The sequence below is a fragment of the Thioalkalivibrio denitrificans genome (assembly GCF_002000365.1).
GTDB lineage: Bacteria > Pseudomonadota > Gammaproteobacteria > Ectothiorhodospirales > Ectothiorhodospiraceae > Thioalkalivibrio_A > Thioalkalivibrio_A denitrificans.
This window is the reverse complement of record NZ_MVBK01000021.1, coordinates 101,889-143,460: the sequence shown is the minus strand read 5'-3', so window position 1 is coordinate 143,460 and position 41,572 is coordinate 101,889. Positions and strand designations below refer to the sequence as shown.

Here is a 41,572-nt window from a genome sequence, read left to right as displayed (position 1 = left end):
GTGAAATATGCGGGCTAGACAGGCTCCTACGGCCCGCTACCGGGCGTGTCCCGTTATCATTTCAAATACAGCACACGACAGGTGGACAGATGATGAAAGGTGGACTTGGCAACCTGATGAAGCAGGCCCAGAAGATGCAGGAGAACATGGCCAAAGCCCAGGAGGAGCTGGCCAACATGGAGGTGACCGGGCAATCCGGCGGCGGACTGGTGAGTGTGGTGATGACCGGCCGCCACGAGGTGTGCCGCGTGAGCATCGACCCGAGTCTGCTGGAGGACGACAGGGACATGCTGGAGGACCTGGTGGCGGCGGCCATCAACGATGCGGTGCATCGCGTCGAGGAGACCACGAAACAGCGCATGGCGGACCTGACCTCCGGCATGGGTCTGCCCCCGGGCTTCAAGCTGCCGTTCTGACGCCTGCGTGGCCGCACCCTCCCTGCTCGACCAACTGATCGAGGCCCTGCGCTGTCTGCCGGGCGTGGGCCCGCGCTCCGCCCAGCGCATGGCCCTGCACCTGCTGGAGCGGGATCGACCTGGCGGGGAACGGCTGTCCCGGGTCGTACACGAAGCCATGGCGCGGATCGGGCATTGCAGTGTCTGCCGCACCTTGACGGAGCACGAGACCTGCGCGGTTTGCAGCGACACGGCGCGGCGGCGCGACCTGGTGTGTGTGGTGGAGGCGCCGGCCGACGTGCTGGCGGTGGAACAGGCCACCGGTTTCCGGGGCCAGTACCACGTGCTGCTGGGGCACCTGTCGCCCCTGGACGGCATCGGCCCGGAGGAGCTCGGTCTGGATCGCCTGGAGGCGCGTCTTGACGGCGGCGAGATCCGCGAGGTGATTCTCGCCACGGGCACCACGGCGGAGGGCGAGGTGACGGCCCACTACATCAGCGAGATGGCCCGCTCACGGGGCATCCGCAGCACCCGCATCGCGCACGGCGTACCGCTGGGCGGGGAACTGGAATACGTGGACCGCGGTACCCTCTCTCACGCCTTCGAGGGAAGGCGCGAGTACTGAGGAAGGCGCAGAGGCAAGATACAAGAGGCAAGATGCAAGAGGACAGGTTTTTCTTGTATCTTGCCTCTTGTATCCTGGCTCTGGAGTCATGAAATGACGACCTGCATCTTCTGCAAGATCGCCGAGGGGCAGATTCCCGCCGAGGTCGTGTACGAGGACGACCAGGTGATGGCCTTTCGCGACCTCAATCCCCAGGCACCCCTGCACGTGCTGGTAATCCCCCGGCGCCATATCGCCACCATCAACGATCTGGAGCCCGACGACGCGGAACTGGTCGGGCGCATGTACCTGGCGGCGAAAAAGATAGCGGGCGATGCCGGATTCGCGACGCGCGGTTACCGTACCGTGATGAACTGCAACTCCGAGGCCGGGCAGTCTGTCTATCATATACATCTGCACGTCCTGGCCGGCCGGGCCATGCAGTGGCCTCCGGGCTGACGGAGGAGGCTCTCAAAGGGCTAACAGAGCATAAGGGGGTCCGACAATGAAGATTCCGGTTCTGGCAACAGCCGCTTTGGCCCTGACCGTCAGTGGCGCCCCCGCCCTGGCCGACCCTGCTGATCACGGTTACCAGCTGGGTGTGGCCCTCGACACCTTCCCTGACCGGTGGAACCTGCCCCGGCGCCACGATGACCCCCTGGTGACGCTGCCCACGTCGCGCATGACCCTGAACGCTCACCTGGACAACTTCTTCAGGGCGGACGAAGGCCTGCTGTTCGGGCTGGACGGGCGCATCCACTGGGGCGAGCGGCTGGGCGAGGAACCGTACGTCAGATCCGGCCCAGACTATGAGTATCGCGGCATGGATCTCACGGCGCAGAGCGGCTACCGCTTCGGCGCCCCGGGTGATGCGGTGCGGTACGACATGCGCTTCGGCCTCGGATACCGGGGTGTAGGGGGGGATTCGCGCCTTGCCGGCGCCCATGGCGACGATGATCGAGGGACTTTCTATACCCAGTTGTCCGGCGGTCCCCGCTTCAGCAGCGGCAGCTGGCAGGGTTTCCTGGAAATGGGCGTGCGCGTGCCGCTGGCGTCTGACGAGCGGGGTACCGTGGCTGCGGTGGGCGAGGGCGTGGAGCCGGCGGGCAACGGCCGCCGCAGCGCCGGATTCGTCAGCTTCCAGAACGTCTTCCAGCTCAGCGACAGCAGCGCCCTTCGACTGGACCTGTACTACGACCGGCATCGCTACGGCCTGTCCGATACGACCCGTTGGCAGGGCCTGCCGCCCGACGACCGGCTGAACGGCCGGGACCAGGACGTGTTCGGCTTCGAAATGGGGCTGAGTTTCTAAGGGCGATTCAAGATTCAAAATTCAAGATTCAAGGGGGCGGGTCTTCCTTTGAATCTTGAATTTTGAATCTTCAACTTCGCTTCAAAGCGAGATAGCTCTTGTAGCGTGGTTCGCTGATTTCTCCCGCATCCACCGCCGCCTTGATGGCGCAGCCGGGCTCCCGGTCGTGGACGCAGTTGTGGAAACGGCATTGGCCCAGATGGGGGCGGAACTCCACGAATCCATGGGCCAGTGCCTCGGCCTGCAGGGGCGGGGGGGTGAAGTCCCGCACGCCGGGGGAATCGATCAGGTCGCCCCCGTCGGGCAGGTGATACAGGGTTGCGGCCGTGGTGGTGTGGCGGCCCTCGCCTGTGCCCTCGGAGAGGGCGCCGATACGCAGGTCCTCGTCGGGCAGCAGGGCCTTGATCAGTGACGACTTGCCTACCCCCGATTGGCCCAGCAGGATGCTGGTGAGGCCCGCGAGCCGGGCGCGCAGTTCGCCGAGCCCTGCGCCGGTCGCCGCGCTGGTGTGCAGCATGGGGTAGCCCAGATCCCGGTACAGGGATTCCATTTGCCCGGTGTCGTCGCTCCCCGGTGCCGCCTCCTCCAGATCCACCTTGTTCATGACAATGACGGCCCGGGCCTCCAGGGCCTCGATGGCCACCAGGTAGCGGTCCACCAGGGGCCACTGGGGCGGCGGCTGGCGGGCGATGATCAGCACCACCTGGTCGATGTTGGCGGCGACTGCACGGCGCTGCCCCCTGGGGTCCACCCGTTCAAGCAGGTTGCGGCGGGGCTCGATGCCCGTGACTACGTGGTTTCCCGAGTCGCTGGGCGTCCATGTCACATGATCGCCGCAGACCACGTCCTGGAGCCGCCGGCGGGCCGTGCAGCGAAGGCGCCGACCCGTTTCATCCTCGATGATGAGCTCCGCGCCGAAACGCGTGAGGACGCGCCCCGTACGGTTCAGCACGGAGGGGCCGGGGCGGCCCCGGGGTTGCGTGGTTTCATGAAGGCATCGAACGCACTGAAGTGCTTCAGAATCGGTAGTAGTTACGGTCCAGGAACTCGACCACCGCCTTGACATCCTCCTCGAACCAGCCGAGGCCGAGTGTGGTCTCGCAGCGGTTGACCTGGCTGATCAGCTGGCTTCTGGAGGTGATCTTGCGGTCGGTGCGGGTGTAGAGACTGCTGCCGTCGCCGCCCACCATGCTGGCGTGGCAGCTGACGCAGTTGTTGGCATGCAGGTTCTCGCCGCGTTTCACATCTGCCGCAACCGGGGCCGACAGCAGCCATACCATCGCGGCGCACAGGGCCGGTATCGCTGTTGTCTTGTTGATGGTGATCTTCATACGGGTACTCCTCTAACGTCTCGGGCCAGGCCCCATGCAGAGAAGGGTCTGCCTGACAGGAGAGTATATGGCCTGCCGGCAGTCTGTGAAGGCAGGTGCGCGAAACCGTGCGGGCTGAGGGGGTGCCCTCGAACCCGCGCGATCATTCCATGTACACTGAATGCCGCGATGCACCCCTCCGGCATGCCCCGGTGCGGGCATCCGGTCCGATGGCCCCGACACAAGGAATCCCATGAACCCCAACCCCGACAACCTGATCTGGATCGATCTGGAGATGACGGGTCTCGACACGCAGTCCGACTACATCATCGAGATCGCCACCCTGGTGACCGACAAGGATCTCAACCTGCTGGCCGAAGGCCCGATCATCGCCGTGCATCAGAGCGATGCGATTCTCGCGCGCATGGATGACTGGAACCGCGATACCCATGGGCGCTCCGGTCTCCTGGAACGCGTGAAGATGAGCCTCCACACGGAGATCGAGGCGGAGCAGGAGACCCTGCGCTTTCTCGAGAAGTACGTCCCGCCGCGCAGCTCCCCCATGTGCGGCAACAGCATCTGTCAGGACCGGCGCTTCCTGGCCCGGTGCATGCCGGATCTTGAGGCCTTCTTCCACTACCGCAACCTGGACGTGAGCACGCTCAAGGAACTGGCCCGGCGCTGGGCGCCCGGCATCGTCAACGGTCTGACCAAGGAATCCAGCCACCAGGCCATGGATGACATCCGGGCCTCGGTGGAGGAGCTGAGGTATTACAGGGAACACTTTATTAAAGGATGAAGGTTGAAGGATGAAGGTTGAATGAAAGCGGGGGCTGCAGGAGGCCCGCTCTCGGGCAGAACAGGAGAGGCACACCAGACATGGGCGTGTTCGCGGCGGGGGCGCCGCTCCTACGAGGGGCTTGATGGGCCACCGAGGCCGGTTGAGCCTTGTTCATCCTTCATCCTTCATCCTTCATCCTTCATCCTTCGCCCGAAGGGCGTTCATCCTTCGCCGCCTATGGCGGCGCCACCACCGTCGGCACGCCGTCCAGGTTCGGGTCCCGCTCGGGGTGGTCCAGGGTGTAGTGCAGGCCGCGGCTTTCGTGGCGTGACAGGGCGCAACGGATGATGATGTCGGCCACCAGGACCAGATTGCGCAGTTCCAGCAGGTCGTTGGTGACGCGGAAGTTGCTGTAGTACTCGTCGATCTCCGCCATGAGCAGATCGACCCGGTGGCGGGCGCGTTGCAATCGCTTGGTGGTGCGCACGATGCCCACGTAGTCCCACATGAAGCGGCGCAGTTCGTCCCAGTTGTGGGAGACCACCACCTCCTCGTCCGAATCCGTCACCCGACTCTCATCCCAGGGTGGAATATCCAGGTCCCCCCGGGGTTGCGGTTCGCCGGCCAGGATGTCGTCGGCGGCGGCCTGTGCGAAGACAAGGCACTCCAGCAGCGAGTTGCTGGCCATGCGATTGGCGCCGTGCAGACCGGTGTAGGCGGTTTCCCCGATGGCGTACAGGCCTTCAAGATCGGTGCGGGCACGCAGGTCCGTGACCACACCGCCGCAGGTGTAGTGGGCGGCGGGCACCACGGGCAGCGGCTCACGGGTCATGTCGAAACCGAACTTGAGGCAGTGTTCGTGGATGGTGGGGAAGTGGCTGCGGATGAAGTCGGCGGGTTTGTGGCTGATGTCCAGGTAGACATAGTCGGCGCCCAGACGCTTCATTTCATGGTCGATGGCCCGGGCGACGATGTCCCGGGGCGCCAGTTCGGCCCGGGGGTCAAAGCGCTCCATGAACGGGGTGCCGTCCGGCAGCAGCAGCCGCCCGCCCTCGCCGCGCACGGCCTCGGAGATGAGGAAGGACTTGGCGCGGGGGTGGTACAGGCACGTGGGGTGGAACTGCATGAACTCCATGTTGGCCACCCGGCACCCGGCGCGCCAGGCCATGGCGATGCCGTCCCCGGTGGCGCTGTCGGGGTTGCTGGAATACAGGTACACCTTGCTGGCACCGCCCGTGGCCAGGACCACGCACGACGCCTGGAAGATCTCCACGCCGTCGGCACGGTCCAGCACATACGCACCCACGCAGCGGTTCGGACCGGGCCTGCCCAGCTTGGCCGTGGTGACGAGGTCCACGGCGATGTGCTGCTCGAACAGGTCGATCTTGGGATGGCGCCGGGCCTGCCCCACGAGCGTGTCCTCGATGGCCCTGCCGGTGGCGTCGGCAGCATGCACGACCCGTCGGAAGCTGTGGCCGCCCTCGCGCGTCAGGTGCAGCTGACTGCGGCCGTCGGGCAGCGTTTCCTCCGTGAACGGGACCCCCAGCTCCATGAGCCACCGGATACTGGCGGGACCGCGTTCCACCGTGTGGCGCACCACGGGTTCCACGCACAGGCCCATGCCGGCGTTCAGGGTGTCCTGGACATGGGCGTCGAGCGAGTCCCGGTCATCCAGAACCGCCGAGACGCCGCCCTGGGCGTAGAAGGTGCTGCCCTCCGTGATCGGCCCCTTGCTCAGCACCGCCACGCGCCGCTGCGGGGCCAGGCGCAGGGCCAGACCCAGGCCTGCGGCACCGCTGCCGATGATGAGCACGTCGTGATGGTGGGCCCGGGGTCTGGCTTGAGAAGGGGTCATGGTCTGGGTTATTTTGTCACAGTTTTTTGCTGCCGATCAGTTAATTGCAGCACCATCCACGCGGGCCCCGGCAAGCGGGGCGGCTCGATCGGGGCGTTTCTTCCGAACTTACCGCATGCGTGCGGGTCAATGGCAGGTAGGGTACAGGAGGTACCCCGAGGGGGGGAGTGCCCGAATGGGCAAGAAGGTCACCGACGAGGAGCTGGTCAAGCGTGTACAGGCCGGAGACAAGCGTGCGTTCGATGCCCTGGTGCGCAAGTACCAGCACAAGATCGTCAACCTCGTCTCCCGCTACGTCTATGACCCTTCAGCCGCGCAAGACGTCTCCCAGGAGGCGTTCATCAAGGCATATCGGGGGCTGTCAAGTTTCCGCGGCGACAGCGCGTTCTACACGTGGCTGTACCGGATCGCTATCAACACCGCCAAGAACTATCTGGTCTCGCAGAGCCGGCGCACCCCGGATTACGAGGTGGACGCCCAGGATGCGGAGCAGATGGGCGGTGAATCCGCGCTCAAGGAATATGCAACCCCGGAGGGGGAATTGTTGTCCGAAGAGATACAGTCCGCCGTGCAGCGCACCATCGAGACGCTGCCGGAGGACCTGAAGACGGCCATCACCCTCAGGGAACTGGAAGGCATGAGCTATGAGGAGATCGCGCAGACCATGGGATGCCCTATCGGTACCGTGCGCTCGCGCATCTTTCGTGCCCGGGAAGCCATCGACCGTACGCTGCGGCCGCTGCTTGACTGATTCGGTTTAACGAAGTGAAGAGAGAGTGACGATCATGGCGGTGACGAAGAATGAACGGCTTTCGGCCCTGGTGGACAATGAAGCCGACAGCTTCGAGGTTCGTCGTCTGCTGGACGAGCTGGGACGCAACGAACAGGACATGGTCCTGTGGGAACGCTACCACCTGATCGGTGATGCAGTGCGCGGCGGGCTGAACCGCTTTGCGGAACCCGGATTCGCCGAGCGTGTCATGGAGCAGGTGGCCCACGAGTCCCCGCCGGGCGTGGACTCCGCGGTGGTCGGCCGTCGTCTGGTCAAGCCCGTCGCCGGGGTTGCCATGGCGGCATCCGTCGCGGTGGCGGTGCTGTTGGGTGTGGTGAGTTTTACCGGGACCGAGGATGCCGGCCTGCCGGCCGTGGCCGAAGCCGAGGTGGCGCCGCCGGCCAGCCCGCAGGCCGCTACCGTGGCCGATGCAGGGTCCGCCCCCCTGTCGGTCAGGGCGCATGACAATGCTGCGTTGATGACACCCATGGAGGCGCCCGACGCGCGCATTCACAGCTTTATTGTCAATCATGCCGAACACGCGGCGGGCCGCGGGTTGATGCCCTATGTCCGGGTGGTCGGTTACGAGAGCCCGGCGCAATAGGTATGGCCCGTTACTGTCTGGTCCGCTTGATCCTGGTGGGTTCCCTGCTGGTGGCGCCGGTGGCGCTCGCGGGGGACCACCGCGCGGATCTGCTGCTGGAGCGCATGATCAAGGCGGTGGAGAACCTCAGCTACGAGGGGACGTTCGTCTATATCCACGGCCAGAAGACCGAGACCATGCAGATCGTGCATACGCGGGACGAACAACGGGGCCAGCGCGAACGCCTGGTGTCGCTGACCGGTGAACCGCGGGAGATCATCCGCGACGACAACATTCTGACCTGCATCTGGCCTGCCAGTCGATCCGTGGTGATCGAACCGCGGCGCAGCCGCCTGGGCGGCCTTCCGGCCGCGATTCCGGATCGCGGATTTGGCCCGGATTCCCCCTACGTGTTCCGCCTCGAGGATGAACAGCGCATCGCCGGACTGCCCTGCCGCACCGTGCAGATCGAGCCGCGCGATGACCTGCGTTACGGCCACCGGCTGTGCATCAATGAAGAATCGGGCATGTTGCTCAAGTCGGAGATGCTCGATGACGAGGGGCGCGTTATCGAACAGTTCATGTTCACCAGCATCCATTTTCCTAGCACGGTGGCCGACGACAAGTTCACGCCGGTCATGAAGGGTGAGGGTTTCAGTACCTACCGGGTGGATATCCACCACAGTGAGTTGCCTCCGGATCCGGGCTGGAAGGTCAACGAGATCCCGGACGGGTTTCACCTGACCTCGGTGACCAAGCGGCCCATGGCCGCCAACCAGAACCCCGTGCAGCACATGGTGCTCAGCGACGGGTTGGCAACGGTGTCCGTGTTCATCTCCCTGGCCGAGAGCCTCGACGATCTCTACGTGGGCACCACCCGCTCCGGTGCCCTGCATGCCATGGCGGTCCCTTCCGGCGACTACCAGGTGACCGTGGTGGGTGAAGTCCCCGAGGCCACGGTGCGCATGATCGCCGATTCGGTGATCCACGAGGGCAACGGGCAGTGATCGAGGAACGCGCCCGCGTGATCTCCGTGGACCACGGCCACGCCTGGGTGGAGACGCAGCGTCAGTCCGCGTGCGGGACCTGTGCCGCCAACAAGGGCTGCGGGACGTCGGTGCTGGCCAAGGTGCTGGGTAATCGTCGCAGCCGGGTGCGGGCCATTGATCCCGTCGGCGTGCGCCTCGGAGACGAGGTCATGGTCGGCATTGCCGAATCGGCGCTGGTGCGCGGTTCGCTGGCGATTTACCTGGTGCCGCTCCTGGCCCTGGTGGTCTGCGCTGGCACGGTGCAGGTCCTGTGGCCCGGGGTGGGCGAGCCGGTAGTCATCCTGGCGGGACTGGCCGGCCTCGCTGCGGGTCTTGCCTGGGTCCGGCTCTTCTCCCGCCGTATCAGCAGTGATCCCCGCTATCAGCCGGTCATTCTGCGCCGTTTGAGCATCCCGGATCCGCGTGCAGATGGTGTTTTTGCGCCCTGATTGTCATAATCTGGCCTGATTTTCCGTGTACCGGATCGGTTTTTCATGATGGTTTTCCGCCGCAGTCCCTTTGCCGTCCTTGCATTCCTGCTCTGCCTGCTCCTGTCGCTCCCGGCGGCGGCCCGGGGCAATCTCCCGGATTTCGTGCCGCTCGTGCAGGCCAACAGTCCGGCGGTGGTCAATATCAGCACCACCCGCACCGTGACCCGCGAGGAGGGGGAGCGGCACCCCCAGTTCCGCATTCCGGACATGCCGGAGGATGGTCCCCTGGGCGATCTGCTGCGGCGCTTCTTCGGCGAGGGCGGCGAGATGCCCGAGTCGTTCCAGACACCGTCGCTGGGTTCCGGCTTCATCATCACCGAGGACGGTTACGTGGTTACCAATCACCACGTGGTTCACGGTGCCGACGAGATCCTGGTGCGTCTTAGCGACCGGCGCACGTTCTCCGCCGAGGTGGTGGGCTCCGACCCCAAGAGCGACGTGGCGCTGCTCAAGATCGAGGCCGAGGATCTGCCCACGCTCAAGCTGGGCAATTCCGAGGACCTGCAGGTGGGCGAGTGGGTGCTGGCGATCGGCTCCCCGTTCGGCTTTGATCATTCGGTGACAGCGGGCATCGTCAGTGCCAAGGGTCGCGCCCTGCCCACCGAAAACTACGTGCCCTTCATCCAGACCGACGTGGCCATCAACCCCGGAAACTCCGGCGGCCCGCTGTTCAACATGGACGGCGAGGTGGTGGGCATCAATTCCCAGATCTACAGCCGCACGGGTGGCTTCATGGGCCTGTCATTCGCCATCCCCATCGAGATGGCCATGGAGGTGGTGGAGCAGATCCGCACCCAGGGATACGTGAGCCGGGGCTGGCTCGGGGTGCTGATCCAGGAGGTGACCCGTGATCTGGCCGACTCCTTCGGACTTTCGCGTCCCACTGGGGCGCTGGTTGCGCGGGTTCTACCGGACAGTCCCGCCGAGGCGGCCGGTCTGCAGGTGGGCGACGTGATCCTGTCGTTCAATGATATCGAGGTGCCCCGGTCCAGCGCCCTGCCGCCCATCGTCGGACGCACCCGGGTGGGCGAACCCGCGCAAGTGGAAATCCTGCGCGACGGCGAACGCCTCACGCTGGAGGTGACCATCGCCGAGTTGCCGCCGGATGACGAACTGGCCCGCCGGACACCGGATGCCGAACCCGACGGCCCGACGGACACCGCCAGACTGCTGGGCATGGACCTGGAACCGGTGCCGGACGAGATGCGTGAGGCCCTGGATCTGGAGGCCGGCGGCGCCGTGGTGGCAAGGGTTACCGAGGGCCCCGCACGCGAGGCCCGCATCCAGCGGGGTGATGTGCTGCTGATGATCAACAATCAGCGCATCGAGTCGCCGCGGCATTTCGCTGAACTGGTGAATGCACTGCCTGCCGACGCCCGCGTGCCGGTGCTGGTGCAGCGGGGGCAGGGACCGGTCTTTCTGGCGCTGAGGCTGCCGGAATGACCGCATGACGAGAACGCTGACCGTATACAGCAGGACGGGATGCCACCTGTGCGAGCAGCTGCTGGCGCAGCTTGCGCACCTAGATCTTCCTGACGATGTTTCCCTGGTCACCGTGGATGTAGACACGGACCCGGCGCTGCGTGCGCGCTTTGATGTCGACGTGCCGGTCGTGGCGCTCGATGACGAAATCCTTTGTTGCCACTTTCTGGATGAAACCGCATTGCGACAGGCCCTGAACGATGGCTGAGCCTCGACAGAAACGGATCCGCAACTTCTCCATCATCGCGCACATCGATCATGGTAAGTCGACGCTGGCCGATCGCTTCATCCAGACATGCGGTGGTCTGGACGAGCGCGAGATGTCCGAGCAGGTCCTCGACTCCATGGACCTGGAACGCGAGCGAGGCATCACCATCAAGGCCCAGAGTGTCTCCCTGGATTATCCGTCCCGGGGCGGACAGATCTACCAGCTGAACTTCATCGATACGCCCGGGCACGTGGACTTCTCCTATGAAGTATCCCGCTCCCTGGCCGCGTGCGAGGGGGCCCTGCTGGTGGTGGACGCCTCCCAGGGCGTGGAGGCGCAGAGCGTGGCCAACTGCTACACGGCCATTGATCTGGACCTGGAAGTGGTGCCGGTGCTCAACAAGATCGATCTGCCCGCGGCCGACCCCGATCGTGTGGCCGCCGAGATCGAGGAGATCATCGGCATCGAGGCGAAGGACGCGGTTCGGGTGAGCGCCAAGACGGGCGAGGGCGTGCAGGACTTGCTGGAGGCGCTTGTGGCGCGCATCCCTCCGCCGACCGGAGACCCGGATGCGCCGTTGCAGGCCCTAATCATCGACTCCTGGTTCGACAACTATCTGGGCGTGGTGGCCCTGGTGCGGGTGATGAATGGCACGGTGCGGCCGAAACAGAAGATCATCGCCATGTCCACGGGGCGCACCCACCTGGTGGATCGGGTGGGCGTATTCACGCCCAAGCCCACGGATCGCGGCGAACTGAGCGCGGGCGACGTGGGCTTCGTGATCGCCACCATCAAGGACATCGCTGGCGCCAAGGTGGGCGACACGCTCACCGGGGCCGACCGCCCGTGCGAGAAGCCACTGCCCGGCTTCAAGGACGTTCAGCCCCGCGTGTTCGCCGGCATCTTCCCCATCAGTGCCGAGAGTTACAATGACCTGCGCGAAGCGCTGGACAAGCTCAAGCTCAACGACGCCTCGCTGCACTACGAACCCGAGACGTCCCAGGCCCTGGGCTTCGGTTTCCGCTGCGGCTTCCTGGGCATGCTTCACATGGAGATCGTTCAGGAGCGTCTGGAGCGCGAGTACGATCTGGACCTGATCACCACCGCCCCCACAGTGGTCTATGAGGTGGAGACCACCCGCGGCGAGGTGCTGGAGATCCACAATCCGTCCCAGCTTCCGCCGGTCAACGAGATCAGGGAGATCCGCGAGCCGATCATCCGCGCCAACATCCTGGTCCCCCAGGATTTCCTCGGCGCCGTGATCAATCTCTGTGTCGAGAAGCGGGGCGTGCAGACGCGCATGCATTACACCGGCCGCCAGGTGGCATTGACCTACGAGTTGCCGCTCTCCGAAGTCGTGCTCGACTTCTTCGACCGGCTCAAGTCGGTGTCCCGGGGTTATGCGTCCTTTGATTACGAGATGGCGCGCATGGAGGCGGCGCCGCTGGTGAAGGTGGACCTGCTCATCAACGGCGACCGGGTGGATGCGCTGTCGGTGATCGTGCACAAGGACCAGGCGCAGACTCGCGGCCGCCAGCTGGCGGAGACCATGAGCAAACTGATACCGCGCCAGATGTTCGAGGTGGCCATCCAGGCCGCTATCGGCAACCATATCATCGCGCGCACCAACGTGCGTGCCCTGCGCAAGAACGTGACCGCCAAGTGTTACGGGGGCGACGTGACACGCAAGCGCAAATTGCTGGAGAAGCAGAAGGCGGGCAAGAAGCGCATGAAGCAGATCGGCCGCGTGGAGGTTCCCCAGGACGCCTTCCTGGCGGTCTTGCGCGCGGACACCAAGAGCGGCTGAGGCGGAGGATGGTGCACCTTACGCCGCCTGCAAGAACGGGAAATCACGAGGGAGTCGGGGGATGACCTTTGATCTGGAACTGGTGCTTGTTCTGGGCACCTTGCTTACGGGGGCGGTCTGGCTGCTGGACAGCCTGGTCTGGCGCAAGCACCGCAAGGCCGTGGCGGCGGAGGAGGTCCCAGCCGAACATGGCAACGGGCGGCCGTCCGAGCCCTGGTACGTGGAGTACTCCAAGTCCTTCTTTCCGGTGCTGCTCATCGTGCTCGTGCTGCGCTCCTTTGTGATCGAGCCGTTCCGGATTCCTTCGGGTTCCATGATGCCGACCCTGCTGGTCGGCGACTTCATCGTGGTCACGAAATACAGCTACGGCATCCGGCTTCCCGTCACTCGTCAGCAGATCATCCCCACCGGTCTGCCCGAGCGCGGTGAAGTGGCCGTATTCCGCTACCCTGAGAATCCCCGCGAGGACTACATCAAGCGTGTTGTGGGCCTGCCGGGGGATCGCGTGGCATTCTACAATAAGCAGTTGTACATCAATGACGAACCGGTACCTCAGCGTGAGCTGAATACCTACATGGGTGCGGGTTCGGGGGCGGTCATGACCGGGGCGAGGCTCTCCGAGGAGGCGCTGGGCGAAGTGCCGCACCAGATCCTCTCGTGGCCGCACCGTTCATCCGTGGAAGGCACCTGGGAAGTACCCGAGGGCCATTACTTCACGGTGGGTGACAACAGGGACAACAGCAACGACAGCCGGTTCTGGGGATTCGTGCCGGAGGAGAACCTGGTGGGCAAGGCGGTGATGATCTGGATGCATTGGGACTTCGGCGATCGTTCGGCGGATCTCGGGCGTATCGGGACGCGTATCCGCTAGGAGCCCGTCGGACTTAGGTGCCCGGGTGACAAGCGAAGGGGAGTGAAGCGAGATGAACGAACTGCACGGATCGGGTGTTCACAGGCAACGCGGCATCGCGCTGATTCCGCTGTTGCTCATTGCAGCGGTACTGGTGATCTTCGGTACGGTGGGGCTACGCCTGTTTCCCATTTACACCGAGTTCATGACGGTCAACTCGATTCTGAAGGACATCGCCGCCGAAGGCGGCGCACATTCGCGCAGTGCGCGCGAACTGTGGGGTGCAGCCGATCGGCGGTTCCAGATCAACAGTGTCGACAACGTTGGCCGGGACCACGTCACCATCGAACAGCGGGGCGAACAGCGTTACCTCAAGCTGGACTACGAGGTGCGCACGAACATGATCGCCAACGTGGACGCGGTGGTACGGTTCGAGCGGGAGTACCGTCTCAGCCAATGAGCGGCACATCGCTGCTTGATCTGTTGCCGGACGGTCTGCGCAACTCGGAACTGCTGGAAGAGGCGCTTACCCATCGCAGCGCCGCGGCTCGCAACAACGAGCGCCTCGAGTACCTGGGTGATGCGGTGCTGGGGATGATCGTGGCTGAGCAGCTTTATCGCAGTCGGCCCGATGTCACCGAAGGCGACCTCAGCCGGTTGCGCTCCGCGCTGGTGGACAAGGACAGTCTGGCCGCCATTGGCAGCGAATGGGGGCTGGAGCGCTACATCAGCGTCGGTCCGGGTGAACTCAAGAGTGGCGGGTCCCGGCGCCGTTCCATCCTGGCGGACGCCGTCGAGGCCCTGATCGGTGCCGTCTACCTGTACAGCGGCTTCGATGCCGCCCGCGAGTTCGTGCTGTGTCTCTATCGCGAGCGGCTCGCGAACCTCCCCGATGCCGATGCGCTCAAGGATCCCAAGACCCGCCTCCAGGAATGGCTGCAGGCCCGCAACCTCGACCTGCCCGTATACGAGGTGGAATCGATCTCCGGCAAGGCCCATGCCCAGCACTTTCGCGCCCTGTGCCGTATCGAGAGCGCAGGGGTGGAGGCTTGTGGTGAGGGGAGCAGCCGGCGCCGTGCGGAGCAGGCGGCGGCGCAGTGTGCGCTGGAGGCGTTGAAAGGATGATTCAAGATTCAATATTCAAGATTCAAGGGGGAAAAGCAATTCGGATTTGACTTCGGGGCGATAGACGGTTTCCACTTTAAATCTTGAATCTTGAATCTTGAACCAGCCTTCATGACCCGCGAATCCTCACCTGCCACCCGCTGCGGTTACGTCGCCATCGTCGGGCGTCCGAATACCGGCAAGTCGACCCTGCTCAATGCGTTGGTCGGCGAGAAAATCGCCGCTACGGCGCGCAAGCCGCAGACGACGCGCCACCGCATCCTGGGTGTGGTGACACAAGGTACCGACCAGTTGATCCTGGTGGATACGCCGGGTATCGACACCGGTTCCCCGAAGCTGCTCGGCCGGGTGCTCAACGAGTCCGCACGGGCCGCACTGGCCGACTGCGATGCCGTGATGTTCGTGGTGGAGGCGGAGCGCTGGGAACCGCTGGATGCGCAGATCCTGGAGATGCTCAGGTCGTCGGGCGTGCCGGTGGTGCTGGTGATCAACAAGGTGGATCGCATGGCCCGCAAGGAGGCCCTGCTGCCCTTCATCGCACGCCTGCGCGAACTCCACCATTTCAGCGACGTGGTGCCGGTCTCCGGGCTCAAGGCGGTCAACCTGGATGCCCTGCTGCGGGTCCTCGTCGGGTTTCTCCCCGAAGGGGTGCACCTTTTCCCGGAGGACGAGTTTACCGATCGCAGCCAGCGTTTCCGTGTCAGCGAGGTGATCCGCGAGCAATTGCTGGAACGCCTCGGGCAGGAGGTGCCCTATGCCACGGCCGTGGAGGTGGAAGGTTGGCGCGACACGGCCCGCGTGACGCACATCGACGCGATCATCTGGGTGGAGCGTGACAGCCAGAAGGCCATCGTGGTGGGGAAGGGCGGGCACATGATCAAGAGCGTGGGCACGGCGGCGCGACATGTGATCGAGGAGATGCTCGAACGCAAGGTGATGCTCAGGCTGCGGGTCAAGGTGCGAGAGGGATGGCAGACAGACGTGGACGCCATTCGCCGGATGGGGATTGATGGTTAGAGTTCAAATTCAAGATTCAAAATTCAATATTCAAGGGGGTGAGGTATGCGGGCTAGGACAGTCGCGGAGCCAGAATCTGGCATGATAATCACCTTTGAATCTTGAATCTTGAATCTTGAATCTTGAATAGAATCCACACCACCGGTTTCGTCCTGCACGCCCGACCGTTCCGGGACAACAGCCGTGTGCTGGAATTGCTCACCGAGGCGGAGGGGCGCACGGCCTGCCTGCTTCGCGGGCGCGGGTCTGTCGGCCGCGGGTTCGTACGCTACGAAATGGCGTGGCAGGGGCGTGGAGAGCTCAAGACCCTGTCGTTGATGGAGGAGCAAGCGGCTTACAGGCTGTCGCCGCCGCGGCTGGCCTGCGGGTTCTATCTCAATGAGCTGACCCTGAAGCTCGTGCCGCGCCAGATCCCCCTGGATGGTCTCGTCACAGAGTATGCAGGAGCCCTGACACGCTTGTCGGATCCTGATGAAATGCCCGATGCGCCGCTCCGGCGCTACGAGCTGCAGCTGCTGCGCCACCTTGGCGAGGGACTCGATTCCCTGGACACGCAGATGCTGGATCCGGAAGCCGCCCTCGTCTACGAGGCCCAGCGCGGACTGCGTCCGGCAAGCGCCGCCGAACTGGCAAGCGGCGACTTTGTCCACGGATCGACGCTGCGTGCGCTGATTGCGGACCGACTGGATTCCCGTCAGGACCGGCGTGAGGCCAGGCGCCTGCTGCGCGGGCTTTTGGATTACCATCTCCAGGGACGACCCGTGGTGAGCCGTGCGCTGCTGCGCCCGCGCTCGCATTAGACTGAACAAGTGGACATCCCGAAACATGACGCCTGACGCAGACCCGCACACACACCTTCGACTGGGTGTGAACATCGATCATATCGCCACCATCCGGCAGGCGCGGGGCACGCCCTACCCGGATCTGGTGGAGGCGGTGCGCCTGGTGGAGGCGGCCGGCGCGGATATCATCACGCTGCATCTGCGCGAGGATCGTCGCCATATCCAGGACCGGGATGTCGAAGCGCTGAGGGACCGCGTTCGCACCGGCATGAACCTGGAGATGGCCGCCACGGCGGAGATGCAGGCCATCGCCCTGCGAGTTCGACCGGAGGCCTGCTGCATCGTGCCGGAGCGCCGTGAGGAGCTGACCACCGAAGGCGGTCTGCAGGTTCTGGGAGAAGAGGATCGCCTGGGAAACTTTTGCGCGCCGCTGGTGGAGTCGGGCATAGAGGTGTCTTTGTTCGTGGAGCCCGAGCCCACCCATCTCGATGCGGCCAGGCGCATCGGGGCACCGGTGGTGGAATTGCACACCGGTTCCTACGCCAACGCCCCGGCGGGCCCCGCGCGCGAGGCCGAACTGGCCCGCATACGGAAGGCCGCCGAGCACGGCAGGCACCTCGGGCTCGTGGTCAATGCCGGTCATGGACTGGATTATGACAACGTGGGTCCTGTGGCCGCCATCGACATATTGCATGAACTCAACATCGGGCATTCCATCGTGGCCCGGGCCCTCTTCACTGGCTTGACCGAGGCTGTGCGCGCCATGCGCGCGGCCATGGATGCGGCACGCGCATGAGCCTCCCGTCATGAGGATCCTGGGCATCGGCTCGGACCTGGTGAGTATCGCCCGGGTGGAGCAGCTGCTGGCCCGCCACGGCGGGCGCTTTGCGGAGCGCATCCTGCATCCGGTGGAATGGCCCGGATACCACCGAAGTGCCGCGCCCGCGGCCTACCTGGCCCGCCGCTTCGCCGCGAAGGAGGCAGTCAGCAAGGCGCTGGGTGTGGGTGTGGGGGCCCACATGCGTTTCACGGATGCCGGCGTGGACCATGACGACAGTGGCAGGCCGGTGCTGGTCCTGACCGGCCGCGCCGAGACCACGGCCGCACGCCTGGGCGTGAAGGACTCGCACATCAGCCTGTCCGACGAACGCGAATACGCGCTGGCCTTCGTGGTTTTGGTGGGGGACTGATCGCGGCGTGTTTAACCACGAAGCGCACGAAGGTCACGAAGAAATAGCAAGAACAATTTTCTCTCGCAAAGGCGCGAAGCACGCCAAGAAAACCTGATTGAAATAAAAGACCCGCCTTAGGCTTGTACTTTGCGTGCTTCGCGTCTTTGCGAGTGACCCATATTCCCTGCCACACCGAGCCCACGCAGTGTGTCCCTTGCGCGATTCTTTCGGAGCCGGTTTGGCGCCCACGGGGCGCCCTATGAATTCTCTTCGTGTCCTTCGTGTCCTTCGTGGTTTAACGCTCGTCCGATCCATAGGCATCTCTGCGGGCTCAGTCCGTGCCGGTGGTGCTGCTGTAGAGGGATTCCAGCAGGTCGTCGGCCTGCTCAAGCAGCGCGTCCATCTCGGCGAGCCAGGCGCCTTGCAGGTTGCCGGCGCGCTCTGTCTGACCTCCCTTTAGCGCCATCTCCAGTGCCTGGCTGCAGGCCGCCAGGCGCAGGGTGCCGCAGTATCGGGCGCCGCCATGAATACGATGCACCATCTCCAGAAGCGCCTCGCCCTGGACGGGCGATTCACTGATCTGAGCCTGAACCCGCTCCACATCGCTGACGAGCATCTGAAGCATGTCCCGGGCGAGGCGCGGGTTGCCGCCCGCCCGTTGCAGGGCGATGTCCTCGTCGTGGATCGGCTGGGTGGAGTCGAACTCCACCGGCGCGCGGCGACGGCTCTGCGGGGCGCCCTCAGGTGGCCCCTCCACGCATTCCAGCAGATCGCTTTCGGACACGGGCTTGTAAAGCACGTGGTCGAAGCCCGTCTGCAGCAGCGCGATGTGTGTCTCGGGCCGCAGGTCGGCGGTCACGGCCACGATCCGTGCGGCGTCATCGAAGGCGCGGATATCCTCCAGCGCGCCGATTCCGTCCTTGCCCGGCATGTGCACATCCATCAGGACGAGATCGGGCCGCTTCTCGCGGTAGGCGGAAACGGCCGCAAAACCGTCGGTTGCCTGCGTCACCAGCCCGCCGTGGCGCTGAACGAATTCCGTGAGCAACCGGCGGTTGACGGCATTGTCGTCTGCCACCAGGAAACTGAGGCCTTCCAGGCGGTTCCCGGAATCCTTTGTTCCGGGTCGTCGCTTCTGCGCACCGGCGGGGGAAGCGGGTCGGGTCAGTTCGTGAACGGCACGGTGGATACTGGCCACCGACAGCGTCAGCGGGATCGGGTGCGCGCCCTGGGCCGCCAGATCATGCACCAGGCGTTCACCGATGCCGATGCCGCGCGCCAGGAGTGTTCGGGCCAGTTCGGGCGGATGTGCCTTCAGTGTTGCCGCCTCGCCGGCCGTCATTTCCCGCACCCAGACGATGCCGAGGGCATGTGCGCGCGTGCCGAGGTACTTGAGGTAATCCGCCAGGTCGTGGCAGGCATGGGGACTCAGGCGAAGTACCTCCAGGGTGCGCACGATGGCTCGACGCATCTCGGGATCGTCGCACCAGACCGCCACGTCGCTCACCGAAACGGGCAAGGGGGGGGTGGGCAGCGGCACGTCGGCGTCGGAGACGGGCAGCGATACCGTGAATACGCTGCCAGTCCCTTGCGTGCTCTCCACGTGCACCTGTCCGCCCAGCAGGTTAACGATGCCGCGTGTGATGCTCAGACCGAGTCCGGTGCCGCCCTGTGCAACGGCGCCAGGCTGGCTGGACTGGAAGAATGGCTCGAAGATGTGAGGCAGGTCCCGGGGGTCGATACCGGGACCGAAGTCGCGTACGCCGATCTCCAGCTGTCGGCGCTCCCCGGAACGTCGCAACCGGGTGTGCATGTGCACACGGCCGTCCAGCGTGTACCGGATGGCATTGCTGAGGATATTGGTGATTACCTGTTTGAAGCGCAGCTTGTCGGAGGTGATGATCGCGGGAACGTCCGGGTCGATCAGCAGGGTGACGTCCACCGAATGTCCACGCCGTGTGCGCCGGCAGATGCCGATGACTTCGGACAGGCACTGACCCAGATCGAAGCGGGTCTTGCGGATGTTGATACGCCCGGATTCGAGGCGGGAGACGTCCAGCAGGTCATTGACGAGCTTGAGGGTATCCCGGCTTGAGTTGTTGATGATGTTCAGCCAGCTTTGCTGTTGTGCGTCCAGATTGCCATGCTGCGAGAGCAGTTCGGTGTAACCCTGGATGGCGCTGAGCGGTGTGCGCAATTCATGGCTGATGCTGGCCAGCAGTCGCGACTTCTTCAGATTGGCCTCGTCGGCCTGTGTACGGGCCATGCTCAGTGCCCGGTTCTTTTCATCGACGAGCTTGAGTTGTTCCTGAATGTCCCGGGTAGACGCCTGGATCCGCTCGGTCATGCGGACATGGGAACGCCGGATGTTCCGGGCCATACCGTTGATGCCTTCGGCAAGCCGGCCCAGTTCGCCGCCGGCGCGCGAGTCCGCCTGGACGTCCAGTTCGCCTCGGCCGATCCGGTTGACGACGTCCGCCATCTCCTCCAGTGGGCGCGACAGCGGCCGGCTCGCGAGGCGGACCATGAACGCGGTGGCGGCCAGAAGCACTGCGACGATCAGCAGGCTGCGCAGTATCCACTCGGTCTGGGCGATGGCAGTGGGCACGGTGGACAGGGTGACGGTCACGTGCCCGATGACCCGGTCCGGACCCGGCGCAGGGACGGCGGGCGAGGCGCCCATGGCCTCGTAGTCAACCAGTCTTGTCAGGGTGATGGGCGCCTCGAAGGCACGTACGCCATGCCCGAACAGCAGACCGGAAAGATCATGCAGGCGCGAGTCCGGCCTGCGGTCCTGTACGTAGGTGTACAGCAGGTTGCCCTGGTCATCGGCGACGCGTACCGAAACCAGGTCCGGTTCCTCGCGGGCACGGTGGCTGGCCGCACGCAGGTAGGCCCTGTTTCCCGAGATGACGCCATACTCCATCGCCGGAGCGAGAAAACCGGCGATCGTGTTGCCGCGTGTCTCCAGGCGCGATTCGATCTCCTGAACTTTGATTATCGACCAGTAGACGGTCAGCGCCGTACCCACCGCCACGGCCGGCACCAGTGCCAGGGCCAGCAGGCGATGCTTGATTCTCCATGAGTGCAGCATCATGAGCCGTCTTTGAATCGGATGCGCATTGAGTGGGCAACCTGGCGGTTGATGACCACGTTATAGCGGACGGTATGGCGCCTCAGGGGCCGCCACTCGCCCTCGCCGACGGCCGTGGCGATGACCCGGCCGGCGTCCTCGCCCAGCATCTCCGGAGTCGCGAATACCGACATGAGGGCGCCGGCGCGGTTCAGGCCTTCCGAGTAGCCGATCAGGGGTGTGCCGATGCGGTAGGTGGTCAGCATGATGCGCACTATGGTATCGCGGTTGTAGATCTGCGGGTGAGGCAGGGCGAGAATGGCGTCGGTCTCCCGGGCCGCTTGTTCGAAGACCGCCACCAGTTCCGATTCACCACCGGCACGGTACTCCCGGAACCTGGAGGTGCCCGCGGGCAGGTCGCCCCGCAGCCGCTCGCGCTCCAGATGGTTCCCGTCGGCGGTGATGATCCCCACGGTTTCCACGCCATGCAGGCGGAGGTCTACGACCTGCAGCATGTCAGCGAGCGACACGTCCATGTAGATGGCGGAAAGGCGCGGTGGGTCGCCCCTTGATGCCCCGATCTGCTCGAAGCGTTCCTTGGGAATCGCGATCGAGAGAAGTTCCGCATCCACAGTGGTGTCGAGCGTCGTCTGAAGCGCCGCGACGCCCGATGTAACGATCAGGCACCCGCTGCAGTCAAAGGCGGCGACCAGCCGGGTCGCTTCCGGTGTATCCGCCACCGCTCGGGCGGTGATCGCGTCCGAGCCCCGTAACTGGGATTCCAGCGCAGAGAGGACGCGCTGATGCAGGGGCGTGTTGTCGCTTGCCAACAGGAGCACGTGCCAGCGGGTTTCGACCGGGACCTGCGGCTCGGCCTGGGAGGGCCCGCTTGCCGGCAGCAGCCCGGCAAGCAGTACGAGCCAGAAGGACTTGAGGTATGTCGGCATCCTGATATCCGTCCGAGCTTCCCTGTTCAGAAGTCCACCGACAGTGTCGCGAAACTTCGTGGTTCCCGACGGTTTACCTGGTAGATCTCACTGTTGTCCGGCCCCCGTCCGTCGTATCCGCGCGCAAGAATGTCCTGGACAGTGATGCCCAGGTGTGCACCGCGGTTCAGGGACCAGCGTGCGGAGAGGTCCAGAAATCCGTCGTAGGTACCCATGGGGGCACCGTCGACCCAGTCGACCTCGGAATACCAGTAATACCTGGCCGAAAGTGTGAGTGCATCCGAAACCCGCGAACTGATGGCTGTGGTGAGGATGTTGCGGGGGATGGCATCGGCGTACCGGCCATCCCGGTCATCCGTGCGGTAGAAGTGATGCGTGAAGCCGCCATGCAGTCGTGTGCGCAGTGTCGGACGGTAATCGGCCTGGACCTCCACCCCCTCGTAGCTCACGTCTCCACGATCCGCGAAGGATGTTGAAGCCCTGGAGGCGTCGATCAGACCGCGGATGCGCGTGCTGAAGAGTTTCGAATCCAGGGTCAGCCTGGTGCCCTCGAAGGTCTGATGATGCCCTAGTTCGAAATACTCCATGGTCTCCGGCTTGAGCCCCCCTTCGGCATCCAGCACGACCTGGATGTTATTCGGCGGTGGAACACCGTGGTCGGTCAGGTCATATACACGGTAGGCGAGTTCCTCCGTGAGCACAGGCGTGCGGGTGGCGCGTGCTGCGATGAAGCGCAGGGTGTGCCGGGGGTGTGCACGTACGTTGAGGGCTGCCCTTGGTGAGATTTCGTCACCGAACAGCCGGCTGTGTTCGTACATGGCGCCCAGGTTCAAGGTGGTGACGTCGCCGAGCAGGTGCTCAAAACTTGCGAAGGCCCTGTAGAGGTCGTCGCTGACGGGGCTATGTTCCCCGAAATAGGTGGGTGACACTACCCGGTCATGGCGTATCCCGCCGCCCCAGACGACTCGAGTGGCCGCCCCCACGTGCCGGCGGTGTTCCAGTCCCAAATCGTGCCGTTCGGTGCGCACGTTCTCGTCGATGGGGACCCGCAGTCCAAGGAACGCCACGTCAAACTCGTCCACGGTGCGGTATTGCTGATACGCATACTCCAGTGTCCAGCTCTGGTCTGTGGCCGCGTCCTGCTCCAGCTTGAGATGCACATGTGCGCGGTCGGTGGTGAAGTGCCGTTCAGGGTCCAGATCCTCAGCCGGCCGGCCTCGGCCCTTGCGTGACTGTCCCGCGCCGGCGTAGGTGCTGAAGGTATGCCGGTGCGTCAACCGGTAGTCCAGGCGTAGGTCGGCGAAGTACGCGCGCTTGTCGTCGTTGCCGTCGGGAAAGCCGTCATCCTCCTGTGTAGAGAGGGTCAGGCGGTAATCGAGATCACCCTGCCTGCCGGCCTGTCGGCCGATGAGGTCGCGCCCCCCGTTGTTGCCGACCCGAGTGGTGACGTGCCGGCCCGGGATCTCTGCCGGATGCCGGGTGATGATATTGATGATGCCCTGGAAGGAGTTCGGCCCGTAGGCGGCGGCATTGGGGCCGCGAATCACCTCGATGCGGGCGATGTCCTCGATGGCCAGCCCCAGGTCGGGCCACAGCACGCCGCCGGAGAAGGGCTGGTAGACGGAACGCCCGTCCACCAGCACCTGCATGCGCCGGGCGAAACGTTCCGGCAGCCCGCCGTAGGTGACCACCGGCTCGTGATTGCTGTGTCGCGCCACGATCATGCCCGGTACCAGGCGCAGGATGTCCACCAGCTCGCGGGCACCCGAGGCGTCGATCATTTCCCGGTCGATGATGGTGACCGCTGCGGGGGCCTCTGAGACCGGCTGACGCAGACGGGTGGCGGTGAGTACCACGGGCATGTCGGCGAAGAAATCGTGCTCGGTCAGGGGCGGCTCCGCCGCATCCGTTTGCTGGCCGGGTCCAAGTATGGCCACCAGGCACAGGATCGCAGCGCACGCGCCGCGCGACCCCTGCGCGAATGGGCCGGGGCGGAGGAATCGGGCTTTGTATGCGTTCAGGACGCTACTCCCTGGTCTTGTTTATAATGTGGGGCCCAAGCACCCGTGATTTCTCTCGAATCCATGAGCTATCCCACCCTGGAATCATTCGTCGGCAACACGCCGCTGGTCCGCCTTCAGCGTCTGCCCGGAGAGACCTCCAACACCATACTGGTGAAGCTGGAGGGCAACAATCCCGCCGGATCGGTGAAAGATCGGCCGGCGCTGAGCATGATCCGCAAGGCCGAGGAACGGGGGGAGATCCGCCCTGGTGACACCCTGATCGAGGCCACCAGCGGCAACACGGGCATCGCGCTGGCCATGGTGGCGGCCATGAAGGGCTATCGCATGGTACTCATTATGCCGGAAAACATGAGCGCCGAGCGTCGCGCCTCCATGAAGGCCTTCGGGGCCGAGATCATCCTGGTCAGCCGCGAGCAGAGCATGGAAGGTGCCCGCGATCTCGCCAAGCAGATGGAGTCCGCGGGCAAGGGCAAAGTGCTCGACCAGTTCTCCAACCCCGACAACCCGCTGTCCCATTACGAGGGCACCGGCCCGGAGATCTGGCGCGACACGGATGGCCGGGTCACCCATTTCGTCAGTTCCATGGGCACCACGGGCACCATCATGGGCACTTCCCGATACCTCAAGGAGATGAATCCAGAGATCGAGATCGTGGGTGTCACGCCTGCCGAGGGCGCCAGCATTCCCGGCATCCGGCGCTGGCCCAAGGAATACCTGCCCAGTATCTTCGACGAGGCCCGCGTCGACCGCACCCTGGAGGTGAGCCAGCCGGAGGCGGAGGAGACCATGCGCCTGCTGGCCTCGAAGGAGGGCATCTTCTGCGGGGTGTCCTCGGGCGGCGCGGTGGCCGCCGCGCTTCGCCTCTCGAAGGCGGTGGAGAACGCGGTGATCGTCTCCATCATCTGCGACCGGGGCGATCGCTACATCTCCACGGGGGTGTTTCCCGCATGATGCCGGTGATGGTGTTCGACATCGAGACCGTCCCCGACGTGGAGGGCGGGCAGCGCATCCATGGCTTCGAAGGGCTCTCGAACGAGGACACGGCCAAGGCGCTCATGCAGCTTCGGGTGCAGAAGACGGGCAGCGACTTTCTGGCGCATCACCTGCACCGCATCGTCGCCATCTCCGTGGTGCTCGCCACCCGCGACCGGCTGGCCGTGTGGTCCCTGGGCGAGGAGGACGCCCCCGAGGCCGAACTGGTGGCCCGCTTCTTCGAGGGGCTGGAGAAGTACACCCCGATGCTGGTGACCTGGAACGGCGGCGGCTTCGACCTGCCGGTGCTGCACTACCGGGCGCTGCTGCACGGTATCAGCGCGCCGCGTTACTGGGACACCGGCGACGACGACCGGGAGTTCCGGTTCAACAACTACCTCTCGCGCTTTCACTGGCGTCATCTCGATCTCATGGACGTGCTGGCCGGCTACCAGATGCGCGCCAACGCGCCGCTGGACGAGGTGGCGAGCCTGCTGGGTTTTCCGGGCAAAATGGGCATGAGCGGGGCCAAGGTCTGGGATGCGTATCTGGCCGGCGACATCCGCGGCATCCGCAACTACTGTGAGACCGACGTGCTCAACACCTACCTGGTCTACCTGCGCTTCGAGCGCCTGCGCGGAAGGCTTTCCGAGCAGGGGCTCGACGACGAACTCCAGCGGGTGCGCACGCTGCTGTCCGAATCCACCGAGCCGCATCTGACCGCCTTCCTGGAAGCCTGGCAGGCCGGGAAGCGCGCCTGATGAGACGCGGTACCCGTGCGGCACCGGCGCTGCCCGCGCCGGTGGAGGTGATGATCGAATCCCTGACCCACGAGGGTCGTGGCGTCGCCCGCGTCGAGGGCAAGGCCCTGTTCGTGGACGGCGCACTGCCCGGCGAGCGGGTCAGGGCCCGTTACGTCGCCCGCCACCGCCGCTACGACCAAGCGGCGGTGGATGAAGTCCTGCAGGCCTCCCCCGACCGGGCCGATCCCAGATGCCCCCATTTCGGTGTCTGCGGCGGCTGCAGTCTGCAGCACATGCACCCCGAGGCCCAGATCCGGGCCCGCGAACAGGCCGTCCTGGAGGTGCTGGAACACGTGGGACGCGTGCGACCGCAACGCACCCTTGAGCCCATCGTCGCCGATCCCTGGGGATACCGGCGCAAGGCGCGCCTGAGCGCCAAATACGTGCTGAAGAAGGGCGGGGCACTGGTAGGCTTTCGCGAGCGTTACAGCCATTTCCTCGCGGCCCTCGAGGGCTGCGAGGTGCTGCATCCCGCTGTGGGGCGGCGCATCCGCGCCCTGCGCGACCTGCTCACCACCATGGACGCCCGCGACCGCATTCCGCAGATCGAGATCGCCGTGGATGACGACGACCAGACCGCCTTGGTGTTCCGTAACCTGAAGCCCCTGAGCCCGGCGGACCGCGAACGGCTCGAGTCCTTCGCCCGCGAGCAGGGCGTGCAGGTCTGGCTGCAGCCCAAGGGCCCCGACACGGTGCACCCGCTGTGGCCGGCCGAGCCAGTACCGTTGATCTACGCGCACCCGGATTTCGACGTGCACATTCCCTTCGGCCCGCTGGATTTCGTGCAGGTGAACCGCGACATCAACCGCGCGATGGTGGCGCAGGCGGTGGAACTGCTGGGTGCGGGACCCCGGGACCGGGTGCTGGATCTGTTCTGCGGCCTTGGCAACTTCGCCTTGCCGCTGGCCCGGCGCGCGGGTCACGTGACGGGCGTGGAAGGCGAGACGGCCATGGTGGCCCGCGCCCGGGACAATGCCGCACTCAATGGAATCGCCAATACCACGTTCCATGCCGCCGACCTGGCCGTAAAGGACGTCGCCGATGCTGCCTGGGCCCGCGAGGCCTACGATGCCGTGCTGCTGGATCCGCCCAGGGCGGGCGCGGCGGGTGTGATGGACCTTCTGGGGAGGCTGCGCGCGCAGCGGATCGTCTACGTCTCCTGCAACCCGGCCACCCTGGCCCGGGATGCCGACGTCCTGGTCAACACCCACGGCTATGATCTGGAGGCAGCAGGCGTGATGGACATGTTCCCCCACACCGCCCACGTGGAATCCATGGCCCTGTTCGTGCGCCGCTGAGGCGAGTCGGCCTCAACTAACCCGCATATCTCACCGGGCGGTGAGCATCAGTGCGCTGAGAAGTCTGAACATTGGAGACCTCCGGTTTGCTGGTTCATGCCGGGAACTCCGGCATGAAAAGAGAATGTTCTCTCGCGAAGGCGCGAAGCTCGCAAAGGAAAACATTCAGGTGCAACAAAGGCCTTGGCAGCGGTAGGTTGGGGTGAGCGAAGCGAACCCCAACCTACTGCTGCTGCACCATGGAGGTATCAAATGAGGATGAGGGAATCCGACTGGAAGGTTTTCAAGCGTATCCGTGCTTTGGCGCTGGAGCGGTTTTCGCAACGGATTCTGGATGAATGCCGCGAGATCTGTATGAAGCAGACGTCGTCGGCCCATGAACGCTACCTTGAGCTTTTCCGCCTGATTCACGAACGAGACAAGTTGATTGCCGCGGCCTTCGACCGTTTTTCCCGTTCAAGTGCCTACATGTCCCTGCGGCTCATACGATCCATGAACTTGCTGACAGACGCGGAGGTGGCGGAACTCAGCGCCGAGGCCCAGGAGGTCACAGATCCTGAGGGCTAGCCCGCATATCTCACCGGGATCGCGGGAGCAGGCGAAGGATNNGAAGACGAGCCTGAACCGCGATAGGACACCGGCGGGAACAGACTGTCATGCTGAGGTTGGCGGTCATTCCAACGCATTCCGCTTATGTTTCAACCTGTTGCGAACCAGCCGGTGTCCGAGCGGTGAGATATGCGGGCTAGCGCCGCGCCTCCGGGTCAGAGCCACTCGACTCCCTTGTGAGCCGTTACGAAGAACAGACTGTCCTCCATGGCCACCATTTCATGCACTTCATCCGGATCCATGACCAGATAGTCGCCCGCTTGAGCGATCCGGCCATCGCCGAGGTCCATCCTGCCTTTGATCATGTAGGTTTCTTCGGCGTCGATGTGCCTGTGCCTGGGCAGCGTGGCGCCTTTTCGGATTCTGATGAACCCCGAGATGCCGCCGTTCTCGGCTTCCCGCACCATGCACACCTCCAGGTCGCTGTCGCTGCCCATCGGATGAAATTCATGTTCGTTTTGTGTGATGACTCTCATGGTCCCCTCCTCATGACTGACATGACGGTGGATTCGGTGTTCGTACGATCCGGTCTTGCGCGGATAGCAGGAGTTGAGCCCGACGGCTTGCGTCGTCCTCTGATTCCCTTCTAACGCACCCCATGCACTTCAATGTATTCGGGGCGGCAACTCGTGGTGCCGTCAGTGGATTCGTTGTGGTGTTCCCAGAGGGCTTCCAGGTCTGTCCTGAGATTGTCCTGTCCCTGCTCGTCCAGGGATGCAAATGCGCGGTTGACCGGACCATAGTACTGGCGGAAGTGCTCAACGACCTCGGCCGGCGGGAAGGGATAGTTGAACGGGTACCGCCGCCGCGTTATCCGCAGCTGTGAGACCTGCGAGCCCAGGCGTTCCTTCACAGTGTCCTCGTTGCCCCACAGCAGGGGCGAGGCCATGCCGGGCGGCGGCGGTACGTGCTTGCCCACGGTCTTGAACATCTGGCCCACGAAGCTCTCGGGTGTCCAGTTGGCCATCACGATGGTCCCGCCGCGCCGGCATACGCGTACCAGCTCGGCAGCCACCCTGTCAGGGCGGGGAGCGAACATGGCGCCGATCAGGCTGACCACCAGGTCAAACGTTTCGTCCTCGTAGGGCAAGGACTCGGCGTCACCTTCTTCGAACCGGATGTCGAGGTTCTCGCTCCGGGCCCGGCTTCGGGCCTGATCCACCAGGTTCGAGGCAAGGTCCACCCCGGTAACGATGGCGCCCGTCCGTGCCGCGGGAATACTTATCTGGCCTGCGCCGCAGGCGACGTCGAGCATGCGTGTTCCACGTTCAATGGGCAGACGCTCGAGAAACTCCAGGGCGCCGGGTTCCAGGTGTCGAGCAAAGTATCCGTAGTCACCGGCCTCCCAGGTGGCCTTCAGCCGGGTCTTCAGCGCTTTTATCTCCTCCGGGGTGACCGGGGCGGTGGCCTCTGCTGTCATGATTCACCTCCTGTTTGCTTCCGGGATTTTTCGCGGCGCCTGCTGTCTCTCGACCTGTCTCACTTGCTGTTCACTCGAACCCGTAGTCACGGCCACGCTTGTCCTTTGAGAGACGGTGCGAGACAGGCCGAGAGACCACAATCATTCGCCATTCCTGGTGCGAGTTCAGGGCTTGAATGCCGTGAACGTCTGAAATCGGATCCGGCCGTCTCGGACCACGAACGTATCAGTGGCCCGTTCGACCCACGGTTTCGCCTCCCAGACGATGTAGGCCACCTCGTCAACGATCTCCCGGCGGGTCACGGTGAATCGTTCGATGAACGTATCGGGAAGCGATTCGAAAAGCGTGTTGAAGAAATGGCGAATCTCGTCCGGTCCGCGGTATATGGTTTCTTCCGTGATCAGGACAGACGTTTCGCCAAAATCCTCCATGATCGCGTCGATCCCGATGCCCGTCGCCTGCAGGTGGTTATCAAGCACGGTTTGAGTCGAGCTGGACATGATTCACCCCCTCGATTGCATTGGTGTACTTTCGACCCTTGCGGTCGTGGCACCTGCCGCACCCCCGCTGTTTGTCAATGTTCTAGTCGATTGCTACGCTATCCTCCAGTTCATCAACTGTACCGCCCGGCTCGGGGAGTCGTTGGGGGCGGTATGACGATCCGGAGGTGCGCGGGATCGGCGTGCCGGGAGGTGGAGTCTATGGAAGTGCGCGGATACGGGCAGTTCTGTCCCGTCGCGATGGCTTCCGAGGTGCTCGGTACACGATGGACCTTCCTGGTTATCCGTGAGCTCCTGTGTGGCAGTACGCGCTTCAATGACCTTCGCCGGGGGTTGCCCCGCATCTCACCCGCATTGCTGTCCAAGAGGCTGCGCGAACTGGAAACGCTGGGCGTGGTTGCACGGGCGCATGATGCCGCCTCGGGCAACCCGGTCTACCGACTTACCGAAGCAGGCGAGGATCTCCGTCCGGTGGTCATGGCCATGGGTTTCTGGGGCCAGCGCTGGCTGGAATCGCAACTTTCCCTCAAGAACCTGGATCCGTCCCTCCTGATGTGGGACATGCGCCGAAATCTCAATCCGAGCCCGCTGCCGCCGCGCCAGGTGACGGTTCAGTTTCTGTATCGGGATGTCGAGCGGGGCCAGCGCCGCTGGTGGCTGGTCATCGACAACAAACCTGGTAGCGGTGCCGTGGATCTGTGCATGATTGATCCCGGTTATGACGTCGACCTGCATGTGGCCACCGATCTGCGCACCATGACGGCCATCTGGATGGGCCTCATGACCGTCCGGGAAGCCATACGCGACGGCACGCTTCAGTTGGTCGGCGCGCCGGAGATCAAGGCGCGGATGCAGCAATGGCTTGGCTTGAGTGTATTTGCGCGGGAGGGATGACCTTCCCCTGAGAAGGGCGTGTGAGCACTCGGAAGCAATCTGGAACCATAAGCGCGTGGCTGAGCGTCAGCGGATGACCCGGTCAATCACGATCTCCAGGCCCTGAGAACCTGTGGACACCGTACCGCTCTGACCCTCCAGGTCCCCGGGGGAGGGCATTGCCTGACCGGTACGCGAGACCCGTGCAACGACCACCACACGGTCCGCGGAGGAGAGGGTCATGTCGGTCATGGCCTGGCTGTCGTCCAGTTGGAACTCATAGGGCAGGTCAGACACCTGCAGGCGCAGGATGGCCAGCGGCATGGGCGGGCCCTCGGGCAGCCGGGCAAAGATGAAGACGGTGTCATCGGCAGAGACCCGCTCCGTCAGTTGCGGATCGATGCTCACCGTGCCGCTCACGCCGGTGTCCGAAGCGGTATTGCCGCCGCAGGCGGCCAGGAGGGCGGTGAACATCAGTGCGCTGAGAAGTCTGTACATTGGAAATGCTCCGTTTTGCTGGTTCATGCCGGGAACTCCGGCATGAAAAGAGAATGTTCTCTCGCGAAGGCGCGAAGCTCGCAAGGGAAAGCATTCAGGTGCAACAAAGGCCTTGGCAGCGGTAGGTTGGGGTGAGCGAAGCGAACCCCAACTTCGGAGTAAAGCTTGTCGCGGCTGTTGGGGTTCGCTTCGCTCACCCCAACCTACTGCTGTTGTTCCATCGCATGTCTCCGACTTTCTTTGCGGGCTTCGCGTCTTCGCGAGAGTCAAAATCCATGCCACTCGGAGCCTCCACCGTATCGGCCTTTCCCCGCAGGTCCGCAACGCCCCAAAAACAATCACGCCTCGTCCGCCGGCCCCATCTGATCCGGCCGTACCTTGACGCGCAGATAGGCGTCGGCTTCCTCGGGGTCCACGGCGTTTCCGTCGGCGTCCTCGAGCGGGCCGTCGTCGTCGTTCCAGCCACGCACGCCGAGCTTCAGCGACTGCACGCGGGCGTAGCCCAACTCCTGCAGGGTGCGCGCGGCCAGTGCGCTGCGCCGCCCCGAGCGGCATATGACCACGATTTCCCGGTCCCGGGCGCCCGCCAGGCGCGGCTCGGTCTCGTCGAACCCCCAATCTGCGGCCGCCTCGAGGATGCCGCGCGGCACGTGCACACTCCCGGGAATGTGCATGGCGGTGTATTCCTCCGGCTCGCGAATATCCAGCAGCATCGGGGGTTCGGACTGCTCGATGCGCTCGCGCAGGTCCCAGGGCATGATCTCCGGCACGTGCTTCAGCGCCTCGTCCACGAGGGTCTGGTAGCTCTTCATGGTTCCTCTAACACATTGATTTCTGGCACAGTATACGGGAGTCGGCTGCCGGTGCGGTTGCGCAGCGGGCCGCGCTTCGGTAAAAAGCCAGACCTTCCCGCTCAAGTTATGTGTGCCCGAAGCATACGGAGACTGCAATATGGATCACAACCCCGAGACCCGTCCCGGCAACCCCTTCACGGGCGTGCTCTCCACCGACCAGGCCGCCATGGAGCAACGTCTGGCGGAGTTGCAGGGGCAACTGGCGGCCATGACAAATGACACGCCCCTGATCGAGCGTGCCCACGTCCTGCTGGACATGGGCGAGGCGCTGCTGGGACTGGAACGCCACGCGGAGGCGTGGGAGACCGTGCGCCCGCTGCTGGAGCCGCTGGTGGAGGCCGGGGCCTGGCAGGAGGCGGTGGAGGCGTGCGACATCCTCTACCGCAGCGAACAGGAAGATTCCATCGTGGCCCTGGGCCACGGGGTGTGGCTGGGCGTGACCTTCCCCATCCAGGCCCACACCACCGTGGGCATGCTCAACCACGTGGTGGACGAGACTCCAGAGGATTCGGACGGCGCGGCCGTGGCGGCCATGGTGGCCCATTACATTGCCGGGCTGCGCACCGAGGGCCGCGAACGCGACAACCTGACGTTTCTCACCAACCAGGTCATTGCCAAGGTGGCGCGCCGCCACCGGGGCATCGAGGACCAGGAGACCCTGGAGACCTGGATCGAGATGTACGAACTCAACAACATCGAGCGCCTCTTTCCGCGGCTGGCCCTGATCATCAACGCCATCGTGGGCGACAAGTGGTGGTTCGACCGCGACGCGGTGCGTGCCCGTATTCCGGAGGAGTAGAATTGCCGATGCTTGGCCGCTTGGTGAGAGGATAGGGTCTGGGTGCCAGGGAGCGACGGAAGTTCTGTTCTCTCGCGAAGACGCGAAGCACGCCAAGAAAAGCGTTCAGGGAAAGGCTGTACCGTAGGTTGGGGTGAGCATTGCGAACCCCAACTCGCAGTGCCCGAGCATGCCTCGCCTGTTGGGGTTCGCGATGCTCACCCCAACCTACGGATGGTTGTAAACTCCAAGTCCCTTTCCCTGGCGTGCTTCGCGTCTTCGCGAGAGAAAACTCCTTAAATGAGTGGATTCTTCAAATCCTTGGCCAGTTGGTGGCCCCGCTGGCTCGATGGGCAGCGGGGCGAGATGCGTACGCCCTGGGAGCGTTTCATCGCCCGCGTGGAACTGCTGCTGGTGGACCACGGCTTCATCCGGGCCGTGTACAGCAACCGTCACCGGGTTTCGCCGAATCTGTATCGTTCTGCACAGCCGTCGCCGGCGCAGGTGGCCCGCATGGCCAGGCGCGGCGTGCGCACCATCATCAATCTGCGCGGTGCCCGCGGGAACGGGACCTACCTGCTGGAGCAGGAGGCCTGCCAGCGTCATGGCGTCCGGCTGGTGGATTTCCCCGTGGGTTCCCGTTCCGCGCCGTCCCGGGAAAAGCTGCTGGCGGCGCAGCGTCTGTTTCGGGAGATCGAGTATCCCGCTTTGGTGCACTGCAAGTCGGGTGCCGATCGTGCCGGGTTCATGGCCGCGCTTTATCTCGCACTGCATGAAGGCCGGCCGGTGTCCGAGGCCATCGGACAACTGGGTTTCCGTTACGGGCACCTGCCCTGGGGCGGGCCCGGCATCCTGGATCATTTCTTCCGCCGTTATGAGCAGGATTCCCGAAAAGAACCTGTGGATTTTGCCCGATGGGTGACCGAGGTCTACGACAGGGATGCCCTGAAGCGCGAGTATCGCGCCGGACGGCTGGGCACCCTGGTGGTGGACCGATTGCTGCGCAGGGAATGACGGGGGCAGGTGGCTCGTCTCAACTGTGTTAGGCTACAAGCCGATTCGCATGTTTCCTTACGTTCCTGGAGCTTTTCGTGATTAGCAGATTCTGGATGATTGCCCTGTCGTTTGTGTTTGCCGCGTCCGTGGGAGCGGCCGAGGTTCAGACCCGCGACCTGACCGAGGGCGAGGGGGCCAAGGCCGCTCGCAACCACACCGTCGTGGTCCATTACACCGGCTGGCTCGAAGACGGCACACAGTTCGACTCCAGCCACGACCGCGATACGCCGTTCTCGCTGGTGCTCGGCATGGGCCAGGTGATTCCGGGCTGGGAGATGGGCATCGACGGTATGCGCGTCGGGGGCAAGCGTGAACTGATTATCCCGCCGGAGCTTGCCTATGGCCCGGCCGGCGCCGGCGGCGTGATTCCGCCCAACGCGACCCTGCGTTTCGAGGTGGAACTGCTGGACGTCCAGCCGCCGCCCTTCGGCGAGGTCGACAACGCGGAGCTGAAGGCGCTCATGGACAAGGGCTATACGGTGATCGACGTGCGACGTCCGGACGAGTGGCGCGAAACGGGCGTGGTGGAGGGCAGTCACCTGCTCACCGCATTCGATGACGGGGGCAACTTCGTGCAAAGCTTTCCGGCGGAGCTGCACAGCCTGGTAAAGCCGGACGAGCCGGTGGTGATCATCTGCCGGGTTGGCAACCGTACCGGGCTGCTGGCCCGGGCCATGGCTGAACAGGCGGGCTATGAGCAGGTCTACAACGTGACCGACGGCATTACGGCCTGGATTGCCGACGGCCGACCGGTGAAGAAGGACTGCCCGAGGCATGAGTCCGGGGCGCAGTGCTGACAGGGCACCACGCCGTTCACTATCGATTTTTCCCCGCAGCCCGCAGATACAGGTGGTTGGCGGCGCAGTGCAATGGCGCAGGCCGTCCCTGAACTGATCGCCCACCGCGGTTACGCGGCCCGGTTCCCGGAGAACTCCCTGCCGGGGATGGAGGCCGCGATACGGTGCGGCGCCCGTTACGTCGAAATGGATGTTCAGCTCTCCGCCGACGGCGTACCGGTCCTCTTTCACGACAAGACCCTGCATCGTGTCTGCGGCCTCCCCGGTGCCGTGCATGAGTTTCCCCTTGCCACGCTGATGACCCTGGCCGCGCCGGAGCGGGATCGTTTCGGGGAACGCTATGCCGATAACCGGCTGGTGAGTCTGGCACAGGTGGTGGCGCTGCTGGAGATGCATCCCCATGTCACCGCCTTCGCGGAGATCAAGCGCGTCGCCGTGGAACGGTTCGGCGTACAGCCGGTGCTCGATGCCGTACTTGCCGCGCTGTCCCCGGTGGCGGCGCGTTGTGTGCTCATTTCCTTCTCTGTGCCGTTGCTTGCCGAGGCCTCACGCAGGACAGACATCGACGCCTTCGCCACGAACGGCGGTGAGAAATGCGGGCTGGGCGGCGTGGTGTCGCGCTGGGCGGATCGCGAGCACCTCTCCGGGATGGGGCTCGGCTACCTCTTCTGCAACGTCCGCGGTCTGCCGAAGAGCGGCCCCCTGGCCTTCGAGTCGGCGCAACTCGCGGTCTACGAAGTCAACGACGCGAACGTCGCCCTGGCACTGGCGGCGCGCGGCGTGCGATTCATCGAAACATTCGATTTGCCGGGGCTGCGGGAACGGTTGCCTGGGTGATGCCGGCTATTGTCTAACCACGAAGCACACGAAGGACACGAAGACAATTCATAGGGCGCCCCGTGGGCGCCAATCCCGCATCGAAGCCATCCTGCACGCGACATCAATGCGCGGGCTTCGGCAGGACGTTGACTAAGGGTCTCTCGCGAAGCCGCAAAGCACGCAAAGGAAATCGGATAGGGCGGGCCGTGCCCGCCGCAAGATCATTACGCGGCCGGCGGCGCCCATGGGGCGCCCTATGATCACAGCATTCCTTTGCGTGCTTAGCGTCTTTGCGAGAGAAAATCATCTTTCTCTTCGTGTCCTTCGTGTCCTTCGTGCGCTTCGTGGTGAAGAACGCTTTTCGGAAAAATCAGCCCGCGCTGCCGAGCCAGAAATCGGCGGAGCGGTCCAGGAACTCGGACCAGGTCATGTAGTGGGAGCCGTCGCAGGAGAAGGTCAGGCTCACCATGCCGTTGAAGATGTTGATGGAGGATGAGCGCAGATAGACGGTTTCGTCGGCGAAGCGCAGGGTCCTCAGGTTCTCCAGGATCTCGCGAATCGCCGGGGCCGGGATTCGGGCGTTCTCGGGGTAGTCCCGGTGCGGGAAGGCGAGGCAGGTGTCCGGGTCGCTCAGGGACTCGTGGGTAAGGATTCGGTAACGGTAGGGATCGTCCAGGGTCCAGACCGTGGCGCGGCTGCTGGAGAAGTGCACCACGGCCTGGAATACGCCGCGCTCCGTGAAAAGCTCGTCGAGCACCGGTATCACGGCGTCCATGTCCCGGTCCATGAGGCTTTCGCTGCGACTCTGCTGGAACACGGTGCCGCGAATGGATGGATCGCCCTTGATCTGGCGCCATTCGGTGGATTCCTCGTAGAGGCTCGCGGTGTGGGGCAGGCTGCGCAGGTCGAAGTCCGCGCCGAGAAACCCCAGGGCGTTGCCCTGTTCATCACGCACCAGCTGAAGCGCGGTGAGGGACGGGCGCTTGGCGTGCAGGCTGATGTATGCATCGGAAAGCAGAAACCCGTCCGCGGGCACGACCTCGTTCATGTAGGGGCGCTGCGAGCGGTCGCGACCGAAGTATTCGGGCATCAGGGTGGTGCGGGAGATGTTGTCGGAGAGCTGGATGCCGGCGGTGTTGAGCGCGTAGAGAAACCGGCACTCGGGGATCTCCTGGATGGCCGGCTGCAGCACGGCGTCCAGTGCCTCGCGGTCCGGCCAGGCCGCAGGGAGGCGTTCAGCGATGCGTTTCAACGGGTCGTGGAGCAGGCCTTCCAGACGGCGGCGTTGCTGTTCGATGGCTTGCTTGAGGTTGTCCATGATGCGTCCGTGACGTGGTTTCGGATCCGCCCGTTCCGGGTTGGTCCGCATCATACGTTCACGAACGCAGGAAGGCCACCGCACACCACCGAGGTCCGCGGGAGGGAATGCGCACGGCCGATCGCGATCCCGGTGAGATATGCGGGTTGTGCGGTTCAGACGTGCGCGCTGAAATCGCCGTGGCGGACCTGGCCCAGCAGGGAGCGGAAGGAGTCGCCGCTCAGGTGCACGAGGGATTCGTGGTCGCCGCCTTCGATGTAGACATCGTCCTGGCGGGCCAGGCTGTCGTCCAGCACGGTTTCCAGTCCGTAGGCCGTTCCCAGCGCGGGTACAGCGCCGCGCTCGCAGTCCGGGAACAGCTCGCCGATCTCGTCTTCCGTGGCCAGACCGACATGCTCGCCCAGGGCCTGGTGCAGACGGCCCAGTTGCAGGCGGCGCGTGGCGGGGAGTGCGGCCAGCATGTGGGTGCCGTGATTTTCCAGCACCACCGCCTTGGCCAGGGTGTCGCCGGGCACGTGGGCGGCTTCGGCGCTGCGGCTGGCCGAAGGCGTGTGGGAGTGTTTCAACACCTCGTACTGCACGCCGTGCTCGTCCAGGAACCGCTTGAGGGTTTGTGAGATGGCCATGATGGTACCTCCGGGAAACTGACGCTTACCCGGAGTATAGTCCCGGCAACGGCCGCCTTGGTCCTTCGTGACAAGACCCGGGGCTCAGCCTTCCTCACGAAGCCGGTCGATGACCCGGCGGATCTCCTCGGTGTCCCATTCGATGGCCGCATTCACGGAGTAGCGGATCCGGCCCTGACGGTCCAGGAGGAAGGAGCTGGGGAATGCGAACACGCGCCACTCGCCGGCCACGGAGCCGTCCAGGTCCATGAGCACGGGAAAGTCCACCTGCACGTCTTCCATGAACGAGAGGATGTGGTCGGCCTCTTCCTTGAAGTTGATGGAGACGATGGCGAACTCGTCCTCGGTGTAGTCTCCGGCCAGGCGGTTCATGGAGGGGATCTCGTAGACGCAGGGCGGACACCAGGTGGCCCAGAAATTCACCAGCGTCACCCGCCCCAGGCTTTCCTCCAGCGTGTGGCGTTCGCCCCGGGCATCCACCAGGTCGAAGTCCGGTGCCGTTTCCCGCGGTCGCTCCACCAGGCCGAAGGGTGTGTCAATGGACTCCTCGGCCTGTTCGTCCAGTGCAACCAGGCGGTCCGCCCGGGGTGCGGCGGCCAGCAGGCGGGTTGCCGCCATGAGCTGGTTGACCGTGTTCTCCTGGACCTCGCGGACGTCCGGAGGTATGGGGCCCCCGAAACCTTCGAAGATCTCCGTGTTCGGGCGTTCCGTGTACTGCAGGTAATAGTCGCGCATCCGCGGGATCAGCCAGCCGTAGGCGACGCTGCCGCCCTGGCGCAAGGTGTCCAGCAGATCGTTGAGTCGCTGGCGATGCACGCCCAGTTCGGGCTGCAGAACGGCCACGGGAAGCCCGGTGGCGCCGGCGATGCCCAGAAGTTCCGGATCCTCCCCGGCCACAGGGGTTCCCCGATAGAGATTCGGATAGAACAGCACGGCGCCGGCCACGGCTGTGTCGTCGTCGGCGCGCTCCTGCCAGAGTCGCAGCCCGCGGAGCAGCGGGGTCGACATGCGATCGCAGGCCACGGCCACCACGGGTCCGGTTCCGCTTTCGACGGCGGCCTCAAGCAACGCCGCCACCGGTTCACCGTCAAGGCTGCGGGCCGTTTCGTTGTCCCGCTGCAACAACAGCGAGTCCAGCAGGTCCACCTGCCAGACCGTCGCACCCCGTTCCGCGAGCCGGGCCGCCTGTCGTTCACTGCCCGGGCGTTCCCCGTACTGGTTCAGGATCCAGACGAACAGGGGGCCGTCACCGTCACCCTGCCACACACGTACGTCCAGCTGATCGGCCCCGGCGAGGGGCAGCGCGAAGTCGTCCCCCTTGGCAGCGACGGTGAAACCCAGGAGGACGGCGACGAAGGTCAGTGATTGCAGGAGACGGCGGAATGGCAAGAGTACGGCATCCATGACGCGAGGTGGATTACGGGTGATGTGTTCCAAGGTGACCGGGTTCCGGCAGGGCTGGGAGCCTGTCCGGACACACTCTGCCAGTTGTACCCCTGGCTGACAACCCGGCCCACAGGCCCTGCGATCGGGGCTCAGCGGGAGAAACTTCGACCGCGTTCCTCACCGCGACGCATGGTCCGCCCGTGATCCTGCCGGGACTGCATGCGCGAGCCCTCATATCCGCCGCCTCGCTGGCGACCCTGCCAGCCGGAGTCGGTACCGCCACGTGCGGCGGGGCGGTTGTCGGAGCGCGACGGCCGCGAATGTTCGATCCGGCCGCGCCGCTCGGTCACGGCGCCTCGATCGGGACGGGTACCGCGTGCCTCACCACCGCGTGTGCCCTGCCGACCGCGGGTTTCCGGGCGCTGAGCACCTTGCGACTGCCATGCGGGCACGGAGTGGGTGCGTCGTTGCCGTTCCATCTGCTCCCTGCGTTGCTGCAGGCTGCGCTGGGCGGTTTCGGCCTGCTGGCCGTAGCTGGAGCGGTCCCTGAAGTTGGGGCTGCTGCGGCCCGGATCGGGAGTGATGCTGCGCCCCGAGCCGGAGAATTCGCGGCGCACCTGTCCGCTGTGGCGGCGCTCGCCCTGCCAGGCGGGCCGGGCATCGCGGCTGCTGCGAGTCTGCGTGTCCGAATGGCTGCGCGAGGTCCACTGGTCCCGCGACGTGGATCCCCGTGGCCGGCTGTCGGCATGCTGACGCGTGCCGCCGTCACGCCAGGACGTGGACGACGGTCCGCCGGAGAACCGGCTTCCGGTGCCGGAGCGGGTCACCTCCCGCCGGTCCGAATGCACCCGGCCGGTGTAGCGTTCCTGGACGGACTTGTGCCGATAGGCGACGCCGCGCCGATGCCAGGGATCATGGCGCCAGCGGTGCTTGCTGTGGTGAACCCGGCCCACGTGGCGATGCCGGTCGTAATGACGAATGACCACCACGTGCCGCGTATGCCAGTTGAAGGTACTGAAGAAGAAGCTGTGTGAGACCGGAGCCCCGCTGACCCAGGTGATGCCGATGCTCAGGCTGTAGCCGGCGGGCGGGTACCAGTACACGGGCGCGTAGGCCGGCCACCACCAGCCTCCGTAGACCACCGTCGGTCGGTAGTAGGGCACGTACACCACCCGTGGATGCGCGGACTCGATGTAGATCACTTCCGGCTCGCGTACCACACGGATGTGCTCGCTGCTCTCCAAGTGACCTGCCTCGTACGCTCTTTGACGCAGGTCCTGGATCACGTCCGCCACCTGCTCCTCCTGGAGCAGAAAGGCGTCACCGAGATTCCGGGTCCAGGCCAGGTCCTCGTTCATCCGGGCCAGGATGCGCGGGAATGCCACCAGTGACTTGACGCTGGGGTCCCAGTCCATGTCCTCCACGGCATCCACCGCGTCGCTGCCTTCCAGGTGCGGGTTGTCCCGCGACCAGCGGGCCGCTTCCACCACCTCCAGGGGGTAGGTGGAGGCCATCAGGATCTGGGAGAGCAGTGCGTCGGGATAGAGGGCGATGGGGGCCAGCATCCGGGCCAGTTCACCCTCGGTGAAGGCCGCTTCCTCCTGGGCGGAGGCAGGAGGAACCAGCAGGAACGCGCCGAGTACGAGTGCCAGCAGTGCGGTGGCCAGCGGCCTGGCGGATCTCTTCATGGCCTGTTCCTCCTAGGAGCCTGCCGGACTNNGTCCGACAGGCTCCTAGGCGATGATTCACCGGTGGTCAGGGGCCGATAAGGGGTCCGACCCCCATTCACCCGGTGCGTTCCATCCGATTGCGCATTGTGAGCAGCGTACGGGGTTTAGCTGAACGGTCCCTGAACACCTGCTCCCGCGATCCCGGTGAGATATGTGGGCCAAGTGCAGCGGGCGGGATATGGCGGCCATGGGCCGCCCTATGGGGGTGACCAGGGGAGATTGTCCAGATCCACGTTGCCTCCGGAGAGGATCACGCCCACCCGCAGGCCGGCGCAGACCTCGGGGGCTTCCCGCAGCGCAGCAAGCGGTACCGCGGCGGAGGGTTCGATGATCAGCTTGGTGCGTTCCCAGGTGAGGCGCATGGCTTCCACGATGCCCCGCTCGCTGGCGGGAAGGATCTGCGCCACGTGGTCACGCAGGATGGGGAAGGTGAGATCGCCGAGGGTCCCGCGCAGGCCGTCGGCCAGTGTGTCGGGGTGTTCGCAGGGGATGATGCGCCCGGCGGCCAGGGAGCGGATGGCGTCGTCGGCCCCGGCAGGCTCGGCCCCAAGGATGCGGATGGCAGGGTTCAGACCCCGCGCCGCGATGGCCGTGCCGCTGAGCAGCCCGCCGCCGCCCACGGGTGTGATGACCGCATCCAGGTCCGGGATCTCCTCAAGCAGCTCCAGTGCCGCGGTCCCCTGCCCGGCGATGATGCGGTAGTCGTTGTAGGGGTGGATGACCGTGGCACCGGTTTCGGCCACCACGGCCGCCAGTGCCTGCTCGCGGGCCTGAACCGAAGGCTCGCAATAACTGACTCTCGCTCCGTAGCCCGCCACCGCCGCCTTCTTCACCGCCGGCACGTTGCGGGGCATGACAACAAAGGCGGGTATGCCGCGCGTCCGGGCCGCGAGCGCCAGTGCCTGACCGTGGTTGCCGGAGGAGTGGGTGGCCACACCCGGAGCGGCCTGTTCCTCGCTGAGCGAGTGCACGGCGTTGGCGGCGCCCCGGGCCTTGAAGGCGCCCACCTTCTGCAGGTTCTCGCACTTGAGAAAGATGCGCGCGCCGAGCCAACTGTCCAGGCTGGCACAGGTCATCACCGGTGTGCGGTGCACCCAGGGCCTGATGCGCCCGGCAGTCTCGCGAATCGTCTCCAGATCCGGTGGGAGGACCATGGGTGCGATCGTGCTCACACGCGGATGTTCAGCAGCCCGAGCACGCCGATGGCGATCAGATAAATGGCCACGATGTAGTTGAGCAGCCGGGGCTGGACGAGGATCAGGATGCCCGCGATCAGGGCGAGCAGGGGGGCGAGACTGAGGTGCAGGGTCATGTGCAGAGTCCTCTTGTTGTTGGTGTCTGTGCGAAGGGCCACGGACGCATGCAGAGGTCCGTCGCCCCGGATGGTTGTATCACAGCCCGCCTGATGATCCAGCGGACCTGGGCCGCGAAACGGCAAGAAACGTCAGGAGGTGAGCAGTCTGGTCAGGATGGCGGCGTAGATGCGCGAGAGGGTGTCCAGATCGTCGACGCGCACGTGTTCATCGATCTGGTGGATACTGGCGTTGACCGGCCCCAGTTCCACCACCTGCGCACCGGTGGGGGCGATGAAGCGCCCGTCGGACGTGCCGCCGGCC

46 protein-coding genes (1 of these 46 running past the window's edge) are annotated in these 41,572 nt (G+C 64.8%); 28 read left to right on the top strand and 18 right to left on the bottom strand.

The features are described 5' to 3' along the window. Positions 1-89 precede the first annotated feature (89 nt). From B1C78_RS04375 to B1C78_RS04360, 4 genes are all read left to right on the top strand, one after another. A complete protein-coding gene (locus tag B1C78_RS04375) occupies positions 90-416 on the top strand; it encodes a YbaB/EbfC family nucleoid-associated protein (RefSeq protein ID WP_077277920.1) in 327 nt (108 codons plus the stop codon). A gap of 7 nt (positions 417-423) precedes the next feature. Then, positions 424-1,020: a recombination mediator RecR gene (gene recR / locus B1C78_RS04370; protein ID WP_077277919.1), complete on the top strand. Its 597-nt coding sequence runs from the start codon at positions 424-426 to the stop codon at positions 1,018-1,020. 93 nt (positions 1,021-1,113) lie between these two features. Then, positions 1,114-1,458 (top strand): histidine triad nucleotide-binding protein, encoded by a 345-nt coding sequence (locus B1C78_RS04365; RefSeq protein WP_077277918.1) that lies wholly within the window; start codon positions 1,114-1,116, stop codon positions 1,456-1,458. A 46-nt stretch (positions 1,459-1,504) separates the two neighbouring features. Then, entirely contained in the window at positions 1,505-2,311 is an 807-nt protein-coding gene (locus tag B1C78_RS04360) for a hypothetical protein (protein ID WP_077277917.1), read from the top strand. A 70-nt stretch (positions 2,312-2,381) separates the two neighbouring features. Here the strand turns inward: B1C78_RS04360 and rsgA are convergent, their stop codons facing one another. Then, a complete protein-coding gene (gene rsgA / locus B1C78_RS04355) occupies positions 2,382-3,263 on the bottom strand; it encodes a ribosome small subunit-dependent GTPase A (protein ID WP_245795303.1) in 882 nt (293 codons plus the stop codon). A 64-nt stretch (positions 3,264-3,327) separates the two neighbouring features. Beyond that, the gene (locus B1C78_RS04350) at positions 3,328-3,642 is read right to left on the bottom strand and encodes a c-type cytochrome (protein WP_077277933.1); all 315 of its coding nucleotides are present in this window, start codon (positions 3,640-3,642) and stop codon (positions 3,328-3,330) included. A 232-nt stretch (positions 3,643-3,874) separates the two neighbouring features. Here B1C78_RS04350 and orn point away from each other — a divergent pair, with 232 nt between their 5' ends. Continuing rightward, positions 3,875-4,420, top strand: coding sequence for an oligoribonuclease (gene orn / locus B1C78_RS04345; RefSeq protein WP_077277915.1), 546 nt, complete (start codon positions 3,875-3,877; stop codon positions 4,418-4,420). A gap of 217 nt (positions 4,421-4,637) precedes the next feature. Here the strand turns inward: orn and nadB are convergent, their stop codons facing one another. Continuing rightward, a complete protein-coding gene (gene nadB / locus B1C78_RS04340; protein ID WP_077277914.1) occupies positions 4,638-6,257 on the bottom strand; it encodes an L-aspartate oxidase in 1,620 nt (539 codons plus the stop codon). 175 nt (positions 6,258-6,432) lie between these two features. Here nadB and rpoE point away from each other — a divergent pair, with 175 nt between their 5' ends. The 14 genes from rpoE (at position 6,433) to acpS (ending at position 17,592) form a co-directional block, all read left to right on the top strand. After that, positions 6,433-7,008 (top strand): RNA polymerase sigma factor RpoE, encoded by a 576-nt coding sequence (rpoE, locus tag B1C78_RS04335; RefSeq protein WP_077277913.1) that lies wholly within the window; start codon positions 6,433-6,435, stop codon positions 7,006-7,008. Positions 7,009-7,042: 34 nt separating this feature from the next. Beyond that, the gene (locus B1C78_RS04330; protein WP_077277912.1) at positions 7,043-7,633 is read left to right on the top strand and encodes a sigma-E factor negative regulatory protein; all 591 of its coding nucleotides are present in this window, start codon (positions 7,043-7,045) and stop codon (positions 7,631-7,633) included. A gap of 2 nt (positions 7,634-7,635) precedes the next feature. After that, positions 7,636-8,619, top strand: a complete 984-nt coding sequence (locus tag B1C78_RS04325; RefSeq protein WP_077277911.1) for a MucB/RseB C-terminal domain-containing protein — start codon at positions 7,636-7,638, stop codon at positions 8,617-8,619. Further along, entirely contained in the window at positions 8,616-9,089 is a 474-nt protein-coding gene (locus B1C78_RS04320; protein ID WP_077277910.1) for a SoxR reducing system RseC family protein, read from the top strand. Before B1C78_RS04325 ends, B1C78_RS04320 begins: the two co-directional genes overlap by 4 nt. 45 nt (positions 9,090-9,134) lie before the next feature. Beyond that, positions 9,135-10,574 carry a DegQ family serine endoprotease gene (locus B1C78_RS04315; RefSeq protein ID WP_077277909.1) on the top strand — a complete coding sequence of 480 codons (1,440 nt, stop codon included), beginning with the start codon at positions 9,135-9,137 and terminating at the stop codon, positions 10,572-10,574. A gap of 4 nt (positions 10,575-10,578) precedes the next feature. Next, positions 10,579-10,821 (top strand): glutaredoxin family protein, encoded by a 243-nt coding sequence (locus B1C78_RS04310; protein ID WP_077277908.1) that lies wholly within the window; start codon positions 10,579-10,581, stop codon positions 10,819-10,821. After that, positions 10,814-12,628, top strand: coding sequence for a translation elongation factor 4 (gene lepA, locus B1C78_RS04305; protein ID WP_077277907.1), 1,815 nt, complete (start codon positions 10,814-10,816; stop codon positions 12,626-12,628). Before B1C78_RS04310 ends, lepA begins: the two co-directional genes overlap by 8 nt. A 61-nt stretch (positions 12,629-12,689) precedes the next feature. Continuing rightward, positions 12,690-13,499, top strand: a complete 810-nt coding sequence (gene lepB / locus B1C78_RS04300; RefSeq protein ID WP_077277906.1) for a signal peptidase I — start codon at positions 12,690-12,692, stop codon at positions 13,497-13,499. Between the two features lie 52 nt (positions 13,500-13,551). Then, positions 13,552-13,938: a DUF4845 domain-containing protein gene (locus B1C78_RS04295; RefSeq protein ID WP_077277905.1), complete on the top strand. Its 387-nt coding sequence runs from the start codon at positions 13,552-13,554 to the stop codon at positions 13,936-13,938. Beyond that, the gene (gene rnc, locus B1C78_RS04290; RefSeq protein ID WP_077277904.1) at positions 13,935-14,603 is read left to right on the top strand and encodes a ribonuclease III; all 669 of its coding nucleotides are present in this window, start codon (positions 13,935-13,937) and stop codon (positions 14,601-14,603) included. Before B1C78_RS04295 ends, rnc begins: the two co-directional genes overlap by 4 nt. Before the next feature lie 111 nt (positions 14,604-14,714). Then, positions 14,715-15,620, top strand: coding sequence for a GTPase Era (gene era / locus B1C78_RS04285; protein ID WP_077277903.1), 906 nt, complete (start codon positions 14,715-14,717; stop codon positions 15,618-15,620). A gap of 122 nt (positions 15,621-15,742) precedes the next feature. Continuing rightward, complete coding sequence (gene recO, locus B1C78_RS04280; protein ID WP_077277902.1) at positions 15,743-16,420, top strand: DNA repair protein RecO; 678 nt, start codon at positions 15,743-15,745, stop codon at positions 16,418-16,420. Positions 16,421-16,445: 25 nt separating this feature from the next. Further along, entirely contained in the window at positions 16,446-17,198 is a 753-nt protein-coding gene (pdxJ, locus tag B1C78_RS04275; RefSeq protein WP_077277901.1) for a pyridoxine 5'-phosphate synthase, read from the top strand. Between the two features lie 10 nt (positions 17,199-17,208). Next, positions 17,209-17,592, top strand: coding sequence for a holo-ACP synthase (gene acpS / locus B1C78_RS04270; RefSeq protein WP_077277900.1), 384 nt, complete (start codon positions 17,209-17,211; stop codon positions 17,590-17,592). Positions 17,593-17,905: 313 nt separating this feature from the next. Here acpS and B1C78_RS04265 read toward each other — a convergent pair whose 3' ends face one another. From B1C78_RS04265 to B1C78_RS04255, 3 genes are read right to left on the bottom strand one after another with little or no spacing between them, the layout of a single operon-like run. Then, positions 17,906-20,671 (bottom strand): ATP-binding protein, encoded by a 2,766-nt coding sequence (locus tag B1C78_RS04265; protein WP_245795302.1) that lies wholly within the window; start codon positions 20,669-20,671, stop codon positions 17,906-17,908. Next, complete coding sequence (locus B1C78_RS04260) at positions 20,668-21,594, bottom strand: type 1 periplasmic-binding domain-containing protein (protein ID WP_245795301.1); 927 nt, start codon at positions 21,592-21,594, stop codon at positions 20,668-20,670. The genes B1C78_RS04265 and B1C78_RS04260 overlap by 4 nt, the downstream gene beginning before the upstream one ends. Before the next feature lie 26 nt (positions 21,595-21,620). Then, a complete protein-coding gene (locus B1C78_RS04255) occupies positions 21,621-23,531 on the bottom strand; it encodes a TonB-dependent receptor plug domain-containing protein (protein WP_245795300.1) in 1,911 nt (636 codons plus the stop codon). A 147-nt stretch (positions 23,532-23,678) separates the two neighbouring features. Here B1C78_RS04255 and cysM point away from each other — a divergent pair, with 147 nt between their 5' ends. The 4 genes from cysM (at position 23,679) to B1C78_RS04235 (ending at position 27,258) form a co-directional block, all read left to right on the top strand. Continuing rightward, positions 23,679-24,569: a cysteine synthase CysM gene (gene cysM, locus B1C78_RS04250; protein ID WP_077277899.1), complete on the top strand. Its 891-nt coding sequence runs from the start codon at positions 23,679-23,681 to the stop codon at positions 24,567-24,569. Beyond that, complete coding sequence (locus B1C78_RS04245; RefSeq protein WP_077277898.1) at positions 24,566-25,351, top strand: 3'-5' exonuclease; 786 nt, start codon at positions 24,566-24,568, stop codon at positions 25,349-25,351. Before cysM ends, B1C78_RS04245 begins: the two co-directional genes overlap by 4 nt. Then, complete coding sequence (rlmD, locus tag B1C78_RS04240) at positions 25,351-26,691, top strand: 23S rRNA (uracil(1939)-C(5))-methyltransferase RlmD (RefSeq protein WP_077277897.1); 1,341 nt, start codon at positions 25,351-25,353, stop codon at positions 26,689-26,691. Before B1C78_RS04245 ends, rlmD begins: the two co-directional genes overlap by 1 nt. 252 nt (positions 26,692-26,943) lie before the next feature. Beyond that, the gene (locus B1C78_RS04235; protein WP_139349799.1) at positions 26,944-27,258 is read left to right on the top strand and encodes a hypothetical protein; all 315 of its coding nucleotides are present in this window, start codon (positions 26,944-26,946) and stop codon (positions 27,256-27,258) included. Between the two features lie 197 nt (positions 27,259-27,455). Here the strand turns inward: B1C78_RS04235 and B1C78_RS04230 are convergent, their stop codons facing one another. The 3 genes from B1C78_RS04230 to B1C78_RS04220 all read right to left on the bottom strand — a co-directional run bounded on the left by B1C78_RS04230 (position 27,456) and on the right by B1C78_RS04220 (position 29,221). After that, positions 27,456-27,776 carry a cupin domain-containing protein gene (locus B1C78_RS04230; RefSeq protein ID WP_077277895.1) on the bottom strand — a complete coding sequence of 107 codons (321 nt, stop codon included), beginning with the start codon at positions 27,774-27,776 and terminating at the stop codon, positions 27,456-27,458. 110 nt (positions 27,777-27,886) lie between these two features. Next, on the bottom strand, positions 27,887-28,720 hold the full coding sequence (locus B1C78_RS04225) for a class I SAM-dependent methyltransferase (RefSeq protein ID WP_077277894.1): 834 nt from the start codon (positions 28,718-28,720) through the stop codon (positions 27,887-27,889). A 165-nt stretch (positions 28,721-28,885) separates the two neighbouring features. Next, positions 28,886-29,221 carry a nuclear transport factor 2 family protein gene (locus tag B1C78_RS04220; RefSeq protein WP_139349798.1) on the bottom strand — a complete coding sequence of 112 codons (336 nt, stop codon included), beginning with the start codon at positions 29,219-29,221 and terminating at the stop codon, positions 28,886-28,888. Between the two features lie 201 nt (positions 29,222-29,422). On the opposite strand from B1C78_RS04220, the gene B1C78_RS04215 reads away from it, so the two are divergent. Then, on the top strand, positions 29,423-30,115 hold the full coding sequence (locus B1C78_RS04215; protein WP_077277892.1) for a winged helix-turn-helix transcriptional regulator: 693 nt from the start codon (positions 29,423-29,425) through the stop codon (positions 30,113-30,115). A 66-nt stretch (positions 30,116-30,181) separates the two neighbouring features. Here the strand turns inward: B1C78_RS04215 and B1C78_RS04210 are convergent, their stop codons facing one another. Both B1C78_RS04210 and B1C78_RS04205 read right to left on the bottom strand, forming a co-directional pair. Continuing rightward, positions 30,182-30,592: a c-type cytochrome biogenesis protein CcmI/CycH gene (locus B1C78_RS04210; protein WP_077277891.1), complete on the bottom strand. Its 411-nt coding sequence runs from the start codon at positions 30,590-30,592 to the stop codon at positions 30,182-30,184. A gap of 338 nt (positions 30,593-30,930) precedes the next feature. Further along, positions 30,931-31,404: a rhodanese-like domain-containing protein gene (locus tag B1C78_RS04205; RefSeq protein WP_077277890.1), complete on the bottom strand. Its 474-nt coding sequence runs from the start codon at positions 31,402-31,404 to the stop codon at positions 30,931-30,933. A 139-nt stretch (positions 31,405-31,543) separates the two neighbouring features. On the opposite strand from B1C78_RS04205, the gene B1C78_RS04200 reads away from it, so the two are divergent. From B1C78_RS04200 to B1C78_RS04185, 4 genes are all read left to right on the top strand, one after another. Further along, complete coding sequence (locus B1C78_RS04200) at positions 31,544-32,245, top strand: hypothetical protein (protein ID WP_077277889.1); 702 nt, start codon at positions 31,544-31,546, stop codon at positions 32,243-32,245. A gap of 300 nt (positions 32,246-32,545) precedes the next feature. Beyond that, positions 32,546-33,238: a protein tyrosine phosphatase family protein gene (locus B1C78_RS04195; protein ID WP_245795299.1), complete on the top strand. Its 693-nt coding sequence runs from the start codon at positions 32,546-32,548 to the stop codon at positions 33,236-33,238. Positions 33,239-33,333: 95 nt separating this feature from the next. Next, positions 33,334-34,077, top strand: a complete 744-nt coding sequence (locus B1C78_RS04190; protein WP_077277888.1) for an FKBP-type peptidyl-prolyl cis-trans isomerase — start codon at positions 33,334-33,336, stop codon at positions 34,075-34,077. A gap of 72 nt (positions 34,078-34,149) precedes the next feature. Continuing rightward, complete coding sequence (locus B1C78_RS04185; RefSeq protein WP_077277887.1) at positions 34,150-34,914, top strand: glycerophosphodiester phosphodiesterase family protein; 765 nt, start codon at positions 34,150-34,152, stop codon at positions 34,912-34,914. A gap of 352 nt (positions 34,915-35,266) precedes the next feature. Here B1C78_RS04185 and B1C78_RS04180 read toward each other — a convergent pair whose 3' ends face one another. The 7 genes from B1C78_RS04180 to dapE form a co-directional block, all read right to left on the bottom strand. Next, on the bottom strand, positions 35,267-36,214 hold the full coding sequence (locus tag B1C78_RS04180) for a PDC sensor domain-containing protein (protein ID WP_077277928.1): 948 nt from the start codon (positions 36,212-36,214) through the stop codon (positions 35,267-35,269). A 155-nt stretch (positions 36,215-36,369) separates the two neighbouring features. Then, positions 36,370-36,840, bottom strand: coding sequence for an aminoacyl-tRNA deacylase (locus B1C78_RS04175; RefSeq protein WP_077277886.1), 471 nt, complete (start codon positions 36,838-36,840; stop codon positions 36,370-36,372). Between the two features lie 84 nt (positions 36,841-36,924). Next, positions 36,925-38,244: a TlpA family protein disulfide reductase gene (locus B1C78_RS04170; RefSeq protein WP_077277885.1), complete on the bottom strand. Its 1,320-nt coding sequence runs from the start codon at positions 38,242-38,244 to the stop codon at positions 36,925-36,927. Positions 38,245-38,375: 131 nt separating this feature from the next. Then, a complete protein-coding gene (locus tag B1C78_RS04165) occupies positions 38,376-39,914 on the bottom strand; it encodes a DUF3300 domain-containing protein (RefSeq protein WP_077277884.1) in 1,539 nt (512 codons plus the stop codon). A gap of 239 nt (positions 39,915-40,153) precedes the next feature. Further along, positions 40,154-41,128: a pyridoxal-phosphate dependent enzyme gene (locus tag B1C78_RS04160; RefSeq protein WP_245795297.1), complete on the bottom strand. Its 975-nt coding sequence runs from the start codon at positions 41,126-41,128 to the stop codon at positions 40,154-40,156. Continuing rightward, entirely contained in the window at positions 41,125-41,268 is a 144-nt protein-coding gene (locus tag B1C78_RS04155; RefSeq protein ID WP_077277926.1) for a DUF3096 domain-containing protein, read from the bottom strand. The genes B1C78_RS04160 and B1C78_RS04155 overlap by 4 nt, the downstream gene beginning before the upstream one ends. Positions 41,269-41,400: 132 nt before the next feature. Further along, positions 41,401-41,572, bottom strand: the end of a protein-coding gene (gene dapE, locus B1C78_RS04150; protein WP_077277883.1) for a succinyl-diaminopimelate desuccinylase. 959 nt of this gene lie beyond the right edge of the window; the window shows 172 of its 1,131 coding nt (coding positions 960-1,131); the start codon falls outside the window, past its right edge — the gene reads right to left on this strand; its stop codon occupies positions 41,401-41,403.

What these genes read in the sequence shown, in the direction of transcription:
- B1C78_RS04170 (WP_077277885.1), bottom strand. Translation starts at nt 38,244, where the DNA reads ATGGATGCCGTACTCTTGCCATTCCGCCGTCTCCTGCAATCACTGACC.
- B1C78_RS04230 (WP_077277895.1), bottom strand. Translation starts at nt 27,776, where the DNA reads ATGAGAGTCATCACACAAAACGAACATGAATTTCATCCGATGGGCAGC.
- B1C78_RS04260 (WP_245795301.1), bottom strand. Translation starts at nt 21,594, where the DNA reads ATGCCGACATACCTCAAGTCCTTCTGGCTCGTACTGCTTGCCGGGCTG.
- B1C78_RS04175 (WP_077277886.1), bottom strand. Translation starts at nt 36,840, where the DNA reads ATGGCCATCTCACAAACCCTCAAGCGGTTCCTGGACGAGCACGGCGTG.
- B1C78_RS04295 (WP_077277905.1), top strand. Translation starts at nt 13,552, where the DNA reads ATGAACGAACTGCACGGATCGGGTGTTCACAGGCAACGCGGCATCGCG.
- B1C78_RS04330 (WP_077277912.1), top strand. Translation starts at nt 7,043, where the DNA reads ATGGCGGTGACGAAGAATGAACGGCTTTCGGCCCTGGTGGACAATGAA.
- B1C78_RS04265 (WP_245795302.1), bottom strand. Translation starts at nt 20,671, where the DNA reads ATGATGCTGCACTCATGGAGAATCAAGCATCGCCTGCTGGCCCTGGCA.
- B1C78_RS04220 (WP_139349798.1), bottom strand. Translation starts at nt 29,221, where the DNA reads ATGTCCAGCTCGACTCAAACCGTGCTTGATAACCACCTGCAGGCGACG.
- B1C78_RS04155 (WP_077277926.1), bottom strand. Translation starts at nt 41,268, where the DNA reads ATGACCCTGCACCTCAGTCTCGCCCCCCTGCTCGCCCTGATCGCGGGC.
- B1C78_RS04325 (WP_077277911.1), top strand. Translation starts at nt 7,636, where the DNA reads ATGGCCCGTTACTGTCTGGTCCGCTTGATCCTGGTGGGTTCCCTGCTG.
- B1C78_RS04165 (WP_077277884.1), bottom strand. Translation starts at nt 39,914, where the DNA reads ATGAAGAGATCCGCCAGGCCGCTGGCCACCGCACTGCTGGCACTCGTA.
- B1C78_RS04180 (WP_077277928.1), bottom strand. Translation starts at nt 36,214, where the DNA reads ATGGACAACCTCAAGCAAGCCATCGAACAGCAACGCCGCCGTCTGGAA.
- B1C78_RS04200 (WP_077277889.1), top strand. Translation starts at nt 31,544, where the DNA reads ATGGATCACAACCCCGAGACCCGTCCCGGCAACCCCTTCACGGGCGTG.
- B1C78_RS04365 (WP_077277918.1), top strand. Translation starts at nt 1,114, where the DNA reads ATGACGACCTGCATCTTCTGCAAGATCGCCGAGGGGCAGATTCCCGCC.
- lepA (WP_077277907.1), top strand. Translation starts at nt 10,814, where the DNA reads ATGGCTGAGCCTCGACAGAAACGGATCCGCAACTTCTCCATCATCGCG.
- nadB (WP_077277914.1), bottom strand. Translation starts at nt 6,257, where the DNA reads ATGACCCCTTCTCAAGCCAGACCCCGGGCCCACCATCACGACGTGCTC.
- acpS (WP_077277900.1), top strand. Translation starts at nt 17,209, where the DNA reads ATGAGGATCCTGGGCATCGGCTCGGACCTGGTGAGTATCGCCCGGGTG.
- cysM (WP_077277899.1), top strand. Translation starts at nt 23,679, where the DNA reads ATGAGCTATCCCACCCTGGAATCATTCGTCGGCAACACGCCGCTGGTC.
- lepB (WP_077277906.1), top strand. Translation starts at nt 12,690, where the DNA reads ATGACCTTTGATCTGGAACTGGTGCTTGTTCTGGGCACCTTGCTTACG.
- rnc (WP_077277904.1), top strand. Translation starts at nt 13,935, where the DNA reads ATGAGCGGCACATCGCTGCTTGATCTGTTGCCGGACGGTCTGCGCAAC.
- B1C78_RS04315 (WP_077277909.1), top strand. Translation starts at nt 9,135, where the DNA reads ATGATGGTTTTCCGCCGCAGTCCCTTTGCCGTCCTTGCATTCCTGCTC.
- B1C78_RS04350 (WP_077277933.1), bottom strand. Translation starts at nt 3,642, where the DNA reads ATGAAGATCACCATCAACAAGACAACAGCGATACCGGCCCTGTGCGCC.
- B1C78_RS04360 (WP_077277917.1), top strand. Translation starts at nt 1,505, where the DNA reads ATGAAGATTCCGGTTCTGGCAACAGCCGCTTTGGCCCTGACCGTCAGT.
- B1C78_RS04205 (WP_077277890.1), bottom strand. Translation starts at nt 31,404, where the DNA reads ATGAAGAGCTACCAGACCCTCGTGGACGAGGCGCTGAAGCACGTGCCG.
- B1C78_RS04190 (WP_077277888.1), top strand. Translation starts at nt 33,334, where the DNA reads ATGATTGCCCTGTCGTTTGTGTTTGCCGCGTCCGTGGGAGCGGCCGAG.
- B1C78_RS04185 (WP_077277887.1), top strand. Translation starts at nt 34,150, where the DNA reads ATGGCGCAGGCCGTCCCTGAACTGATCGCCCACCGCGGTTACGCGGCC.
- B1C78_RS04310 (WP_077277908.1), top strand. Translation starts at nt 10,579, where the DNA reads ATGACGAGAACGCTGACCGTATACAGCAGGACGGGATGCCACCTGTGC.
- B1C78_RS04225 (WP_077277894.1), bottom strand. Translation starts at nt 28,720, where the DNA reads ATGACAGCAGAGGCCACCGCCCCGGTCACCCCGGAGGAGATAAAAGCG.
- B1C78_RS04210 (WP_077277891.1), bottom strand. Translation starts at nt 30,592, where the DNA reads ATGTACAGACTTCTCAGCGCACTGATGTTCACCGCCCTCCTGGCCGCC.
- rlmD (WP_077277897.1), top strand. Translation starts at nt 25,351, where the DNA reads ATGAGACGCGGTACCCGTGCGGCACCGGCGCTGCCCGCGCCGGTGGAG.
- B1C78_RS04375 (WP_077277920.1), top strand. Translation starts at nt 90, where the DNA reads ATGATGAAAGGTGGACTTGGCAACCTGATGAAGCAGGCCCAGAAGATG.
- B1C78_RS04215 (WP_077277892.1), top strand. Translation starts at nt 29,423, where the DNA reads ATGGAAGTGCGCGGATACGGGCAGTTCTGTCCCGTCGCGATGGCTTCC.
- B1C78_RS04235 (WP_139349799.1), top strand. Translation starts at nt 26,944, where the DNA reads ATGAGGATGAGGGAATCCGACTGGAAGGTTTTCAAGCGTATCCGTGCT.
- pdxJ (WP_077277901.1), top strand. Translation starts at nt 16,446, where the DNA reads ATGACGCCTGACGCAGACCCGCACACACACCTTCGACTGGGTGTGAAC.
- orn (WP_077277915.1), top strand. Translation starts at nt 3,875, where the DNA reads ATGAACCCCAACCCCGACAACCTGATCTGGATCGATCTGGAGATGACG.
- B1C78_RS04245 (WP_077277898.1), top strand. Translation starts at nt 24,566, where the DNA reads ATGATGCCGGTGATGGTGTTCGACATCGAGACCGTCCCCGACGTGGAG.
- era (WP_077277903.1), top strand. Translation starts at nt 14,715, where the DNA reads ATGACCCGCGAATCCTCACCTGCCACCCGCTGCGGTTACGTCGCCATC.
- rpoE (WP_077277913.1), top strand. Translation starts at nt 6,433, where the DNA reads ATGGGCAAGAAGGTCACCGACGAGGAGCTGGTCAAGCGTGTACAGGCC.